This window comes from Streptomyces sp. NPDC032745 (assembly GCF_055579465.1).
This window is the reverse complement of record NZ_JBVING010000001.1, coordinates 440,896-495,411: the sequence shown is the minus strand read 5'-3', so window position 1 is coordinate 495,411 and position 54,516 is coordinate 440,896. Positions and strand designations below refer to the sequence as shown.

The 54,516-nt window shown below is 71.3% G+C and carries 54 protein-coding genes, 2 tRNA genes and 1 riboswitch (1 of these 57 only partly in view); of the genes, 28 read left to right on the top strand and 28 right to left on the bottom strand.

Annotation, left to right across the window (positions count from 1 at the left end; translation table 11 throughout):
• Positions 1 to 194 carry the 5' end (the start) of a family 2B encapsulin nanocompartment shell protein gene (locus ACZ5WG_RS02215; RefSeq protein ID WP_468719973.1) on the bottom strand. It extends 1,213 nt beyond the left edge of the window, so only the first 194 of its 1,407 coding nucleotides appear in the window; its start codon is at positions 192 to 194; the stop codon falls past the left edge of the window.
• 228 nt (positions 195 to 422) lie between these two features.
• On the opposite strand from ACZ5WG_RS02215, the gene ACZ5WG_RS02210 reads away from it, so the two are divergent.
• The 4 genes from ACZ5WG_RS02210 (at position 423) to ACZ5WG_RS02195 (ending at position 3,989) form a co-directional block, all read left to right on the top strand.
• Entirely contained in the window at positions 423 to 902 is a 480-nt protein-coding gene (locus tag ACZ5WG_RS02210; protein ID WP_468719972.1) for an RrF2 family transcriptional regulator, read from the top strand.
• Positions 903 to 1,022: 120 nt separating this feature from the next.
• On the top strand, positions 1,023 to 2,234 hold the full coding sequence (locus tag ACZ5WG_RS02205) for a globin domain-containing protein (protein WP_468719971.1): 1,212 nt from the start codon (positions 1,023 to 1,025) through the stop codon (positions 2,232 to 2,234).
• A gap of 152 nt (positions 2,235 to 2,386) precedes the next feature.
• Positions 2,387 to 2,977, top strand: a complete 591-nt coding sequence (locus ACZ5WG_RS02200; RefSeq protein ID WP_468719969.1) for an N-acetylmuramoyl-L-alanine amidase — start codon at positions 2,387 to 2,389, stop codon at positions 2,975 to 2,977.
• A gap of 97 nt (positions 2,978 to 3,074) precedes the next feature.
• Entirely contained in the window at positions 3,075 to 3,989 is a 915-nt protein-coding gene (locus tag ACZ5WG_RS02195; protein ID WP_468719968.1) for a 1-aminocyclopropane-1-carboxylate deaminase/D-cysteine desulfhydrase, read from the top strand.
• Positions 3,990 to 4,067: 78 nt separating this feature from the next.
• Here the strand turns inward: ACZ5WG_RS02195 and ACZ5WG_RS02190 are convergent, their stop codons facing one another.
• Positions 4,068 to 5,645, bottom strand: a complete 1,578-nt coding sequence (locus ACZ5WG_RS02190; RefSeq protein WP_468719967.1) for a Na+/H+ antiporter — start codon at positions 5,643 to 5,645, stop codon at positions 4,068 to 4,070.
• A gap of 75 nt (positions 5,646 to 5,720) precedes the next feature.
• On the opposite strand from ACZ5WG_RS02190, the gene ACZ5WG_RS02185 reads away from it, so the two are divergent.
• The 3 genes from ACZ5WG_RS02185 to ACZ5WG_RS02175 all read left to right on the top strand — a co-directional run bounded on the left by ACZ5WG_RS02185 (position 5,721) and on the right by ACZ5WG_RS02175 (position 7,627).
• A complete protein-coding gene (locus tag ACZ5WG_RS02185) occupies positions 5,721 to 5,981 on the top strand; it encodes a UBP-type zinc finger domain-containing protein (protein ID WP_468719965.1) in 261 nt (86 codons plus the stop codon).
• Between the two features lie 204 nt (positions 5,982 to 6,185).
• Positions 6,186 to 6,599: an ATP-binding protein gene (locus ACZ5WG_RS02180; protein WP_030291315.1), complete on the top strand. Its 414-nt coding sequence runs from the start codon at positions 6,186 to 6,188 to the stop codon at positions 6,597 to 6,599.
• A gap of 11 nt (positions 6,600 to 6,610) precedes the next feature.
• Positions 6,611 to 7,627 carry an RNA polymerase sigma factor SigF gene (locus tag ACZ5WG_RS02175; protein ID WP_468720500.1) on the top strand — a complete coding sequence of 339 codons (1,017 nt, stop codon included), beginning with the start codon at positions 6,611 to 6,613 and terminating at the stop codon, positions 7,625 to 7,627.
• Positions 7,628 to 7,669: 42 nt separating this feature from the next.
• Here the strand turns inward: ACZ5WG_RS02175 and ACZ5WG_RS02170 are convergent, their stop codons facing one another.
• Positions 7,670 to 8,107, bottom strand: coding sequence for a hypothetical protein (locus ACZ5WG_RS02170; protein ID WP_468719964.1), 438 nt, complete (start codon positions 8,105 to 8,107; stop codon positions 7,670 to 7,672).
• A gap of 84 nt (positions 8,108 to 8,191) precedes the next feature.
• On the opposite strand from ACZ5WG_RS02170, the gene ACZ5WG_RS02165 reads away from it, so the two are divergent.
• Positions 8,192 to 9,157: a diacylglycerol/lipid kinase family protein gene (locus tag ACZ5WG_RS02165; RefSeq protein ID WP_468719962.1), complete on the top strand. Its 966-nt coding sequence runs from the start codon at positions 8,192 to 8,194 to the stop codon at positions 9,155 to 9,157.
• 322 nt (positions 9,158 to 9,479) lie between these two features.
• A complete protein-coding gene (locus ACZ5WG_RS02160) occupies positions 9,480 to 9,737 on the top strand; it encodes a WhiB family transcriptional regulator (protein WP_004937597.1) in 258 nt (85 codons plus the stop codon).
• A gap of 159 nt (positions 9,738 to 9,896) precedes the next feature.
• On the opposite strand, the gene ACZ5WG_RS02155 is transcribed toward ACZ5WG_RS02160, so the two are convergent.
• The gene (locus ACZ5WG_RS02155; RefSeq protein ID WP_468720498.1) at positions 9,897 to 11,366 is read right to left on the bottom strand and encodes a sensor histidine kinase; all 1,470 of its coding nucleotides are present in this window, start codon (positions 11,364 to 11,366) and stop codon (positions 9,897 to 9,899) included.
• A 409-nt stretch (positions 11,367 to 11,775) separates the two neighbouring features.
• Positions 11,776 to 12,369, bottom strand: a complete 594-nt coding sequence (locus ACZ5WG_RS02150) for a TetR/AcrR family transcriptional regulator (RefSeq protein ID WP_468719960.1) — start codon at positions 12,367 to 12,369, stop codon at positions 11,776 to 11,778.
• 85 nt (positions 12,370 to 12,454) lie between these two features.
• On the opposite strand from ACZ5WG_RS02150, the gene ACZ5WG_RS02145 reads away from it, so the two are divergent.
• On the top strand, positions 12,455 to 13,216 hold the full coding sequence (locus ACZ5WG_RS02145; protein WP_468719958.1) for an SDR family NAD(P)-dependent oxidoreductase: 762 nt from the start codon (positions 12,455 to 12,457) through the stop codon (positions 13,214 to 13,216).
• Here ACZ5WG_RS02145 and ACZ5WG_RS02140 read toward each other — a convergent pair.
• A complete protein-coding gene (locus ACZ5WG_RS02140) occupies positions 13,205 to 13,792 on the bottom strand; it encodes a phosphoheptose isomerase family protein (protein WP_468719956.1) in 588 nt (195 codons plus the stop codon). The genes ACZ5WG_RS02145 and ACZ5WG_RS02140 overlap by 12 nt on opposite strands.
• Positions 13,793 to 13,982: 190 nt before the next feature.
• Between ACZ5WG_RS02140 and nagB the strand changes: the two genes are divergently transcribed.
• A complete protein-coding gene (gene nagB, locus ACZ5WG_RS02135; RefSeq protein WP_468719954.1) occupies positions 13,983 to 14,768 on the top strand; it encodes a glucosamine-6-phosphate deaminase in 786 nt (261 codons plus the stop codon).
• Between the two features lie 211 nt (positions 14,769 to 14,979).
• Here nagB and ACZ5WG_RS02130 read toward each other — a convergent pair whose 3' ends face one another.
• The 4 genes from ACZ5WG_RS02130 to ACZ5WG_RS02115 form a co-directional block, all read right to left on the bottom strand.
• Positions 14,980 to 16,488, bottom strand: coding sequence for a glycoside hydrolase family 3 protein (locus tag ACZ5WG_RS02130; protein ID WP_468719952.1), 1,509 nt, complete (start codon positions 16,486 to 16,488; stop codon positions 14,980 to 14,982).
• Positions 16,489 to 16,494: 6 nt separating this feature from the next.
• A complete protein-coding gene (locus ACZ5WG_RS02125) occupies positions 16,495 to 17,331 on the bottom strand; it encodes a carbohydrate ABC transporter permease (protein ID WP_468720496.1) in 837 nt (278 codons plus the stop codon).
• 62 nt (positions 17,332 to 17,393) lie between these two features.
• On the bottom strand, positions 17,394 to 18,410 hold the full coding sequence (locus ACZ5WG_RS02120; RefSeq protein WP_468719951.1) for a carbohydrate ABC transporter permease: 1,017 nt from the start codon (positions 18,408 to 18,410) through the stop codon (positions 17,394 to 17,396).
• Between the two features lie 104 nt (positions 18,411 to 18,514).
• Complete coding sequence (locus ACZ5WG_RS02115; protein WP_468719949.1) at positions 18,515 to 19,798, bottom strand: extracellular solute-binding protein; 1,284 nt, start codon at positions 19,796 to 19,798, stop codon at positions 18,515 to 18,517.
• Between the two features lie 291 nt (positions 19,799 to 20,089).
• On the opposite strand from ACZ5WG_RS02115, the gene ACZ5WG_RS02110 reads away from it, so the two are divergent.
• From ACZ5WG_RS02110 to ACZ5WG_RS02100, 3 genes are all read left to right on the top strand, one after another.
• Positions 20,090 to 20,854, top strand: a complete 765-nt coding sequence (locus tag ACZ5WG_RS02110) for a GntR family transcriptional regulator (RefSeq protein WP_030153577.1) — start codon at positions 20,090 to 20,092, stop codon at positions 20,852 to 20,854.
• Between the two features lie 206 nt (positions 20,855 to 21,060).
• Positions 21,061 to 23,214 (top strand): carbon starvation CstA family protein, encoded by a 2,154-nt coding sequence (locus tag ACZ5WG_RS02105; protein ID WP_468719947.1) that lies wholly within the window; start codon positions 21,061 to 21,063, stop codon positions 23,212 to 23,214.
• Complete coding sequence (locus ACZ5WG_RS02100; RefSeq protein WP_133896922.1) at positions 23,211 to 23,408, top strand: YbdD/YjiX family protein; 198 nt, start codon at positions 23,211 to 23,213, stop codon at positions 23,406 to 23,408. Before ACZ5WG_RS02105 ends, ACZ5WG_RS02100 begins: the two co-directional genes overlap by 4 nt.
• Positions 23,409 to 23,461: 53 nt before the next feature.
• Here ACZ5WG_RS02100 and ACZ5WG_RS02095 read toward each other — a convergent pair whose 3' ends face one another.
• Positions 23,462 to 24,046, bottom strand: coding sequence for a Uma2 family endonuclease (locus ACZ5WG_RS02095; protein ID WP_468720495.1), 585 nt, complete (start codon positions 24,044 to 24,046; stop codon positions 23,462 to 23,464).
• A 78-nt stretch (positions 24,047 to 24,124) separates the two neighbouring features.
• On the opposite strand from ACZ5WG_RS02095, the gene ACZ5WG_RS02090 reads away from it, so the two are divergent.
• From ACZ5WG_RS02090 to ACZ5WG_RS02065, 6 genes are all read left to right on the top strand, one after another.
• Positions 24,125 to 24,625 carry a GNAT family N-acetyltransferase gene (locus ACZ5WG_RS02090; RefSeq protein WP_468719945.1) on the top strand — a complete coding sequence of 167 codons (501 nt, stop codon included), beginning with the start codon at positions 24,125 to 24,127 and terminating at the stop codon, positions 24,623 to 24,625.
• A 51-nt stretch (positions 24,626 to 24,676) separates the two neighbouring features.
• A riboswitch (cobalamin riboswitch) is annotated at positions 24,677 to 24,800 on the top strand.
• 140 nt (positions 24,801 to 24,940) lie between these two features.
• Entirely contained in the window at positions 24,941 to 27,334 is a 2,394-nt protein-coding gene (locus ACZ5WG_RS02085) for a ribonucleoside-diphosphate reductase subunit alpha (protein ID WP_468719943.1), read from the top strand.
• A complete protein-coding gene (locus ACZ5WG_RS02080; protein ID WP_048475403.1) occupies positions 27,334 to 28,347 on the top strand; it encodes a ribonucleotide-diphosphate reductase subunit beta in 1,014 nt (337 codons plus the stop codon). The genes ACZ5WG_RS02085 and ACZ5WG_RS02080 overlap by 1 nt, the downstream gene beginning before the upstream one ends.
• Before the next feature lie 85 nt (positions 28,348 to 28,432).
• Positions 28,433 to 29,143 (top strand): AraC family transcriptional regulator, encoded by a 711-nt coding sequence (locus ACZ5WG_RS02075; protein WP_468719941.1) that lies wholly within the window; start codon positions 28,433 to 28,435, stop codon positions 29,141 to 29,143.
• Positions 29,144 to 29,190: 47 nt separating this feature from the next.
• Positions 29,191 to 29,577, top strand: a complete 387-nt coding sequence (locus ACZ5WG_RS02070) for a DUF3703 domain-containing protein (protein ID WP_468719940.1) — start codon at positions 29,191 to 29,193, stop codon at positions 29,575 to 29,577.
• Positions 29,578 to 29,760: 183 nt separating this feature from the next.
• A complete protein-coding gene (locus tag ACZ5WG_RS02065; RefSeq protein ID WP_468719939.1) occupies positions 29,761 to 30,729 on the top strand; it encodes a helix-turn-helix domain-containing protein in 969 nt (322 codons plus the stop codon).
• A 9-nt stretch (positions 30,730 to 30,738) separates the two neighbouring features.
• Here ACZ5WG_RS02065 and def read toward each other — a convergent pair whose 3' ends face one another.
• From def to ACZ5WG_RS02025, 8 genes are all read right to left on the bottom strand, one after another.
• Positions 30,739 to 31,374 carry a peptide deformylase gene (def, locus tag ACZ5WG_RS02060; protein WP_468719938.1) on the bottom strand — a complete coding sequence of 212 codons (636 nt, stop codon included), beginning with the start codon at positions 31,372 to 31,374 and terminating at the stop codon, positions 30,739 to 30,741.
• Between the two features lie 66 nt (positions 31,375 to 31,440).
• Positions 31,441 to 32,439: a tetratricopeptide repeat protein gene (locus ACZ5WG_RS02055; protein ID WP_468719937.1), complete on the bottom strand. Its 999-nt coding sequence runs from the start codon at positions 32,437 to 32,439 to the stop codon at positions 31,441 to 31,443.
• Between the two features lie 105 nt (positions 32,440 to 32,544).
• Complete coding sequence (locus tag ACZ5WG_RS02050; protein WP_468719936.1) at positions 32,545 to 33,843, bottom strand: HD-GYP domain-containing protein; 1,299 nt, start codon at positions 33,841 to 33,843, stop codon at positions 32,545 to 32,547.
• Entirely contained in the window at positions 33,840 to 35,429 is a 1,590-nt protein-coding gene (locus ACZ5WG_RS02045; protein ID WP_468719935.1) for an HD-GYP domain-containing protein, read from the bottom strand. Before ACZ5WG_RS02045 ends, ACZ5WG_RS02050 begins: the two co-directional genes overlap by 4 nt.
• 178 nt (positions 35,430 to 35,607) lie before the next feature.
• Positions 35,608 to 35,910 carry a mycothiol system anti-sigma-R factor gene (gene rsrA, locus ACZ5WG_RS02040; protein ID WP_053784609.1) on the bottom strand — a complete coding sequence of 101 codons (303 nt, stop codon included), beginning with the start codon at positions 35,908 to 35,910 and terminating at the stop codon, positions 35,608 to 35,610.
• Positions 35,907 to 36,551 (bottom strand): sigma-70 family RNA polymerase sigma factor, encoded by a 645-nt coding sequence (locus ACZ5WG_RS02035; protein WP_008741505.1) that lies wholly within the window; start codon positions 36,549 to 36,551, stop codon positions 35,907 to 35,909. The genes rsrA and ACZ5WG_RS02035 overlap by 4 nt, the downstream gene beginning before the upstream one ends.
• A gap of 291 nt (positions 36,552 to 36,842) precedes the next feature.
• Positions 36,843 to 37,505 (bottom strand): alpha/beta hydrolase family protein, encoded by a 663-nt coding sequence (locus ACZ5WG_RS02030; protein WP_468719933.1) that lies wholly within the window; start codon positions 37,503 to 37,505, stop codon positions 36,843 to 36,845.
• An 18-nt stretch (positions 37,506 to 37,523) separates the two neighbouring features.
• Positions 37,524 to 38,336: an SOS response-associated peptidase gene (locus tag ACZ5WG_RS02025; RefSeq protein ID WP_468719932.1), complete on the bottom strand. Its 813-nt coding sequence runs from the start codon at positions 38,334 to 38,336 to the stop codon at positions 37,524 to 37,526.
• A 53-nt stretch (positions 38,337 to 38,389) separates the two neighbouring features.
• Here ACZ5WG_RS02025 and ACZ5WG_RS02020 point away from each other — a divergent pair, with 53 nt between their 5' ends.
• The 4 genes from ACZ5WG_RS02020 (at position 38,390) to ACZ5WG_RS02005 (ending at position 41,949) form a co-directional block, all read left to right on the top strand.
• The gene (locus ACZ5WG_RS02020) at positions 38,390 to 39,103 is read left to right on the top strand and encodes a M50 family metallopeptidase (RefSeq protein WP_468719930.1); all 714 of its coding nucleotides are present in this window, start codon (positions 38,390 to 38,392) and stop codon (positions 39,101 to 39,103) included.
• 75 nt (positions 39,104 to 39,178) lie between these two features.
• Positions 39,179 to 40,516, top strand: a complete 1,338-nt coding sequence (gene aroA / locus ACZ5WG_RS02015; protein WP_468719929.1) for a 3-phosphoshikimate 1-carboxyvinyltransferase — start codon at positions 39,179 to 39,181, stop codon at positions 40,514 to 40,516.
• A gap of 7 nt (positions 40,517 to 40,523) precedes the next feature.
• Entirely contained in the window at positions 40,524 to 41,534 is a 1,011-nt protein-coding gene (gene rsgA, locus ACZ5WG_RS02010; protein ID WP_266663953.1) for a ribosome small subunit-dependent GTPase A, read from the top strand.
• A gap of 91 nt (positions 41,535 to 41,625) precedes the next feature.
• Positions 41,626 to 41,949, top strand: coding sequence for a DMT family transporter (locus tag ACZ5WG_RS02005; RefSeq protein WP_030153546.1), 324 nt, complete (start codon positions 41,626 to 41,628; stop codon positions 41,947 to 41,949).
• Here the strand turns inward: ACZ5WG_RS02005 and ACZ5WG_RS02000 are convergent.
• Positions 41,915 to 42,487 (bottom strand): TetR/AcrR family transcriptional regulator, encoded by a 573-nt coding sequence (locus tag ACZ5WG_RS02000; RefSeq protein WP_365952532.1) that lies wholly within the window; start codon positions 42,485 to 42,487, stop codon positions 41,915 to 41,917. The genes ACZ5WG_RS02005 and ACZ5WG_RS02000 overlap by 35 nt on opposite strands.
• Before the next feature lie 136 nt (positions 42,488 to 42,623).
• Here ACZ5WG_RS02000 and hisN point away from each other — a divergent pair, with 136 nt between their 5' ends.
• Together hisN and ACZ5WG_RS01990 are read left to right on the top strand one after the other, a co-directional pair.
• Entirely contained in the window at positions 42,624 to 43,430 is an 807-nt protein-coding gene (gene hisN / locus ACZ5WG_RS01995; RefSeq protein WP_468719927.1) for a histidinol-phosphatase, read from the top strand.
• A gap of 191 nt (positions 43,431 to 43,621) precedes the next feature.
• Entirely contained in the window at positions 43,622 to 44,017 is a 396-nt protein-coding gene (locus ACZ5WG_RS01990; protein ID WP_053784601.1) for a CBS domain-containing protein, read from the top strand.
• Between the two features lie 76 nt (positions 44,018 to 44,093).
• Here the strand turns inward: ACZ5WG_RS01990 and ACZ5WG_RS01985 are convergent, their stop codons facing one another.
• Positions 44,094 to 45,563: a catalase gene (locus ACZ5WG_RS01985; protein ID WP_468719926.1), complete on the bottom strand. Its 1,470-nt coding sequence runs from the start codon at positions 45,561 to 45,563 to the stop codon at positions 44,094 to 44,096.
• A gap of 131 nt (positions 45,564 to 45,694) precedes the next feature.
• Here ACZ5WG_RS01985 and ACZ5WG_RS01980 point away from each other — a divergent pair, with 131 nt between their 5' ends.
• Positions 45,695 to 46,111: a Fur family transcriptional regulator gene (locus ACZ5WG_RS01980; RefSeq protein ID WP_468719925.1), complete on the top strand. Its 417-nt coding sequence runs from the start codon at positions 45,695 to 45,697 to the stop codon at positions 46,109 to 46,111.
• 117 nt (positions 46,112 to 46,228) lie between these two features.
• On the opposite strand, the gene ACZ5WG_RS01975 is transcribed toward ACZ5WG_RS01980, so the two are convergent.
• From ACZ5WG_RS01975 to ACZ5WG_RS01960, 4 genes are all read right to left on the bottom strand, one after another.
• Positions 46,229 to 46,302, bottom strand: a tRNA-Met gene (locus ACZ5WG_RS01975).
• A gap of 102 nt (positions 46,303 to 46,404) precedes the next feature.
• On the bottom strand, positions 46,405 to 48,252 hold the full coding sequence (locus ACZ5WG_RS01970; protein ID WP_468719924.1) for a tetratricopeptide repeat protein: 1,848 nt from the start codon (positions 48,250 to 48,252) through the stop codon (positions 46,405 to 46,407).
• Between the two features lie 238 nt (positions 48,253 to 48,490).
• A tRNA-Met gene (locus ACZ5WG_RS01965) sits at positions 48,491 to 48,564 on the bottom strand.
• Between the two features lie 45 nt (positions 48,565 to 48,609).
• Positions 48,610 to 51,486: a UPF0182 family membrane protein gene (locus tag ACZ5WG_RS01960; protein WP_468720493.1), complete on the bottom strand. Its 2,877-nt coding sequence runs from the start codon at positions 51,484 to 51,486 to the stop codon at positions 48,610 to 48,612.
• 141 nt (positions 51,487 to 51,627) lie between these two features.
• Here ACZ5WG_RS01960 and ACZ5WG_RS01955 point away from each other — a divergent pair, with 141 nt between their 5' ends.
• Positions 51,628 to 52,203, top strand: a complete 576-nt coding sequence (locus ACZ5WG_RS01955; protein WP_468719923.1) for a PPA1309 family protein — start codon at positions 51,628 to 51,630, stop codon at positions 52,201 to 52,203.
• Positions 52,204 to 52,236: 33 nt separating this feature from the next.
• Here ACZ5WG_RS01955 and ACZ5WG_RS01950 read toward each other — a convergent pair whose 3' ends face one another.
• The 3 genes from ACZ5WG_RS01950 to ACZ5WG_RS01940 all read right to left on the bottom strand — a co-directional run bounded on the left by ACZ5WG_RS01950 (position 52,237) and on the right by ACZ5WG_RS01940 (position 54,251).
• Entirely contained in the window at positions 52,237 to 53,328 is a 1,092-nt protein-coding gene (locus ACZ5WG_RS01950; RefSeq protein ID WP_468719921.1) for a YlbL family protein, read from the bottom strand.
• 108 nt (positions 53,329 to 53,436) lie between these two features.
• Positions 53,437 to 53,634, bottom strand: coding sequence for a hypothetical protein (locus ACZ5WG_RS01945; protein ID WP_468719919.1), 198 nt, complete (start codon positions 53,632 to 53,634; stop codon positions 53,437 to 53,439).
• 155 nt (positions 53,635 to 53,789) lie between these two features.
• Positions 53,790 to 54,251 carry a molybdenum cofactor biosynthesis protein MoaE gene (locus ACZ5WG_RS01940; protein ID WP_266625697.1) on the bottom strand — a complete coding sequence of 154 codons (462 nt, stop codon included), beginning with the start codon at positions 54,249 to 54,251 and terminating at the stop codon, positions 53,790 to 53,792.
• Positions 54,252 to 54,516 lie beyond the last annotated feature (265 nt).

Sequence of the window (54,516 nt, the reverse complement as noted above, 5' to 3'; positions counted from 1 at the left end):
CTCAGCCGCCGGTTCACCCGGTACGTGCCGCCCTGGACGGACACCCACGGGAGCATCTTCAGGAGCCACCGCGAGGTGATCTCCTGCATCTGCGGGGCGGACTTGGTCGTGGTTGCCAAGTTCCGCGCGGCCGATGTCGCAAGACTCCGCTGTGGTGTCTGGACCTCGGGTTCGGAACCTGCCTGGACCGACATGTGTTTCCCTTTCGATCACTCCATGGATCTGCGGGATGCAGCCTTCCAGTACGGAACGTGGTGGGACCATTACACAAAAGGGTGGGACTACTCCGTCCGGGCGTGGGCACTCTTTGGAGTTCACCTCCTTCACTCGAGACCTCTCTCATCCCACCGGTTCCAGCCATCCGGCCCCTCGGAGCGCCTGTTTAATTTGCATCCAGGATGCGAGTTTTCTAGGGTGAGGCCATGCGGCTGACCCGATTCACCGACCTGGCGCTGCGCGTCCTGATGCGCCTGGCGGTTGCGGAGGCGGACCTCCCGACCACGCGCGACGTGGCGGCGACCATGGAGGTCCCCTACACGCACACGGCGAAGGTGGTCGCCAGGCTGCAGCACCTCGGCCTGGTCGAGGCGCGGCGCGGCCGCGGCGGCGGGCTCGTCCTGACCGCCGCCGGGCGGGCCGCCTCGGTGGGCGGGGTGGTCCGCGAACTGGAGGGTGCGGGCGACGTCGTGGACTGCGACGGCACCACCCCCTGCCCGTTGCGCGGGGCCTGCGTCCTGCGGGGCGCACTGCGCCGGGCCCAGGAGGCCTTCTTCGCCGCACTGGACCCGCTGACGGTGAACGACCTGGTCGCGGCGCCCACCGGCCCGCTGCTGCTGGGCATTGCGGGCGGCCCGCCGGGGCGGACCGGAACCCCGGCCGGAACCCCGGCCGGAAGCCGCTGAGCCGGGGCCGGATGGCCGGTTCCCACCGCGGGACACCAGCGGCCCGAACGGGTGTACCCGTACCCAAAAATACGCATCTCACATACCAATTTACCGAGAACGACCGACGAGGAGCTCCGGATGCTGTCCGAGAAGTCGACCGAGACCGTACGCGCCACCCTGCCCGCCGTCGGCGCGGCCATCGGCGACATCGCGGAGCTCTTCTACGCGAAGCTGTTCGCGGCCCACCCCGAGCTGCTGCGCGACCTGTTCAACCGCGGCAACCAGAACGCCGGCCTCCAGAAGCAGGCCCTCGCCGGCTCCGTCGCGGCCTTCGCGACCCACCTCGTCGCCCACCCGGACACCCGCCCCGACGTGATGCTTCACCGCATCGCGCACAAGCACGCCTCCCTCGGCGTCACCCGCGAGCAGTACCCGGTCGTCCACCGCCACCTCTTCACGGCGATCGCCGAGGTCCTCGGCGAGGCGGTCACCCCGGACGTGGCCGAGGCCTGGGGCGAGGTCTACTGGCTGATGGCCAACGCCCTGACCGCCATCGAGGAGCGGCTCCACGCCGAGCAGCAGGTCCTCGCCGGCGACGTCTGGCGCACCTGGACGGTCGCCGCCCGCGTCGAGGAGACCACCGACTGCGCCACCTTCCACCTGACCCCGGCGGACGGCTCCCCGGCCCCCTCCTTCAAGCCCGGCCAGTACGTCTCGGTCCAGGTCGAACTGGCCGACGGGGCCCGCCAGATACGCCAGTACAGCCTCTCCGGCGCCCCCGGCGCCCCGGTCCGCTCGATCACCGTCAAGCGGGTCCACGGCCCGGCCGCCGCGGGCCCCGGGGGCGCAGGCCCCGACGGCGAGGTCTCGAACCACCTCCACGCCCGGATCACGGCCGGCGACACCCTGCGGGTCTCGGCCCCGTACGGCGACCTGGTCCTGCGCGACTCCGCGGCCCCGGTCCTGCTCGCCTCGGCCGGGATCGGCTGCACCCCGATGCTGTCGATGCTGGCGCACCTCGCCGACACCGGGCACGCGGCCCCGGTGACCGTCCTGCACGCCGACCGCTCCCCCGCCGACCACGCGCTGCGCAGCGACCACCGGGCGCTGACGCACAAGCTGCCCGACGCCTCGGCCCGCTTCTGGTACGAGGCCGACGCCGAGCCGGGCGACGGCGAGGGCCGACTCGACCTCTCGGACGTCCCGGTGGCCCCGGGCACCACGGCGTACCTGTGCGGGCCGCTCCCCTTCATGCGGGCCGTACGCGCGCAGCTGCTCGCCAGGGGGGTCTCCGCCGCGGACATCCACTACGAGGTGTTCGGACCGGACCTGTGGCTGGCGTCCGCGTAACTCCCGTGACGGGTGGGCCGGTCGGGACGAGTGTCCGGATCGGCTCGCTCACTGTACGAAGGCACTAGCCCGGAGGGGCGGCCTCCACTACACCGGAGTGCAACGAGGTGGACACGCAAGGTGACCACCGCGCACCCGGAGAGGAGGCGGCCATGTCCGCACCCATGTCCGCGGACCGGTTCATCCACGCACTGCGGGCCGAGGGTCTGACCGTCGTCGAGGTCGGCGCCTGGCGCACCCACAACCGCAACCACAAGGGCCCGTGGGGCCCGGTGAACGGGGTGATGATCCACCACACCGTCACGCACGGCACGAAGTTCACGGTCGAGCTCTGCCGCGACGGCGACGACGCCCTCCCCGGCCCGCTCTGCCACGGCGTGATCACCAAGGACGGCCGGGTCCACCTCGTCGGCTACGGCCGCGCCAACCACGCCGGACTGGGCGACTCCGACGTCCTGGCGGCGGTGATCGCGGAGAAGCGGCTCCCGCCGGACCGCCACGCGGACACCGACGGCAACCGGCACTTCTACGGCTTCGAGTGCGAAAACCTCGGCGACGGCGAAGACCCCTGGCCGGAGGTCCAACTCGACGCCATGGCCCGCGCGGCGGCAGCCGTCTGCCGCATCCACGGCTGGACCGAACGCTCGGTGATCGGCCACCTCGAATGGCAGCCCGGCAAACCCGACCCGAGGGGCTTTCGGATGGACGACTTCCGCGCCCGCGTAGGCGAACGCCTCAAATAGCCGGCCCACGACCGGCATCCCGCCGACCCTGCCCGCCCCCTGCGGGCAGGAAGTCGCCGATCCACCTGTGAGCAGGGGCACGGCGGACAATGGACGGGTGAAACGCTCCCCCGGCCCCGACCCCGCCGTCGTCCTGCAGCCCCGGCCGCCCTCCCCGCTGCTGGAGGTTCGTGACGAGAGGTTCGGGCAGTACGGGGTACGGCTGCTGCTGAAGCGGGACGACCTCGTACATCCCGAGCTGCCCGGCAACAAGTGGCGCAAGCTCGCGCCGAATCTGCGGGCCGCCGTCGAGGGGGGCTTCGCCGGGGTGGTGACCTTCGGCGGGGCGTACTCGAACCATCTGCGGGCCACCGCGGCGGCCGGGCGGCTGCTGGGGATGCCGACCGTCGGGATCGTCCGCGGGGACGAGCTCGCCGGCCGGCCCCTCAACGACTCCCTGGCCCGGTGCGCGGCGGACGGGATGCGGCTGCACTTCGTCACGCGCTCGGAGTACCGCAGCAAGGGCGAACCCGAGGTGCTGGCCCGGCTGCTGGCGGGGGCCGGCGCGGCCGGCTCGTACGTGGTCCCCGAGGGCGGCAGCAACGCCCTCGCCCTGCAGGGGTGTGCCGAGCTCGGGCGGGAGCTGCGCGGCATGTCCGACGTGGTCGCGGTGGCCTGCGGTACGGGCGGCACCCTGGCCGGCCTGGCGGCGGGGCTGGCCCCGGGCCAGCGGGCGCTGGGCGTTCCCGTCCTGGCGGGTGAGTTCCTCGGGGCGGAGATACGCTCCCTCCAGGAGGCGGCCTTCGGGGGCCCGGCCGGGCTCTGGAACCTGGCGGAGGGCTTCCACCACGGCGGCTACGCGCGCGTCCCGGCAGTACTGGACGAGTTCGCCGCCGACTTCGAGGAGCGGCACGGGTTTCCGGTGGAGCGGATCTACGTGGCCAAGCTGCTGTGGGCCCTGGCGTCCCTGACGGAGTCGGGCGCCTTCCCGCCGGGGACGGCCCTGACCGCCGTCGTCACGGGCCGCCCGTGACGGGGGACGTGCGGCGCCGGTACCGGCGGGCGGCCGGCGACAGGGCCACCCCGTAGCCCGCTCCCCCGTGCGCGGGGATCAGGCCGCGTCCTCGCGGTACGCCGCCGCTTCCTCCAGGTCCAGTCTGCGGAGCAGGCCCCGGAGCATCTCGTCGTCGATCCGGCGGTGGTCCCGGAGGGTCACGAACACCTCGCGTTCGGCCGCGATCATCTCCCGCGCGAGGCGCCGGTAGACGTCGTCCGCCGATTCGCCGGTGACCGGGTTGACCTCCCCCAGCCGCTCCCACACCGCGTTGCGCCGCCGTTCCATGACCGTGCGGAGCCGCTCCGCCAGCGGTGGCGGCAGCGCGTTCTCCGGCTCGGCCAGCAGCTCCGCCAGCCGGTCCTCCGCCGACCGCGAGGCCTCGCTCTGGGCCTGCGCCTCCGCCAGCGTTTCCGCGTGCAGGTCCCGCGGCGGCAGCCGCAGCAGCCGGATCAGCGGCGGCAGCGTCAGGCCCTGCACCACCAGCGTGCCGATCACCGTCGTGAAGGTCAGGAAGAGGATCAGGTTCCGGTGCGGCACGCTGATCGGGACCGAGAAGGCGATCGCCAGCGAGACCACCCCCCGCATCCCGGCCCAGCCCACGATCACGGGCGCCTTCCAGTTGGTGTCCGGCTCCCGGGCCCGGATCCGCTCCGACAGCCGCGGCACGAACGTCGCCGGGAACACCCACACGAAGCGGGCCACCACCACCGCCAGGAACACCGCCAGCGCGTACCAGGCCGCGTCCCAGCCCGCGTACTCCTCGAGCCCCTTCAGGACCACCGGCAGCTGGAGGCCGATCAGCGCGAAGACCACCGACTCGAGGATGAAGGCGACCATCTTCCACACCGCCTCCTCCTGGAGCCGGGTCGCGAAGTCGACCTGCCAGTTGCGGTGCCCGAGGTACAGCGCCACCACGACCACCGCCAGCACGCCCGAGGCGTGCACCCGCTCGGCCGCCGCGTACGCCACGAACGGGATCAGCAGCGACAGCGTGTTCTGGAGCAGCGGCTCCCGCAGCCGCTTGCGCAGGTGGTGGATCGGCACCATCAGCACCAGGCCCACCCCGACGCCCCCCACCGAGGCCAGCAGGAACTCCGCGATCCCGCCCGCCCAGCCGGCGCTCACCCCGACAGCCGCGGCCAGCGCCACCTTGTACGCGGTGATCGCGGTGGCGTCGTTCACCAGGGACTCGCCCTGCAGGATGGTCGTGATCCGGTTCGGCAGCCCGAGCTTGCGGGCGATCGCCGTCGCGGCCACCGCGTCGGGCGGCGCGATCACCGCGCCCAGCACCAGCGCCACCGGCAGCGACAGCCCCGGCACCACCAGGTACGCCGCGTACCCGACCGCGAGCGTCGCGAAGAGCACGTACCCGACCGACAGCAGCGCGACGGGCCGTACGTTCGCCCGCAGGTCCAGGTACGAGCTGTCCACCGCGGCCGTGTACAGCAGCGGCGGGAGCAGCAGCGGCAGCACGATGTGCGGGTCGAGGCCGTACGAGGGCACGCCCGGGACGTACGAGGCCATCAGGCCGGCGGCGACCAGCAGCAGGGGCGCGGGCACCCGGGTCCAGCGGGCGGCCCCCGCAACGATCGCGCTGCCCGCCACCAGCGCCACCAGCGGCAATACCTCCATCGAAGATCCACCCTCGCTCGTCGTCGCTGATCGGCATTCGTCCTGCGGCGCCCGCACGTCAGTACGCTGGCCATCATGAGCGAGTGCACCCACGTTGCCGAACTGCCGCGCCCCGAGCCCGTCCCGACTGCCCTGACCTGCCCCGAATGTCAGGCGCTCGGCAGCCATCCGGTGCAGTTGCGGATGTGCCTGGGGTGCGGGTACGTGGCGTGCTGCGACTCCTCGCCGCACCGGCACGCCACGGCGCACTATCAGAGCACCGGCCATCCGGTCATGCGAAGCTTCGAGCCGGGCGAGACGTGGCGGTGGTGTTTTGTCGACGGTTCGATCGTCTGAACCGGGGTAGGTCAACCCTCCGCCGGTTCCCCTGATTTGGGCCCGCAGACCCCTAGCCACTGTGCGTACCCATGGGCTTACCATCAGTCACTGGCCATGGGCGGGGGTGTCTGGAACGGGCGTCATCAGGGGTGCCGCGACACGATCGCCCGGATCGCGGTAGCGTCACCGGCGAACAGAGCTCGTACCACCTTGGAGGTGAGGGTGTCCCAGATCGCAGGCGAGCCCGGGACCCAGGACTTCGTGGAAGTCCGGCTGCCCGCTGCGGGTGCCTACCTGTCGGTGCTGCGGACGGCCACGGCCGGCCTCGCGGCACGTTTGGACTTCACCCTCGACGAGATCGAGGACCTCCGCATCGCGGTGGACGAGGCCTGCGCGATCCTGCTTCAGCAGGCCGTGCCGGGCTCCGTCCTCAGCTGCGTGTTCCGGCTGGTCGACGACTCGCTCGAGGTGACCGTCTCGGCGCCGACCACGGACGGACGTGCGCCCGAGCGCGACACGTTCGCCTGGACCGTCCTGTCGGCGCTGGCCGGCAAGGTCGAGTCCACCGTCGAGGAGGACAAGACGGTGAGCATCAGCCTCTACAAACAGCGCGGCGCGGGTCCAGGCCCGGCGTGAGCGGCGGGGAGATCCCGGTGCGGGGCGGGGATCGGCCCCGGGTACGGCACGAGGTCGACGGCGGCATCCCGGAGCAGCAGCACGCCCGGCCGCACCCGGCTGACGCGGATGCGGAAGACGGCTTTTTGGACTCGGCGGAGCGACGGGCGGGCCCTATGAGCGAGAACCAGCACGAAGAACCACAATCCTCACAGCCACCCGGGGCCGCTGCCCCGGACACGGAACCGGCACCGGCGCTGCCGGTGCTGCCGGTGTCCACGGCGCTGCCCGATCCGCGCGACCGCAGCGGGGCGCGGGCCCTGTTCATCGAGCTGCGGGCGCTGCCCGACGGCTCGGTGGAGAAGGCGGAGCTGCGCAACCGGCTCGTGCGGATGCACCTGCCGCTGGTCGAGCACCTCGCCCGGCGGTTCCGCAACCGCGGTGAGCCGCTGGACGACCTGACGCAGGTCGCCACGATCGGCCTGATCAAGTCGGTGGACCGGTTCGACCCGGACCGCGGGGTCGAGTTCTCCACGTACGCGACGCCCACCGTGGTCGGCGAGATCAAGCGGCACTTCCGCGACAAGGGCTGGGCCGTGCGCGTGCCGCGGCGCCTGCAGGAGCTGCGGCTCTCGCTGACCACGGCCACGGCGGAGCTGTCCCAGCAGCACGGCCGCTCCCCCACGGTCCACGAGCTCGCGGAACGGCTCGGGATCTCCGAGGAGGAGGTGCTGGAGGGACTGGAATCGGCCAATGCCTACAGCACGCTCTCGCTGGACGTCCCGGACACCGACGACGAGTCGCCGGCCGTCGCGGACACGCTGGGCGCGGAGGACGAGGCGCTGGAAGGCGTCGAGTACCGCGAGTCGCTCAAGCCGCTGCTGGAGGGGCTGCCTCCACGGGAGAAGCGGATCCTGCTGCTGCGGTTCTTCGGCAACATGACCCAGTCGCAGATCGCGCAGGAGGTCGGCATCTCGCAGATGCACGTCTCCCGCCTGCTGGCCCGCACCCTGGCCCAGCTGCGCGAGAAGCTCCTGGTCGAGGAGTAGGAGTACGGGTACGGGCCGCAGCGCTCGTGGAGCTCGTACGGGCTATCGGGTCTGCTCGCCGGGCCCGATTCCCAGCGCCTCGGTCGCCGTCGGGTTCACCAGCAGGGCCACGACGGCCACCGCGGCCACGGCCAGCGCCACGGCGGCGGCGATCATCGCCCCGCCCGTGGAGTACAGGGTCCACGCCACCGGCAGCGCCATCAGCTGGGTGATCAGCGCGGGCCCGCGGCTCCAGCGGCGGCCCAGGCTCAGCCCGCGCGCCGCGATCAAAGGCAGTGCGGCGAGCGCGAGCAGGGTGATCCCGCCCGTCTCGGCCTGCTGCGGGGAGTCGGGGTCGCCGGCGATGCCCACGAACAGCAGGTAGACGCCGAGGCCGGCCAGCGCCAGGCCCTCCAGGGCGGTCAGCGCGGCGGCGGCGGTGAGCCGTCCGGGCAGCGGGGCGGTCGGCTGGGCCGTGGCGGGGGTGGGCTTCGTACTCACCACAGCAGGGTAGCCGCGCGCCCGCGCCCCCGGAGGGGACGGGCAGTATGGGCCGCATATGAACGGGTCGGTAGGCTGGCGGTCATGCGTGCACTTCTCGTGGCCAACCCAGCAGCGACGACCACCAGTGCGCGCACGCGCGATGTCCTGACCCATGCCCTGGCCAGCGAGATGAAGCTGGAGGCGGTGACCACCGAGTACCGCGGGCACGCCCGGGACCTGGGCCGCACGGCGGCCGAGAACGGCATCGATCTCGTCGTGGCGCTCGGCGGCGACGGCACGGTCAACGAAGTGGTCAACGGGCTGCTGCACAACGGGCCGGATCCGGAGCGGCTGCCCCGGCTGGCGGTGGTCCCCGGCGGCTCGACCAATGTGTTCGCCCGCGCGCTCGGGCTGCCCAACGACGCGGTCGAGGCGACCGGTGCCCTGCTGGACGCACTGCGGGAACAGCGCGAGCGGACGGTGGGCCTCGGGCTGGCGGCCGGCACCCCGGGCACGGAGGACGAGTCGGTTCCGGCACGCTGGTTCACGTTCTGCGCGGGCTTCGGTTTCGACGCGGGGGTGGTGGGCCGCGTCGAGCAGCAGCGGGAGCGCGGCAAGCGTTCGACACACGCCCTGTACGTACGACAGCTGATGCGTCAGTTCTGGGACGACCCGAACCGCCGCCACGGCACGGTGACGCTGGAGCGCCCCGGCGCGGATCCCGTCACCGGCCTGGTGCTGTCGATAGTCTGCAACACCTCGCCGTGGACGTATCTGGGCAATCGCCCGCTTTACGCCTCTCCGGAGGCGTCGTTCGATACTGCGCTTGACGTATTGGCACTCAACCGTTTGTCAACTCCGGCCGTCGCCCGCTACGCAACACAGCTCCTGACCTCGACTCCTGAGCGGGGTCCGCAGGGCAAGCACGCAGTGTCTCTGCACGATCTGACCGACTTCACCTTGCATTCGAAGGTTCCCCTTCCGTTCCAGATGGACGGAGACCACCTCGGTCTGCGCACCAGCGTTCGGTTCACAGGCGTACGCCGTGCACTGCGTGTGATTGTGTGAGTAGAAGGGCCCAAAGTCCTTTCACTCGAACGTTTACACGCCGGTCCACCCTCACGATGTAGGGCTGTGACCTAGTAGACACCGACGAATCAAAAAAAACTTTCCGGAAGGGGTTGTATCCCCGTCCGAGGTTTGCGAATCTCTTCATGGCGATCGGGACAGCCCGCAGAACCCGGCACCCACACAGACCGCCAGAACCCCTCCACGAGTCCCTGACTGACCTTCCAGGAAACTGGCTGGTCGCCCTTCCCTCACGGGGGGATTCGTGAAAGCGTTCACATTCACAAGCAACCTGCCCGCAATACAAGGAGATGGAGCAGCCATGGACTGGCGTCACAACGCCGTTTGCCGCGAGGAAGACCCGGAACTCTTCTTCCCCATCGGCAACACCGGTCCTGCGCTGCTGCAGATCGAGGAAGCCAAGGCCGTCTGCCGCCGCTGCCCCGTCATGGAGCAGTGCCTGCAGTGGGCGCTCGAGTCCGGTCAGGACTCCGGCGTCTGGGGCGGTCTCAGCGAGGACGAGCGCCGCGCGATGAAGCGCCGCGCCGCTCGCAATCGGGCGCGCAACGCCACCGCCTGACATCGACTTTCGAGCCTCGAGCCGCAGCGCGTAGCAACACCTGACAAGCGCTCAGCAACGTGCTCTTGAGCCCCGGACCGAGAACCTTCGGTCCGGGGCTCAGTGCTGTCCGGGACACGCTTCGTCACACTGGGTGACGATCACCTTGCCGCTTCGCCGCTACTTCTGCGGGCTGACCGGCACGTCGAGGACGACCTTGGTGCCGCGCGGCTCGGCCCGGAGCATGTCGAACGTGCCGCCGAGCTCGCCCTCCACGAGGGTCCGTACGATCTGCAGCCCGAGGTTTCCGGCGCGCTGCGGGTCGAAGCCCTCGGGCAGACCGCAGCCGTCGTCGAGCACCGTGATCAGCAGCCGGCCGTCGGTACGGCCGGTGCCGGTGCGGGTCGCGGACACCTCCACCCGGCCGCCCTCCCCCTGGGTGAAGGCGTGCTCCAGGGCGTTCTGGAGGATCTCGGTCAGCACCATCGACAGCGGCGTGGCGACCTCCGCGTCCAGGATCCCGAACCGGCCGGTACGCCGGCACTCCACCTTGCCCGGCGAGATCTCGGCGACCATCGCGATGACACGGTCGGCGATCTCGTCGAACTCGACGCGCTCGTCCAGGTTCTGAGAGAGCGTCTCGTGCACGATCGCGATCGAACCGACACGGCGCACGGCTTCGTTGAGCGCCTCGCGGCCGCCCTCGGAATCCATCCGCCGGGCCTGCAGCCGCAGCAGTGCCGCCACGGTCTGCAGGTTGTTCTTCACCCGGTGGTGGATCTCCCGGATGGTCGCGTCCTTGGTGATCAATTCGCGTTCGCGACGGCGCAGTTCCGTGACGTCCCGGCACAGGACGAGGGAGCCGATCCGGGTGCCCTTCGGCTTGAGCGGGATGGCCCGCAGCTGGATGACCCCGCTGTTGCCCTCGATCTCGGTCTCGCGCGGGGCCCAGCCGCTGGCGAGCTTGACGATCGCCTCGTCCACCGGGCCGCGGGAGGGGGCGAGTTCGGCGGTGGTGGTGCCCAGGTGCTGGCCGACGAGGTCGGCGGCGAGGCCGAGCCGGTGGTAGGCGGAGAGCGCGTTCGGGGACGCGTACGTGACCACCCCGTCGGCGTCGAGCCGGATCAGGCCGTCCCCCGCCCGCGGGGAGGCGTCCATGTCCACCTGCTGGCCGGGGTACGGAAAGGTTCCGGCGGCGATCATCTGGGCCAGGTCGGAGGCGGACTGGAGGTAGGTGAGCTCCAGCCGGCTGGGTGTACGCACAGTGAGCAGGTTGGTGTTCCGGGCGATCACTCCGAGTACCCGGCCCTCGCGGCGCACCGGGATGGACTCGACGCGGACGGGCACCTCCTCGCGCCACTCCGGGTCGCCCTCGCGCACGATCCGGCCCTCGTCGAGCGCGGCGTCCAGCAGCGGGCGCCGGCCGCGCGGCACCAGGTGGCCGACCATGTCGTCCTGGTACGAGGTGGGGCCCGTGTTGGGGCGCATCTGTGCGACCGAGACGTACCGGGTGCCGTCGAGGGTGGGAACCCACAGCACGAGGTCGGCGAAGGAGAGGTCGGAGAGCAGCTGCCACTCCGAGACCAGCAGGTGGAGCCACTCCAGGTCGGTTTCACTGAGAGCGGTGTGCTGGCGTACGAGGTCGTTCATGGAGGGCACGTGGCGAGCGTACCCCGGGTAGAGGCCATGACTTTCCCCACGGCGACTACTCAGGAGTATCCAGGAGGGGCTCCGTCCGCGTACTGTTGGAGGAAGTGACGGGGTGGCAGAGCCCGTCATTGGATGGACAGAACAGAATGGTCTAGTCCACAATTGGCGTAAGCTTCCGCCCTCCCCGCACAGGAGGACGGATCGAGGTAAGCCGCGCGCTCTGCCCTGACTGCGCAGGCACCTCCCACCGGCCGCCGGGAACCGCACACCCGCCGGCCGTAAGTACTCCGGGCTACGGTGCCGGACGGGCTGAGGGTCCCGTCCCGGCACCGTGGCCCAGAGGAATTTCCGGGCGGAATTCTTTCGGTGCGCGATCCGCGGGGCGCGTTCGCCCGCTTACCGCGACTGCCTACTGCGGCCAGGCCGCCATCGCCAGTTCCGCCACCGCTTCCAGTTCTTCCCGGCTCGCCCCGTCGCGCGACTGCTGGGACATCCCCACGAGCACCGCCAGCGCGTAGCGGGCCAGCGCCTGCGCGTCCGTACCGGCGGGCAGCGCGCCGGCGGCGACGTCCGCCCGGATCCTGCGCTCGAACACCTCCAGGTTGGCGTTGCGGCGCTCGCGCAGGGCCCGGGCCACCTCCTGGGAGGTGGTGTTGACGGCCGCGCTGATCACCAGGCAGCCCGGGGGGTGGGCCGGGTCGGTGTAGATCTCGGCCGCCTCGCGCAGAACGCGCCGCAGGCCGGCCCGGGCGGTGGGCTCCTCGGCCAGGGCCGCGCGCGCGAAGTCGGTGTAGCGGCCGCCGTAGACCGCCACGACCTCGTCGAACAGCTTGCGCTTGTCGCCGAAGGCCGCGTAGAGGCTGGGCGCGCCGATGCCGAGCGAGGCGGTCAGGTCGGAGATCGAGGTCGCCTCGTACCCGCGCTCCCAGAAGGCGAGCATCGCCTTGTCGAGGGCGGCGTCGCGATCGAAGGAACGGGGCCTGCCGCGCTGTCCGGTCACCATGGGCTCATTCTATAGCGAGCGCTACTTAATCTGGTACGGTCCCTTTCTATAGCGACCACTAGCAAATGCTGAAGGGGGGCGCGTCATGGGCGTGCTCAAGGGGAAGACGGCACTGGTCACGGGCGGCAGCCGGGGCATCGGACGGGCGGTGGCGGAGCGGCTGGCCCGGGACGGGGCACTCGTCGCCGTGCACTACGGGCGCAACGAGGAGGCGGCGAAGGAGACGGTCGCGGCGATCGGGGCGGCCGGCGGCCGGGCGTTCGCGATCGGGGCCGAGCTCGGGGTTCCGGGCGATGCGCAGGCCCTGTGGGCGGCGTACGAGGCGCACCCGCAGCACACCGACGCGGTCGACATCCTGGTGAACAACGCGGGCGCCGCCACGTTCGCCGGCATCGCGGACACCGACGAGGAGACGTACGACCGGGTGCACGCGCTCAACGCGAAGGCGCCGTTCTTCGTGATCAAGCACGGACTGGCGCGCCTGCGGGACGGGGGCCGGATCGTGAACGTGACCGGCACCCCGGAGATCGCCCTGCCCGCGATCCTGGCCACGATCACGGCCAAGGGCGCGGTGAACGCGCTGACCCGGTCCCTGGCCGCCGAACTCGCCCCGCGCGGGATCACCGTGAACTCGGTGGGCCCCGGCATCACGGAGACCGACCTCAACGCGGCCTGGCTGGCGGACCCCGCGGCGCGGGCGCACGCGTCCTCCCGCTCCGTCTTCGGGCGGGTGGGCACGGCGGATGAAGTCGCCGACGTGGTGGCGTTCCTGGCCTCGGCGGACTCCCGCTGGGTGACGGGCCAGCACCTGGACGCGACGGGCGGTCTCCAGCTGTCACTGCTCTGAGCCGGCGCGCGGCCCCGGACGCCGGTTCGACGACACTCCCCAGCGGGTCTCGGTGACCTTGGCCAGTGCTCTCGGGGCGTCCGGGTCCTGGCCGCGGGCGATGGCGACCTCGTACGCGAGGAGCTGCAGCGGGAGGATCTCCAGCAGCGGCTGCAGCTCCTCGGGCACGCCGTCGACGGGCAGCCCGAACCCGGTGGCCGTCTGCTCGACCTGCTCCTTCGACCCGACGGCGAACAGGTCGGCTCCCCTGGCCCGCAGCCTGTCGAGCACGGGCTGCAGCGCCTCGCCGCCGCGGCGGTCGGGCCGGGGCCTGGCGCCGTACGCGGTGATGGTGGACGTGGAGCTGAGCCCGCAGGGCAGTCCGCGCCCGACCTCGAGCAGGTACTTCCCGTAGAGCGCTGCGTGATCGGAACTCCCCCGGGCGGCGAGCAGGACGAACCGCGGCTGCCGCTCGGCGATCGCCCGGGCCGTCCGCGCGATGGGCCCGGCCCCGTCTGCGAGCGTCCGCCGCCACACCTCGGGCTGCTGCGCGATCTCGGCGGCCATGATGCTCCCGTGCCGCTCCACACCGGGCATGTGCGCCACCTCCGCGTACCAGAATCCCGCGGCCGGGGTCGCGCTGCACGTCCTGGCGCCGGGAGGCCGGGGGCGGGGAACCGGATCACCATGAGAGGGAGGGGAGTGGGCGAAGACCGGCCTGGAGCGGCCCCGCCTCTGCTAGATTGGTCTATACCACATCGTCCCACTCCAGATCGGCAGGCCCCGCGTGGAAGTTGTCATCGTCCCGGACGCCAAGGCAGGCGGCGAGCTCATCGCGGAGGCCATGGCCGCCCTGGTCCGCCGCAAGCCCGACGCCCTGCTCGGCGTGGCGACCGGCTCTACCCCGCTGCCCGTCTACGAAGCCCTGGCCGCCAAGGTGAAGGCCGGCGAGCTCGACGCCTCCCGGGCCCGCATCTGCCAGCTCGACGAGTACGTCGGCCTGCCGGCCGGGCACCCGGAGTCGTACCGCGCCGTCGTGCTCCGCGAGGTCGTCGAGCCGCTCGGCCTGTCCGAGGCCGCCTTCATGGGCCCCGACGGCTCCGCCGCGGACGTCGTCGCGGCGTGCGAGGCGTACGACCGCGCGCTGGCGGAGGCCGGCGGCGTGGACCTCCAGCTGCTCGGCATCGGCACCGACGGGCACATCGGCTTCAACGAGCCCTGCTCCTCGCTCGCCTCCCGCACCCGCATCAAGACACTGACCGAGCAGACGCGCGTCGACAACGCGCGCTTCTTCGACGACGACATGGACCAGGTCCCGCACCACGTCATCACCCAGGGCATCGGCACCATCCTCGACGCCCGCCACCTGGTCCTGCTCGCCACCGGCGAGGGCAAGGCAGAGGCCGTCGCGCAGACCGTCGAGGGGCCCTTGTCGGCGCTGGTCCCGGCGTCTGCGCTGCAGTTGCACCGGCATGCGACGGTGGTCGTGGACGAGGCCGCCGCGTCCAAGCTGAAGCTGGCGGACTACTTCCGGCACGCGTACGCCAACAAGCCCGCGTGGCAGGGGCTTTAGGCGGCACCTCCCCCACGCACACGAAGGGCCGGGCTCCCCTGAGGGGGTGCCCGGCCCTTCGTCTTCGTCCGCCGTACGGGTGGCCGCTGCGCGGGGCTCTCCCGCCGCCCCGCCCTTCCCCCTCCCCCGGACTCCGTCCGGGGGACCCCAACCGGGCTCTGCCCGCGCGGGGGTTCGGGGGCAGAGCCGTCGGCAGCCGGCCCGCGCGGGCCTACGCTCCCGCGATGATCTCCGCGGCCGCGCGGCCACAGACGCGCGAGGCTCCGTGCGTCGCGATGTACAACGCGCCGCGGGGCTCGGCCCGGGGGACTCCCATCTCCACCACCACCGTGTCCGGCCGCGCAGTGACCAGCGCGTCCAGGGCCTGCGCCATCCACGGGTGGCGGTGGGCGTCGCGGACCACCGCCACGACGGTGCGTCCGCCTGCCGCCGCCAGGACGTCACCGGCCGTGGCGCCCTCCGGGAACACCCCGGACCCCGTTCCCGGTACCAGCGCGGCCAGTTCGGCGGCCACGCCCCACGGGGTCTCGTCGCCCACCGCGATGTTCGCGACGGGCGCGAGCGTGGCGACGTACGGGGCGGTCACGGGCGCGGCGGTGCCGGAGACGACCACGGCGCGGCGGGCCGCCGCCAGGCCGATGCCGGGCGCGCTCCCCTCCAGCGGCGCGCCCGGCGCGGCGGCGGCCCGGGCCTCCCGGGTCCATGCGGCCAGCGCCCGTACCCGGGCGGCGGCGTCGGCGAGCCGCTCCTGCGCCAGCGCGCCCTCCCGTACGGCCGCGACCAGGGCGTCGCGCAGCCGGAGCACGGTGGCCTCGTCGGCGAGCCCGCCGCCGACGCAGATCGCGTCGGCGCCGGCCGCGATGGCGAGGACCGAGCCGCGCTCGATGCCGTACGTCCCGGCGATGGCGTTCATCTCCATGCCGTCGGTGACGATCAGGCCCTCGTAGCCGAGCTCCTTGCGCAGCAGGCCGGTCAGGATCTGCGGGCTGAGCGTGGCCGGGCGGGTCGGGTCGAGGGCGGGCACCAGGATGTGTGCGCTCATCACGGCCTTGGTGCCGGCCTCGATGGCCGCCCGGAAGGGCACCAGCTCGCGCGCCGCCAGCGTGTCCAGGTCCACGTCGATGCGCGGCAGGGCGTGGTGCGAGTCGACGTTGGTGTCGCCGTGGCCCGGGAAGTGTTTGGTGCACGCGGCGACGCCGGCGGCCTGGAGGCCCTCGACGTAGGCGGCGGTGTGCCGGGCGGCGAGGTGGGTGTCGGCGCCGAAGGACCGTACGCCGATCACCGGGTTGTCCGGGTTGGAGTTGACGTCGGCGGACGGGGCCCAGTTGAGGTTGACGCCGCACTCGGCGAGGCGGCGGCCGAGCTCGCGGGCGACGTCCCGGGTCAGCGCGGTGTCGTCGACGGCGCCGAGGGCCAGGTTGCCCGGGAAGGACGAGCCGCCGCGGACCTCGAGGCGGGTCACGTCGCCGCCCTCCTCGTCGATGGCGACGAGGACGTCGTCGCGCTCGGCGCGCAGTTGCGCGGTGAGCGCGGCGAGCTGCTCGGGCGAGGCGATGTTGCGGCCGAAGAGGCCGACGGCGGTGAGGCCTTCGCCGACCTGGCGGAGCAGCCACGCCGGGGCGGTGGTGCCCTCGAAGCCGGGCTGGAGGACCGCGAGGGCGTCGCGGGTCAGCTGATCGTTCGAATCGGACTCGGTGACGCGGTGCGCAAGGACGGTCATGTGGCGTTATCCCTTCACGGCGCCGGCGGTCATGCCGCCGACGGCCTTGCGCTGGAGGAAGACGAAGATCACCAGGACCGGGACCGCGAACAGCGAGGACGCGGCCATGGTGGCGCCCCAGTCGTTGCCGAAGGCGGTCTGGAACTGGGTCAGCCACAGGGGCAGGGTCTGGGCGGTCTTGTCCTTGTTGAGGATCAGGACCATCGCGAACTCGTTCCAGGCGGTGATGAAGCCGAAGAGCGAGGTGGACATCAGGCCGGGCGCCAGCAGCGGGAAGATCACCTTGCGGAAGGCCTGGCCGCGGGTGCAGCCGTCGATCTGGGCGGCCTCCTCCAGCGTCACCGGGACGGCGGCGATGAAGCCGCGCAGGGTCCAGATGGTGAAGGGCAGGACCATCACGAAGTAGATCGCGGTCAGCAGCGGGAGGCTGTTCAGCATCTCGGCGTCGCGGGCGATCATGTACATCGCGATGACCATGACCTCCCAGGGGGCCATCTGCGCCATCATCACGCCGAGCACGAGGCCCTTGCGGCCCTTGAACTTCATGCGGGCGATGGCGAAGCTCGCGGCGAGGGCGACGGCCAGGGCGAGGACGACGGCGCCGACGGTCACGAGCAGGCTGTTCTGCACGTACGTCCAGAACAACTCGACGCCGGTGGCCTTGGTGAAGTTGTCCAGCGTCGGGGTGAAGACGAAGACGGGGTCCTTGGAGAGGATCTCCCCGGACGGCTTGAGGGCCGAGGAGAACATCCAGTAGACGGGGAAGACGAAGACCACGGCCAGGACGAGGGCGCCCAGGTTCTTCGCCACCGTGCCCGGGCGGAGCGGGCGGCGCGTGCGCAGCCGCTGTGCGGGCTTCGGGTGCTTCGGTGCGGCGGGTGCGGGCTTCGGCGCGGTGGTGGTGCTCACTGCTCCTCCTCCTGCTTCAGGATCAGGCGGAAGTAGAAGGACATGACGATCACGAGCATCACGATCGTCAGGACGGAGATCGCAGCCGCGAGCGCGTAGTGGCCCTGGCTCTGGCCCTCGACGAAGGCGAAGACGGGCAGGGTCTCGGAGGCGCGGTCGGGGCCGCCGCGGTTCATCGCGTAGACCTGGGTGAAGGCCTTGAAGACCCAGATCACCTCGAGGAACGTGGTGACGAGGAAGAACGGCTTGAGGTTCGGGAAGACGACCTGCCAGAACGTCTGCCAGCCGTTCGCGCCGTCCATCCGCGCGGCCTCGTACAGCTCACCGCTGACGGTGGTCAGGCCTGCGTACATGTTGAGGGCGACGAAGGGGACGGAGCCCCAGACCACCAGGACGGTGACGATCACCAGGGTGGAGAAGCCGGACTCGAACCAGTTGTGCTGCTCGTAGCCGGAGAAGCCGAGGGTGCGCATGACCCAGTTCATGACGCCGAACTGCTCGTCGAACAGCCACTGGAAGACGGTGACGGACGCAACGATCGGCATGGCCCAGGCCATCACCAGGGCCATCGAAAGGACCAGGCGCATCCACTTGCCGAGCCGGTTCAGCAGGATGCCGAGGAGGCTGCCGATCACCATGATCAGCGCGACGTTGGCCGCGGTGAAGGCGAAGGTGCGCACGACGACGGTCCAGAAGTGCGCGTCGCCCAGCAGCTGGGTGTAGTTGTCGACCCCGTTGAAGGGCGCCTTCCGCTGGATGAACTCGATCTTGTCGACCTTCTGGAACGACAGGATCACGTTCTTGACCAGCGGGTACAGCAGCAGCGTGGCCAGGCTGAGGACCGCGGGCCCGATCAGGAGGTACGGCAGCCAGCCCGAGGGGAGCGACGTTCTGCCCCGGCGAGGAGACGAGGGAGTGGTCCCGGTGGTGGTGGGCGGCGTCTGCTGCCGTCCGGCGGACTTCGGTGGTGCGTCCTGTGGAGCGGTCGCCGCTCCCTGGGAGTGCACGGTCATGTCTTGGTTACCTCGGCTGCGGTCGGGCGTCGCACAGGTCTGTCGTTGCGCGACCGGGGGTGCGGCGGGCGCGTGGGCGCCGGCCGCACCCCCGGTGCTACGTGCTACTTGTTGATGCGGTTCGCGATTTCCTTGTCCGCGTCCGCGCCCGCCTTGGCGGCGTCCTCACCCTTCAGGACCTTGGTCATGAACTCCTTGAGCGGGTTGGGCTCGGTCTCGACGTTCGCCCAGCCCGGGGTGACCGGGGTGATGCGGCCGTTGACGCCGCCCTTGCCCATGGCCTCGGCGAAGGAGCCCGCGGCGGGGGTGAAGTTCGCGGCGGCCTGGTTCGGGAGCAGCGCGCCCTTGGTCTCGGCGGCGTACTTCGTCATCTGGTCCTTGCCTGCGGCGAGGGCCAGCCACTCCTTGGCGAGCTCCTTGTTCTTGGAGCGCTCGGCGACGGCGAGGTTCGAGCCGCCGAGGAAGACGGTGCCCGGCTTGTCGGCGGTCTTGCCCGGGATCGGGAAGTAGCCGAAGTCGGCCTCCTTGCCCGCCTCCTTCAGAGCCTTCTCCGCGCCGCCGGCCTCCCAGCCGAGACCGATCCAGGACGCCACGCCGCCCTTGGGAACGACGTCGGTGGACTGCTGCGGGGTGGCCTCGTCCTTGTCCTTCGGGGCGGTGGAGTAGGACTGGAGCTTCTTGTAGAACTCCATCGCGGAAGCGGCCTGGGGGGTACCGAGACCGCCCTTCCACTTGCCGCCGTCCTTGACGGCGAGCTCGCCGCCCTCGTCCCAGACGAAGCCGGCGAGGACGTACCAGCTCTGGCCGGGAAGGTAGATCGGCTGCGAGGCGGGGTCCGCGGCCTTGAGCTTGTCGAGGCCGGCGATCCACTCGTCACGGGTGGTCGGCGGGGTGACGCCGGCCTTCGCGTAGGCCTTCTTGTCGTACACGACGACGCGGTTGGCCGCGTACCAGGGAGCGGAGTAGAGCTTGCCCTCGTACTCGGCCGAGGCGAGCATGCTCTTCTGCCAGGCGTCCGCGCCGAGCTTGGACTTGTCCTTGGTCAGGTCGGCGAGGCCGCCGGTGACCGCGTAGCCGGCGGTCTGGGTGTTGCCGAGCTCGAGGACGTCCGGCGGGGTGTTCTCGGAGAGGGCCGTGGTGACCTTCTCCTGGATGCCCTTCCACTGCTGCTCTTCGACCTTGACGGTGACACCGGGGTGCTTGGCCGAGAACTCCGCGTTGACCGCGTCGATCCAGGCCTTCGGCGCGGAACCGTCCATCACCCAGACGGTGATCTCCTTGGCGCCGCCCGCGTCGGTCTTCCCCTTGTCGTCGCCGCCGTTGCCGCACGCCGCGACTCCGACCATCATGCCCGCGACACTGACCGCCGCGATGAGCTTGCGCTTCACGCCACCCTCCTCAGGGATGCTGCCTGCAACTTCCCTCGCCCGCCGCGGTGACATGCACCAAGTACTGCCCGTGGGGCCGGGATCTGATCCATATTGGTTTAGACCAGTAACCGGAGCTTGGCCTAGACCTTTAGGGGTGTCAAGGGTCTAATGAGCGGGTGATCGGTCCGTTACCGGACCGACACCTGGGGGAGGGAGGAGGCCTGCCCTCCCACCCGTGTCACGATGTGACCGCACATATCGGAGGAGCCGGTGACGGCAGCGAAACTGGAGTCGGGAAGGCGGGCGGCGATGTCCACCGAAGGGGCGACCACGGAGCCGGAAGGCGGGGCAGCCACTCGCACGGCGCGTGTGCCCAAGTACTACCGACTCAAGCGGCACTTGCTCGACATGACCGAGACGCTGCCCCCCGGCACGCCGGTACCGCCGGAGCGCACGCTCGCGGCCGAATTCGACACCTCGCGGACCACCGTGCGCCAGGCGCTCCAGGAGCTCGTCGTCGAGGGCCGGCTGGAGCGCATTCAGGGCAAAGGCACCTTTGTCGCGAAACCGAAGGTCTCCCAGCCGCTCCAACTGTCCTCGTACACGGAGGACATGCGGGCCCAGGGGCTGGAGCCCACGTCCCAACTCCTCGACATCGGCTACGTGACGGCCGACGACACCCTGGCCGGGCTGCTCAAGATCGCCACGGGCGGCCGGGTGCTGCGCATCGAGCGGCTGCGCCTCGCCAGCGGCGAGCCGATGGCCATCGAGACCACCCACCTCTCGGCCAAGCGCTTCCCCGCGCTGCGCCGCTCGCTGGCCAAGTACACCTCCCTCTACACCGCCCTCGCCGAGGTGTACGACGTACGGCTCGCGGAGGCCGAGGAGACCATCGAGACCTCCCTGGCCACCCCGCGCGAGGCGGGCCTGCTGGGCACCGACGTCGGCCTGCCGATGCTGATGCTCTCCCGCCACTCCCTGGACGCCGACGGCGAACCCGTGGAGTGGGTCCGGTCGGTGTACCGCGGCGATCGTTACAAGTTCGTCGCCCGACTCCAGCGCCCCGCCGTGTGATTCGTAGTTGACTCTCGTTCCGCTATACGGACGGGGGCTTACGTTCACCGGGCGGCCCCCGTAGATTCCCTGCGCTTAAGCAGATGATCAACGAGGGGACGAGGATCATGCCGGAACCGGAAGCAACAGGTACAGAACGGAACGCGGCGAGTCCGGGCACGGCGGCGGACTCGCCTTCCGCATCAGGGGACATGGCGCCGGGGGGCATGACCCCGAAGGCGATCGCCGTCTGGGTGCTCGTCGGCCTCATCGGGGCCCTCGGCTGGGGCATCCTGGCGCTCTCGCGCGGCGAGGAGATCTCGGCCGCCTGGCTGCTCGCCGCCGCGCTGGGCTCGTACGCCATCGGCTACCGCTTCTATGCGCGGTTCATCTCCCACCGGGTCCTGAAGGTCGACAAGACGCGGGCCACCCCGGCCGAACGCCTTGACAACGGTGTCGACTTCCACCCCACCGACCGCCGGGTGCTCTTCGGCCACCACTTCGCCGCCGTGGCCGGCGCCGGTCCGCTGGTCGGCCCCGTGCTCGCCGCACAGATGGGCTACCTGCCGGGCACCATCTGGATCGTCGCGGGCGTCATCTTCGCGGGTGCCGTCCAGGACATGGTCACCCTCTTCTTCTCCACCCGCCGCGACGGGCGCTCGCTCGGCCAGATGGCCCGGGACGAGATCGGCCCCGTCGGCGGAGCCGCCGCCCTGGTCGCCGTGTTCGCCATCATGATCATCCTGCTGGCCGTGCTCGCACTGGTCATCGTCAACGCGCTGGCGCACTCCCCCTGGGGTGTCTTCTCCATCGGCATGACCATCCCGATCGCCCTCTTCATGGGCTTCTACCTGCGCGTGCTGCGGCCGGGCCGGGTCACCGAGATCTCCGTCATCGGGGTCGCCCTGCTGCTGCTCGCCATCGTCGCGGGCGGCTGGGTCGCCGAGTCCTCGCTGGCGAGCACCTTCACCCTGGAGAAGGAGACCCTCGTCCTCTGGATGGTCGCGTACGGCTTCATCGCCTCGGTGCTGCCGGTGTGGATGCTGCTCGCGCCCCGCGACTACCTCTCCACCTTCATGAAGGTCGGCACCATCGCGCTGATGGCGGTGGGCGTGGTGCTGGCGATGCCGACCCTGAAGATGCCCGCGGTCACCGACTTCGCCGCCCGCGGGGACGGGCCGGTCTTCGCCGGGTCCATGTTCCCCTTCGTCTTCATCACCATCGCCTGCGGAGCCCTGTCCGGCTTCCACGCACTGGTCTCCTCGGGCACCACCCCGAAGATGATCCAGAAGGAGACCCAGGTCCGGGTCATCGGCTACGGCGCCATGCTGACGGAGTCCTTCGTCGCCGTCATGGCGATCATCGCGGCCACCATCATCGAGCCCGGCCTGTTCTTCGCGGTCAACTCCCCCGCCGGCGTCATCGGCACCACCGTCGAGAGCGCCTCGCAGGCCGTGACCAACTTCGGCTTCGCCGTCTCGCCCGAGTTCCTCGCGCAGGCCGCGAAGGACGTCGAGGAGGCCAGCCTGCTGTCCCGTACGGGCGGCGCGCCGACCTTCGCACTCGGAATGTCGGAAATCTTCTCGTCCGTGGTCGGCGGCGCCGGGATGAAGGCGTTCTGGTACCACTTCGCGATCATGTTCGAGGCGCTGTTCATCCTGACGACCCTCGACGCGGGCACCCGCGTCGGCCGGTTCATGCTCCAGGACACCCTCGGCAACGTGCACAAGTCCTTCAAGGACATCAGCTGGAAGCCGGGCGTGTGGCTGGCGAGCGCGCTCGTCGTCGGCGGCTGGGGCTACTTCCTGTGGGTCGGCATCAAGGACCCGCTGGGCGGCATCAACCAGCTGTTCCCGCTGTTCGGGATCGCGAACCAGCTGCTCGCGGCGGTGGCCCTGGCCGTCTGTACCACGCTGCTCGTCAAGTCCGGGCGGCTCAAGTGGGCGTGGGTGACCGGCGTCCCGCTGGCCTGGGACGTGGCCGTCACGCTCACCGCGAGCTACCAGAAGGTGTTCTCCGACGACGTGAAGGTCGGCTTCTTCGCGCAGCGCGACAAGTACCAGACCGGCATCGACGCCGGGAAGGTGCTGCCGCCCGCCAAGAACATGGACGAGATGCACACCGTGGTCACCAACGCCACGGTGGACGGCGCGCTGTCGGCGCTGTTCGCCATCCTGATCATCATCGTGCTGCTGGACGCGGCGCGGACCTGCTTCAAGGCGATCGCCGCCCCGGAGACGGTCCGGCTGTCCGAGGTCCCGTGGACCGAGTCGAAGATCATCGCCCCGGCCGGGCTCATCGCGACGCCCGGGGAGCGGGCGGAGCTCGCCGCCGCCGGCCTGGACTCGGGCGGCGGCCGCGTGAAGGAGCCGGTGGCGTGAGCGGGGTCCGCGCGGCGCTGGCGAAGGCGCGGTACTTCGTACGGGAGTTCTCGGGCGAGGCGGCGTACGACCGCTACGTGGCCCACGCCCGTACGCACGACCCGGACGCGGAGGTCATGACCCGCCGCGCCTTCGAACGCGCCCGCACGGACTCGCGCGAGGCGGATCCCCGCGAGGGCTTCCGCTGCTGCTGAGCCCCTGTAGCCGAACGGCCCCGCCCGGGACACCGGCGGGGCCTTCGGCGCGTTCAGTGCACCCACTCCTTGAGGGGCTCGGTGGGCAGGGTGATGCCGACGGGTTCGGGAAGTTCGACGTCCTTGCCGAAGGGGACAGTGCGGACGCTCTCGTAACGGCTGCCGTCCGGCTCACTGTGGACGGTGACCTCGCAGGTATCCCGGTCGATCAGCAGGTACACCGGAATGCCGGTCTCCGCGTAACCACGGGGCTTCTCGTGTCGGTCGCGGGCGTCCGTGTCAGTGTCGTACGACGTGACCTCCACGACCATCAGCACGGGGTCGGGCTCGGCCCATTCCCCGTGTCCTGCGAGAGAGGCGGTCAACACCAAGACGCCATCGGGCCGAGCACGGCCATTGCGATACCGCTGGACCTTGATCCCCTGCTCAGCGTAGAACCACAGGTCCGGCCGCGACTGCATGCACATACGGGACAACCACACGATGATCGTCCCGTGGTCCCCGTCCGGCACTGCCTTGACCCCCAGCTTCCCGTTGATGAACTCGAACCGCAGCCCCTCGACCTCTCTGGCGGCCATCCGCGCCACGGTCTCGAACTCTTCGGTCAGCATCTGGGGCCGGTCTGTCATCACGGTCATGCCTCGCTCGCCTTCCTCGACGGTGCTGTCTCCGACGATAGCGCCGGGCACCGACACCCGTCCGGCACACTCGACCGCATGGACATCGTGATCAGGGAAGCGCTGGCGGCGGAGTACGGGACGCTCGGGGAGATCACCGCGCAGGCCTACCTCGGGGACGGGCTGCTCACCTTCGGCGAGGAAGACCCGTACCTCGCGCGGCTGCGGGACGTGGCCGGGCGGGCGCGCGACGGGGTGGTACTCGTCGCCGCCGCGAGCGACGGGCAGCTCCTCGGCGGTGTGGCCTTCGCCGCGCCCGGGAGCCCGCTGTGCGACATCGCCCGAGCCGGCGAGGCCGAGTTCCGGATGCTGGCCGTCGCCCGGGCGGGCCGCGGGCGGGGCGCCGGGGAGGCGCTCGTACGGGCCTGCATGGAGCGGGCGAGGGCCATCGAGGGCGTACGGCGCCTCGTCCTGTCCACCACGGACGACATGGTCGGCGCCCATCGGATCTACGAACGGCTCGGCTTCGTCCGTACGCCCGAACGGGACTGGGAGCCCGTCCCCGGCCTCACTCTGCTCACGTACGGTCTCGAACTGTAGCCACGCCGACACAACATCTAGGGGGTCGCACAGGAAGCGGCCCCCACATGTATGCTCATGCTCGCTGTCGTCGCAGGGGAATCCGGTGCGAATCCGGAACTGTCCCGCAACGGTATGAAGTACACCCATTGGTGTCACCGCAAGTCCGAGGACCTGCCGACAGTGCGCCCGGCTCGACCGAACCGGGTGCCGACACGTCCGGGCCCCGCGGTTGGGCCGGTGGACGCCGCGCGGTGCTGCCCCGTCATGCCCGCGCGCGCCCGCTCGCGCCCGCCCCGCAGGTGTCCCGGAGCCGAGCGAGGGAGAGCTCCCCCCGTGACCATCGCGCCTTCCGCACCGCGCGCCGAGTCCGACCCGTCCGACACCGGAATCGAGACCGGGGGACCTGGGGCCGCACTGCTGCGTACCCTCACCGAGCTGACGGCCGACCTCCCCGACACCGACCCGGGCCGGATCGCCGCCGCCGCGCTCCGCGGGCGCAGCGCCGCCGCCGACGAGGCCGAGCTGCGCGGGCTGGCCACGGAGGCCGCCGCCGGTCTCATCTCCGAGGACCCGGCGTACTCCCGGCTCGCCGCCCGGCTGCTGACGCTGGCGGTCGCCGAGGAAGCCGCCGGCCAGGGGGCCACCTCCTTCTCCGCCTCCGTCGCGGTCGGCCACCGCGAGGGCCTGATCGCGGACCGCACCGCCGAGTTCGTGGCGCTGCACGCGAGCCGCCTGGACGCGCTGGTCGAGCACACCCTCGCCGAGGGCGCCGACGACCGCTTCGGCTTCTTCGGCCTGCGCACCCTGCACAGCCGCTACCTGCTGCGCCACCCGATCACCCGCCAGGTCGTCGAGACCCCGCAGCACTTCATGCTGCGCGTGGCCTGCGGCCTCGCCGAGAACGAGAGCGTCCAGGCCGTCGAGGAAGTGGCCTCCCTCTACCGGCTGATGAGCCGCCTCGACTACCTGCCGTCCTCCCCCACGCTCTTCAACTCCGGCACCCGGCACCCGCAGATGTCCTCCTGCTACCTGCTGGACTCCCCGCTGGACGAGCTCGACTCGATCTACGACCGCTACCACCAGGTCGCGCGCCTGTCGAAGCACGCCGGCGGCATCGGCCTCTCGTACTCCCGCATCCGCGCCCGCGGTTCGCTGATCCGCGGTACGAACGGCCACTCCAACGGCATCGTGCCGTTCCTGAAGACCCTCGACGCCTCCGTCGCCGCCGTGAACCAGGGCGGCCGCCGCAAGGGTGCCGCCGCCGTCTACCTGGAGACCTGGCACGCGGACATCGAGGAGTTCCTGGAGCTCCGCGACAACACCGGTGAGGACCAGCGCCGTACGCACAACCTGAACCTGGCGCACTGGGTCCCGGACGAGTTCATGCGCCGCGTGAACGCGGACGCCGACTGGTCGCTGTTCTCCCCGGCCGACGTGCCGGAGCTGGTCGACCTGTGGGGCGACGAGTTCGACGCCGCGTACCGCAAGGCCGAGGCGGACGGCCTGGCCCGCAAGTCCATGCCCGCCCGCGACCTGTACGGCCGGATGATGCGCACCCTCGCGCAGACCGGCCAGGGCTGGATGACCTTCAAGGACGCCTCCAACCGCACGGCGAACCAGACCGCCGAGCCGGGCCGGGTCGTGCACTCCTCCAACCTGTGCACCGAGATCCTCGAGGTCACCAACGACGGCGAGACCGCCGTCTGCAACCTGGGCTCGGTCAACCTGGGCGCGTTCGTCCTCACCGAGACGGGTGAGATGGACTGGGAGCGGCTGGACGAGACCGTCCGCACCGCCGTGACCTTCCTCGACCGCGTCGTGGACATCAACTTCTACCCGACCGAGCAGGCCGAGCGCTCCAACTCCCGCTGGCGCCCGGTCGGCCTGGGCGCGATGGGCCTGCAGGACGTCTTCTTCAAGCTGCGCCTGCCCTTCGACTCCGCCGAGGCGAAGGCCCTCTCCACCAAGATCGCCGAGCGCATCATGCTCGCGGCGTACGAGGCCTCCTGCGACCTGGCCGAGCGCCACGGCGCGCTCCCGGCCTGGTCGGAGACCCGTACGGCCCGCGGTGTCCTGCACCCGGACCACTACGACACCGAGCGCGCCTGGCCCGAGCGCTGGGACGCACTGCGCGCCCGCGTCGCCGAGACCGGCATGCGCAACTCGCTGCTCCTCGCCATCGCCCCGACGGCGACGATCGCCTCGATCGCCGGCGTGTACGAGTGCATCGAGCCGCAGGTCTCGAACCTCTTCAAGCGCGAGACGCTGAGCGGCGAGTTCCTCCAGGTCAACGGCTACCTGGTGGAGGAGCTGAAGAAGCTCGGCGTGTGGGACGCCCAGACCCGCGAGGCCCTGCGCGACTCCAGTGGCTCGGTCCAGGGCTTCGGCTGGATCCCGGCCGAGGTGCGCGAGCTGTACCGCACGGCGTGGGAGATCCCGCAGCGCGGCCTGATCGACATGGCGGCGGCCCGTACGCCGTACCTCGACCAGTCGCAGTCGCTGAACCTGTTCCTGGAGACGCCCACCATCGGGAAGCTGTCCTCGATGTACGCGTACGCCTGGAAGCAGGGTCTGAAGACCACGTACTACCTGCGCTCGCGCCCGGCGACGAAGATCGCCCGCGCCGCGCAGGCGGCCACCCCCGTCGCACTGCCCCAGGCGGTCGCCGATGCCGAGGCGCTGGCCTGCTCCCTTGAGAACCCCGAGTCCTGCGAGGCCTGCCAGTAATGAGCTCGACCGACAAGAACCTCCTGGACCCGGGCTTCGAGCTCACGCTCCGCCCCATGCGCTACCCGGACTTCTACGAGCGCTACCGGGACGCGATCAAGAACACCTGGACCGTCGAGGAGGTCGACCTCCACTCGGACGTCGCCGACCTCGCGAAGCTGACGCCCGCCGAGCAGCACATGATCGGCCGCCTCGTCGCGTTCTTCGCGACGGGCGACTCGATCGTCTCGAACAACCTGGTGCTGACGCTCTACAAGCACATCAACTCCCCGGAGGCGCGCCTGTACCTGTCGCGCCAGCTGTTCGAGGAGGCCGTGCACGTCCAGTTCTACCTGACGCTGCTCGACACCTACCTGCCCGACCCGGACGACCGCGCGGCCGCCTTCGACGCGGTCGAGGAGATCCCGTCGATCCGCGAGAAGGCGCAGTTCTGCTTCAAGTGGATGGACTCGGTCGAGAAGATCGACCGGCTGGAGACGCAGGCCGACCGCCGTCGCTTCCTGCTGAACCTGATCTGCTTCGCCGCGTGCATCGAGGGCCTGTTCTTCTACGGCGCCTTCGCGTACGTGTACTGGTTCCGGTCCCGCGGCCTGCTGCACGGCCTGGCCACCGGCACCAACTGGGTGTTCCGCGACGAGACCATGCACATGAACTTCGCGTTCGAGGTCGTGGACACGGTCCGCAAGGAGGAGCCGGAGCTCTTCGACGACGCGCTCCAGCAGCAGGTCACGGACATGCTGAAGGAGGCCGTGGAGGCGGAGCTGCAGTTCGGCCGCGACCTGTGCGGTGACGGCCTGCCGGGCATGAACACCGAGTCGATGCGCGAGTACCTGGAGTGCGTCGCGGACCAGCGCCTGGTCCGCCTCGGCTTCCCCGCGGTGTACGGCTCGCAGAACCCGTTCTCCTTCATGGAGCTGCAGGGCGTCCAGGAGCTGACGAACTTCTTCGAGCGCCGCCCGTCGGCCTACCAGGTCGCGGTCGAGGGCACGGTCGACCTGGACGAGGACTTCTGAGTCGCCTGCTCCGTCGCTTGATGGCGTCCCCGCCCGTGGGGAGGAACATCCCGGTTTCCGGGGTCTCGGGCGGGGGCGCTTCGCCGTGTCCGTGACCGGGTGGGCCGGGCGGGCGCGGTTGCGGCCGGGGGGCGTGGTGTACGGGGGCGCCGTCGGCTCCGCCACCGCGCACGCGCACCACTCCGTGCAGGTCATCGCCGCGCTCGGCGGGGACGAGCTGCTGATGGCCGGGCCGGCCGGGGAGCCGTTCCGGTGCCGGGCCTACGTGGTGCCGGCCGGGGTGCGGCATTCCGTGCTGGGCGGGGTTCCGCACGGGGTGGTGCTGCACTACGACCCGCTCTCCGGCGCCGGGCGCCGGCTCGCGGCGCTGGCGGGGGACGCGGGGGACCTTGTACCGGATGCGCTGCCCGCCGATCCCTTCGAGGCGGCCTGCGCGCTGGACTCCGCACTGTCGCGGGGGCCGCTGCCGACGGCGGATCCGCATCCGGGGCTGGTGCGGGTGCTGGACTGGCTGCCCGGGCGGGAGCACGTACGGCTGTCCGAGGCGGCCGAGGTGGCGTGCCTGTCGGAGAGCCGCCTCGCGCACCTCTTCCGGTCCGAGCTGGGGCTGCCGTTCCGCCCGTACGTGCTGTGGCTGCGGCTGATGCACGCGGTCGAACTCGCCTCCCGGGGGCACTCCCTGACGGATGCGGCGCACGGCGCGGGCTTCGCCGACGGGGCGCATTTCAGCCGGGTGTGGCGGCGGATGTTCGGGATCGCGCCGTCGGACTTCACCCGCACCATCCAGTGGATGTAGCAGGTTCGTTCAAGCGCCGAAGGCCCTGTCGGCCGCACCGTGGACGCATGCGAAACATGATGAGCAAATGCGTCGCCGCCTGCACGGGGAAGGCCATGCCGCCCGCCGTGCGCAAGGCCTTCGAGGCCGAGCTGCGCCGCGCCCGCGACGCCTCGCCCGACACCCGCGCCATGTGGACCGCCCTGGAGCGGGCCCACATCATCTCCCAGGCCTGGGCCTGGCCCCACACCCGTGCGCACTGGCACATGTTCCGGCTCGCGGTGCGCTGCCGGGACCGGGCGGAGACGGTGGGGCAGGTGGTGCGGATCCTGGTCGCGGGGGCCGGGTCAGCGACCGGGCGCGTGCCGTACGGAAACACCGGGCGTACGGCGGCGGGGCTGCTCACTCCCATGCCCGTACCGGATGATCTGCGCGCGCTGCTTGGCCGCGCGTAGCTGCCGGTCGATGCGGCGGTCGCGCAGAGCACCGTAGAGCGCGGGGCCGAGGAGGAAGGCGGCGATGGCGAGGACGACGAGGTGGTCGAGGAAGGTGTTCATGGCTCCACTCTCCTCAGTGCGGCAAAAACCGGACAGTGGCAGGACTGTCATGAAAGAGCGAATTACTGCCACACTGGAGTCATGCTGAACAACGTGGCCGTGGCCCTCGTCAATGGCGTCGCCCCGTTCGAACTGGGGATCTTCTGCGAGGTCTTCGGGATCGACCGCAGCGAGATGGGGCTGCCGGTGTACGACTTCGCCGTGTGCGCGGCGGAGGACCGGCGTTCCCGGACCGGCGACGGGCATTTCGACGTCGTCGTCCCGTACGGGCTGGAGCGGCTGGAGGGCGCGGATCTGATCTGCGTGCCCGCCGACCGCGCGGCGGCGACCCGGGAGTACCCCGAACCGCTGCTGGAGGCGCTGCGCCGGGCCGTCGACCGGGGTGCGCGGGTGCTGAGCGTGTGCAGCGGGGCCTTCGTGCTCGGCGCCGCCGGGCTGCTGGACGGCCGGCGCTGCACCACGCACTGGATGCACTCGCCGGCCCTGGCCCGGCGCTTCCCGGAGGCGAGGGTGGACCCCGACGTGCTGTACGTGGACGAGGGCCCGGTGATCACCGCTGCGGGCACGGCTTCGGGCATCGACGCGTGCCTGCACGTCGTCCGCCAGGAGCACGGCGCCGAGGTGGCCAACACGATCGCCCGGCGGATGGTCGTCCCGCCGCACCGGGACGGCGGCCAGGCGCAGTTCATCCGGCGGCCGCTGCCGCGCACGGCGTGCGACACGGTGGGCGAGGTGATCGGGTGGATGGCCCGCCACCTGGACGAGGAGATCACCGTCGAGCAGCTCGCGGAGCGCGCACACATGTCACCGCGCACCTTCGCCCGCCGCTTCCTCCAGGAGACCGGGACGACCCCGTACCAGTGGGTGCTGCGGCAGCGCGTCCTGCTGGCTCAGGAGCTCCTGGAGGCCACGGACGACACGGTCGACGCGATCGCGGGCCGCAGCGGCTTCGGCAACGCGGCGGCCCTGCGCCACCACTTCCTGCGCGCCCTGGGCACGACCCCGAACGCCTTCCGCCGCACGTTCCGGGGCCCGCAGGCCGTGGCCTAGGCGTACGGCTCAGGCGTTCGGGACCGTCTCGTAGCGCGGGGTGCCCTCTTCCATCTGGCGCAGGGCGTCCTTGCGGTCGCGCTTCGAGAGGCGGTCGATGTACAGGTACCCGTACAGGTGGTCCGTCTCGTGCTGCAGGCAGCGCGCGAAGTAGCCCGTGCCGCGCACCTTGATCGGATTGCCCTGCGCGTCCTGGCCGGTCACCTCGGCGTAGTCCGGGCGGGCCAGCGAGGCGTACGCGGTCGGGACCGACAGGCAGCCCTCGTTGGAGTCGTCGAGCACGCGGGAGCCGGCCGGCAGCTCCACGAGCTCGGGGTTGACCACGACGCCGGTGTGGCGCACGCCGTCGTCGTCGGGGCAGTCGTAGACGAAGACCTTGGCGTCCACGCCGATCTGGTTCGCGGCCAGGCCCACGCCCTCGGCGGCCTTCTGGCTGGCGAACATGTCGTCGATCAGCTGCGCCAGTTCGTCGCCGAACTCGGTGACGTCCTTGCACTCGTGGTGGAGGACCGGGTTGCCGACGACCGTGATCGGGCGGGCGGTGCCGCGCTCGCGGTGGGCGAGCTCGCGCTCCGCACAGTCCTCGGTGTCCACGACGTACCCGTCGTTCACAAGCTCGACGACCTCGTTCTCCTGCTGCGCCATGTCCGCCGTACGCCTTCCGTAAGTCCACCCGTTCACCAATGTGCCGGTACAGCCTACGGTGCCCGGTCAGCAGACTTCCTCGAGATCCCGCCACTCCCGGGTCTCCGGGCTGTCCGCGACCCAGCCGTCGAGCAGTCCGCGCACCAGACCGGCGGGCGCAGCGATGCCGCATTCCCGCTCCGGCACCCACAGCGGGCCGGAACCGTTCGTACGGTGGCCGAGCGGTCCGGGATGCCCCGGCTCGCTGTGGTCGTGCGGGTCCAGGTGCTCGCCGTCGCCCTCGCCGCTCGGCATCACGCTCTCCGAGCAGGTCCGGCACAGCAGCCGCACCGACGACGACCAGTCCTCGGCGGCGAAGCCCGCGTCCGAGGCCAGCTGCTCCAGCGCGTCACGGTCCGCCTCGGTGGCCGCCTCCAGCAGCACCACCCAGGTCGGCACCGGCGAGGGCGCCCACAGCTCGATCTCGTCGAAGACGGGGTACGAGGGCCCGGCCGCCGTGACCCGCTCGCCGTGCGGGACCCCGTCGTGCAGGACGACCTCGCCCCAGCGGCGTCCCGAGGACGGCAGCGGGATCGACAGGACCTCCATGCGGGCCGGGTCCAGCCGGCGGCCCCAGACCACCTCGGCCTCCCCCTCGGGGGAGAGCCGTACGGCGGCGCTGCCGAGCTCCATGCCGACCGGTTCGCCGCTGTTCTTCTTCCCGCCGGCGGCGTCCCCGGGCACCTTCAGCCCGTACGCCTGCCAGGCCCGGCGGGCCAGCGGCCAGTCCTGCAGCGCGGTCGCGGCGATCCCGACGTTCCACCAGTCCGGGGCGCCTGTCTCGCGGTCCAGCAGGGCCACGGCGCGCAGCCCGGCGGCCCGCGCCTGCTCCCAGTCGTGCCGGAACTTGTGCAGCAGGGCGAGGTTGAACCAGGACTCGGACAGCCAGGGCTCCAGGTCCGCTGCTCTGGTCAGCAGCGCACCCGCATCCTCGTACCGCCCGTCGCCGATCAGCGTGAACGCGCGGTCGGTGGCCTGCCGCCACGAAGCGGAGGGCCGATGCCGTACCTTCCCGAAGATCCTCACGATTCCCGCCTGCCGGTCCAACGGTGCAGCCTTGCGGACACCCTCACGGACACTCCTACTGGCATCCAACCATGCCCACTCGGACGGCCGCTCATTACCCATGGGTTACCCAAGTGGGACTTGACCGACTCTGTCACGTCCGCCCCTGGCCAGAACCCTTGCAAGACATTCCACGACCTCTGGCTGATAGTCGCGCCCGGTGCCCAGCCGGAGCTGCTCCAGGGCCACCAGTGAGCCGTCCGGGTGACGGGTCCCGCCCAGCAGGTCGTCGTACGCGTTGACCGCCCGTACGATGCGCGCCGCGACGGGCTGGTCCCGGTACGGGTCCGCCTGCCGCTCCACGACCACGGCCACCTCGGCGGGCACCCCGGTCTGCCGGGCGACCTCCCCGCCGAGCACGGCGATCCGGCGGGCCTCGGCGGCGGGCAGCCCGGCGGTGGCCCCGGCCCGGACCGGGTCGACGAGGGAGAGCTGGCCGATGTCGTGCATGAGGGCGGCGTATTCCAGCACGGTGAGCTCCCGCTCCGACAGCCCGAGCTCCCGGCCGACGGCGCAGCTCAGCGCGGCGACGCGGCGGGAGTGCCCCGGGCGGGTACAGCCGGCGATCTCGGTGGCCCGGGCCAGGGAGGTGATGGTCTGGCGGTAGGTGGTGCGGATCGTGGTGATCCGGTGGAAGGACAGCTGGGTCAGCAGCAGGGGGACGCAGAGGACGGGCAGGGCCCACAGCCCGGCGACGGCCACGCCGAGGGCCATGACGACCCCGGTGGCGCAGATCGCCGAGCCGATGCCGAGCCGGCCGCGCAGCTCGTCGCGCAGCAGCGGCCCGTACGGCCAGCCCGTGCGGGCACCGGCCGGCGCGGCGGCGAGCACGGCGTCGCAGAGGGCGGTGAGGCCGAGCAGGAAGAGCAGGAAGAGGACGAGGTACGGGCCCTGCCCGATGCCGTGCTCGAGCCGGCCGGAGTTGTAGAGCGGCTGGAAGCAGACGGCGGCGAAGGCGACGGTGAGGACCCGGCGCGCCAGGTGGTCGGCGGCGGGGCCACGGCCCCGGGCGATGTGCGGGACGATCCCGGCGAGCGCCGCGGCGACGACGACGGCGACGATCTGGAGCACCCCGTGGTGGGTGGACTGGGCGGCGTTCGGGCCGAGCAGGGCGTACGCGAGGGCGCCGGCGGAGCCCAGCGGCGCGGGCCGGCGCTCCTCGGCCGCGTCCCGGGCGGCGCCGGGCTCGCCGTCCGCCCGGCGGTCACCGGTGTCGCGGCGGGCGAGCTCGCCGCAGGCGATCAGGATGCCGAAGGCCAGGGCGGTGCCCGGCTCGACGACGCCGTACCACAGGGTGTGCCCGAGCCCGGCCAGGGTGAGCGCCCCGGCGGCCCCGCGCACCGTCCACACGACCGCGCCCCTCATGCCCCGCCCCCGCCGTCCGGTTCCTGCCCGGCCCGCGGGTCCACGGTCCGCACGCCCAGGCGGGCGCCCTGGGCCGGGAGCCCGGACAGCCCGGGGCCGCCGGGGTCCGGGACGGCCTCGGCGGGGACGTCCGCGACAGGTGCGGCGGCTGCGGCTGCGGCGACGGCCGTCGGCACACGGCCGGAAGCGGAAGCGGAACCGGCCGGGATCACCTGCACGTCGTCGTCCGCGGTGACCACCGGGTGCCAGCCGTCCCGGCCGATCGCGTCCACCAGCGCGTACACCATCGCCGGGTCGAAGTGCGCCCCCGCACACCGTTCCAGCTCTGCCAGGGCCACCGGCACCGGCCGGGCCCGGCTGTACGAGCGGGTCGAGGTCATCGCGTCGAAGGCGTCGGCAACCGCCACCACCCGGGCCAGCACCGGGATCTGCTCACCGGCCAGCCCGTACGGATAACCGGTGCCGTCGACCCGCTCGTGGTGGTGCAGGATCGCGGACCGGGCCTCCCCCAGGAAGCCGATGCCGCGCACCATCTCGTGCCCGTACTCGGGGTGCAGCTCGATGACCCGGCGCTCCTCGGGCGTCAGCGGCCCGTCCTTGCGCAGCAGCCGGGTCGGGACGCCGAGTTTGCCGACGTCGTGCAGGATCCCGGCGATCCGGACGACCTCGAGCCGGTCCTCGGCCATGCCCAGCTCGCGGGCGATCATCGCCGAGGCCTGGCCGACGCGCTCGCTGTGGCCGCGCGTGTAGCGGTCCTTGAGGTCGACGGCCTGGACGAGCGCCCGGATCGTGGCCTGGTGGGCGGCCTGTTCGCGGTGGTACTGGGCGAAGACCCAGCAGGAGATGTACATCGGCAGCAGGACGAGCAGCGCGGCCGGGAGCCCGTACGGGCTGCGCCACATGACGGCCATCATCAGCCCGGCGAGGCCGTGCACGCAGTGCGGGGCCAGGGAGCGCGTGAACAGTCCGCGCCACGCGGTCCGCGCGGGCCGTCCCCCGGCGGCGGCCAGGATGCCCGCGTCGAGGGCGGTCAGTACGAGGCAGAAGGCGGCGGCCGCGGCCGCCGCGGGGAGCAACGCGTACGGGAAGTCCGCGAGCCGGCCGGCCGCACCGGGCGGCCCGGCCCCCCCGAGGGCCGCGCCGAAGGACCCCTCGAAGGGGCCTGCGCCGAGCGCGGCCGGCCCGCCCAGCAGGGCGAACGTCCATCCCGCGGCCCAGGCTGCCGTGGCCTGCTGCGCCGCGTGCCACACCCGGCGCACCCGGGCGGGGCGCTGGACCACGGCCTGGGCGAACCCGCCGGGCAGCGCGACGAGCGCGGCTGCGGCCGGCGGCAGCAGGAAGACGGCGGCGAGCACCACGGGGAGGAAGGAGCCGATGCCCTCGGGGACCCGGCTGCGGCTGCCCGGCAGCGGGCACAGCTTGACGAGTTCACAGCCCAGGTAGAGGAGGGCGAGCAGCCCGACGACGGGCCAGGAGGTGCCGGAATCGGCGAAGGCCGGGGCGGTGCAGGCGAATGCCGCCAGGACGGCGCACAGGATGACGGCCCACATGAGGGAGGGGCGCGCCGCCGGCGGAAGTACCCGCATGGCGCTCTCCTCCCGTGTGCCGTGCGCACCCGGTGCCGCCGCATCGCACGGGCACCGTCTGGGGAGAATAGGTGGGGCCCCTTGTGGAGCGGGCCACATTTTCGTATTGCGCCGTACGGGCGCCCCCGGATTAGCACCTTCGGGTGAACGAAGTGGGCTTCCAGGGGCGGTTGTTCGATCAGCCGGTGGCGGGATCCGCGGTCACGTCGTGATCGGGGACGGCCTGGCCCGAACGGATCAGCTCGATCCGGCCCATGACCTTCGAGCGCAGATCGGTCGGCACGTCGTCCGAACCGCAGCAGCGCTTCACCAGCTTCTTCACGGCCTGCTCGAGGCCGTACTTCTCCAGACAGGGATTGCACTCGCCGAAGTGCGTCTCGAACTTCGTGCAATCGCTGTCCGGCATCTCGTGGTCCAGGAACTCGTACAGGTGGTCCAGGACCTCAGAGCACTCCGTCTCGTGCGGCTCTCCGCAGCTCATGAGCCCGAGCCTTTCAGGTCGTTCGACTCTCCCGCGCCGGCGGGGACCAGCCCGCGCTCACGGGCATAGTCCTCCAGCATTCCGCGGAGTTGACGGCGGCCACGGTGCAGTCGCGACATGACCGTACCGATGGGTGTACCCATGATGTCCGCGATCTCCTTGTACGCAAAGCCTTCTACGTCGGCAAGATAGACCGCGATGCGGAACTCCTCCGGAATGGCCTGAAGCGCTTCCTTCACATCCGAATCGGGCAGGTGGTCGAGCGCCTGCGATTCGGCGGAACGCAGTCCCGTCGACATGTGCGACTCGGCGCGCGCCAGCTGCCAGTCCTCGATCTCCTCCGCCGCACTGCGCTGCGGTTCACGCTGCTTCTTGCGGTAGGAGTTGATGAACGTGTTGGTCAGAATGCGGTAGAGCCACGCCTTGAGATTGGTGCCCTCGCGGAACTGGTGGAAGGACGCGTATGCCTTCGCGTACGTCTCCTGGACCAGGTCCTCGGCGTCGGCCGGATTGCGCGTCATGCGCAGTGCGGCCGAGTACATCTGGTCGAGGTAGCCGAGGGCGTCCCTCTCGAAGCGCGCATTGCGCTCCGGGGTTGTCTCCTCCGCGTGGCCTTCGTCGGTCCCAGCGACAGGACCCACCTCCTCCGACTGCGTGACGGCTCCGAAAGCGGACCCGCTCGAATCGGAGAATAGTCGACCATCCCGGCCTTCCGCCGCCTGAAGCAGGCCGCGCTTGGGCCCGGGCAGGACCGTCCAGTCCAGGCCTGCCGCCTGCGGACGGTGCTGGCTGATGACCTGGGTCATGCGCTCCCTCTCCTCCGACGATTTCCCGTGCGTTTCCGACATCCGGCACAACAGAAGGGCGGGGCCGTGCATTCCCGGGGTTTGCGGCCTCTGCCGGGCAGGCTCCGAAAGGTGATCGGGATCACGTCAGAGGGGAAGTCCGGCGAGCCATGCGGTGACGGCCCCGGTGATCGCCTCGAGGGTCTCCTCCTGGGTCGGGCCGGCCTTCTTCGGCACCGCGAAGCCGTGATCGGCGTGCGGGACCTCCACCAGTTCGTACGCCGCCTGCGCGGTCGGCGGCGGGAACTCCCCGGGCCGCCCGAAGGGGTCCCGGCCGCCCTGGACGACCAGGGTGGGCCGCCCGGCGCCGGTCAGCTCCTCGGCCCGGGACTTCTCGGGCCGGCCCGGCGGGTGCAGCGGGAACGCCAGCGCCAGCACCCCGGCCGCCCCCAGCTCGGCGGCGGTCCGGCAGGCCACCCGGGCCCCGGCGCTGCGCCCGCCCGCCACGACGGGCAGCCCGGGCCCGGCCAGCGCCGGCCACAGGCCCCGCCAGCCCTCGTCGAGCACCTTGGGCGCGGCGGCCACCTTCTTCCCGGCGACCCGCCACGGCTGCTCGACCAGCGCCACGGTGATCCCCTGCGCGGGCAGGGCGGCGGCCAGGGCCTGGAGGTCGCGGGCCTCGATGCCGCCGCCGGCGCCGTGGCTGACGGCCAGCACGAGGCGGGCCGTGCGGGCGGGGGCGGGATGCCAGGTGATGCGGGCCTCGCCCGCCGGGGTGTCGACGCTCTCGGTACGCGTACGCGTGGTCATGGCCCCATCCTGCACGGGTCAGAACAGCGTGCACTCCTCCGGCGCGGCCAGCTCGTCGAGCAGCTCCGGCCCGTTGTTGCGCACGTTGCTGACCGCCGTGGACACCGGGTACGCGCGCATCAGCCCGCCCGGCGGCGCGAGCAGGGCCCGGAGTTCGTCGGTGTCGGTGCGGGCCGGGTCCAGCCAGGCGTCCCAGCGGTCCGGGGTCAGCATCAGCGGCATCCGGGGGTGGATCTCGGCGAGCGAGGCAGGGCCCTCGGCGGGGGCCACGGCCAGCGGCCCGGTCTCGGCCTCGGCGGTGATCACCGAGCAGGTCGCCCACCAGGCCTGCGGGTGGTCGCCGGGGAGGGCCGGGTCGCGCCAGAACTCGTATATCCCGGCCATGGCGAAGACGGAGCCGTCGGCGGGGAGCACGAAGTAGGGCTGCTTGCGGGCCCGCTTCTTCTTGCCCTCGACCTCGAGCTGCCGCTCGTCGTGGGCGGTGACCCACTCGTAGTAGCCGTCGGCGGGGACGATGCAGCGGCGCTGTGCGAAGGGCCGGCGGAAGGACGGCTTCTCGGCCAGCGTCTCGGACCGGGCGTTGATCATCCGGGCGGCGCCGTCGGGGTTCTTGGCCCAGGAGGGGACGAGCCCCCACTTCAGGGTGCGCAGCTGACGAACCGGACGCGGATCCGGAGCGTCCTTCACAGGACGGTCGAGGACGACGTGGACGTCCTTCGTCGGCGCCACGTTCCAGTCGGGCGCCAGGGTCTCCTCCGGCTCCCACCGCTCGATGCCGAAGGCCTCCACCAGGTCCTCGGGCCTACGACTCGCTGCATACCTTCCGCACATGGCTGCCACACTGCCATCTCACCCGCCCACCACCGCAAGGAGTCCGCCACTCTATGGACAGCACCACGACCGCCGGCCTGTGGGACCGGCTGACCGGCATACAGACCCCGCCGCCCCTGTGGCTGGTGATCGTGACGGGCGTGGTCGCGCTGGCCGCCGTGGGGCCGCGCCCGCTGTGGCGGCTGTCCCGCAACGCCGTGACCATCGCCCACGAGGGGGGCCACGGGCTGGTGGCCCGGCTGACCGGACGGAAGCTCGACGGGATCCGGCTGCACTCCGACACCAGCGGCGTCACCGTCAGCGTCGGCAAGGCGACCGGGCCCGGGATGATCCTGACCGCCGCCGCCGGGTACCCGGCGCCCGCGCTGCTCGGGCTGGGCGGGGCCGCACTGCTGTCGGCCCACCGCATCACGCTGCTGCTGTGGGCGGCCACCGCGCTTCTCCTCGCGATGCTGGTGATGATCCGGAACGCGTACGGGGCCCTGATGGTGGTGCTGGCCGGCGCCGCGTTCGTCCTGGTCTCCTGGCTCGCCACGGCCGAGGTCCAGGCGGCCTTCGCGTACCTGGTGGTGTGGTTCCTGCTGATGGGCGCCGTACGGCCGGTCTTCGAGCTGGGGGCCCAGCGCCGGCACGGCGGGGCGCCGGATTCCGATGCGGACCAGCTGGGGCGGCTCACCCACGTCCACCCGGTGGCCTGGCTGCTCCTCTTCCACGCCGTCGCGCTGTGCTCTCTCATCGGCGGCGGGCGCTGGCTTCTCAACCTCTGAGACGGACCCCGCCCGGCCCCGCTGCGGCGGCGCGATCAAGATCTGCGCCCGGCAGGAGCCACTAAAGTGGGGGCCATGACCGAGACCCCCGCGCTCCACGCCCTCTGGCCCGCTCCGCTCGCCGACGGCACCGTCCACGCCACCGTCACCGTGCCCGGGTCCAAGTCGGTCACCAACCGCGCCCTCGTCCTCGCCGCGCTCGCCGCCGAGCCGGGCTGGGTGCGCCGCCCGCTGCGCTCGCGCGACTCCCGGCTGATGGCGGACGCGCTGCGCGCGCTGGGCGTCGGCATCGAGGAGACCGCGTCCTCCAGCTCCGGTGACGGCTCCGGCGGCGAGGCCTGGCGGATCATCCCGGCCGCCCTGCACGGCCCGGCCACGGTCGACGTCGGCAATGCGGGCACGGTCATGCGCTTCCTGCCGCCCGTCGCCACCCTGGCCGCCGGCGACATCCGCTTCGACGGCGACCCGCGTTCCTACGAACGCCCGCTCGGCCAGGTCATCAGCGCGCTGCGGACCCTCGGCGCCCGGATCGACGACGACGGCCGGGGCGCGCTGCCCCTGACGGTCCAGGGCGGCGGGGCCCTGGAGGGCGGCGTCGTGGAGATCGACGCCTCCAACTCCTCGCAGTTCGTCTCGGCGCTGCTGCTCTCCGGCCCGCGCTTCAACCAGGGCGTCGAGGTCCGGCACGTGGGCACCGCCCTGCCGTCGATGCCGCACATCCGGATGACGGTGGAGATGCTGCGCGCGGCGGGCGCCCAGGTCGACACCCCCGAGGCGGGCGGCGAGCCGAACGTGTGGCGGGTCGCGCCGAGCGCGCTGCTGGGCCGCGACATGGTCGTGGAGCCGGACCTGTCGAACGCGCAGCCGTTCCTGGCGGCTGCCCTGATCACCGGCGGCACGGTCACGATCCCGGACTGGCCGCGCCGCACCACCCAGCCCGGCGACGAGCTGCGCAGGATCTTCACCGAGATGGGCGGCTCCTGCGAGCTGACCGACGCGGGCCTGGTCTTCACCGGCAGCGGCAAGATCCACGGCATCGACGTGGACCTGAGCGAGGTCGGCGAACTGACCCCGGGCATCGCGGCCGTGGCGGCACTGGCCGACTCCCCGTCCACCCTGCGCGGGGTGGCGCACCTGCGGCTGCACGAGACGGACCGGCTGGCGGCACTGACCGCGGAGATCAACGGGCTCGGCGGCGAGGTCACCGAGACCGCCGACGGCCTGCACATCCGCCCGCGCCCGCTGCACGGCGGCGTCTTCCACACGTACGACGACCACCGGATGGCCACCGCGGGTGCGGTGATCGGCCTGGCGGTGGAGGGCGTGCAGATCGAGAACGTGGCGACGACCGCGAAGACCCTGCCGGACTTCCCCAGGATGTGGGCCGGCATGCTCTCGGGAGCGGGAGCGTAGGGCCGTCATGCGCAGGTACGGCAAGCACACCGACGAGGACGACATCCGCCAGCGGCCCAACCCCAAGGGCAACCGGCCCCGGACCACCATCCGGCCCAAGCACGAGGACGCGGCCGAGGGCTTCGTCCTGACCGTCGACCGCGGCCGGCTGACCTGCCTGGTCGACGGCCGCACCATCCACGCGATGAAGGCCCGCGAGCTGGGCCGCAAGGCGGCGGTGGTCGGCGACCGGGTCTGGATCGTGGGCGACCTGACCGGCAAAAAGGACACCCTGGCGCGGATCGTGCGGATCGAGGAGCGCAAGTCCGTCCTGCGGCGCACCGCGGACGACGACGACCCGTACGAGCGGGTGGTCGTCGCCAACGCGGACCAGCTGGCGATCGTCACGGCGCTGGCCGACCCGGAGCCGCGGCCCCGGATGATCGACCGCTGTCTGGTGGCCGCGTACGACGCCGGGCTGGAGCCGCTGCTGGTGCTCACGAAGTCGGACCTGACCTCCCCGGACAAGATCCTGGAGATCTACTCCACGTTCGGCCTGAACTACGTGGTCACCAACCGCGAGGAGCTGGCGAGCGGCGACGCCGCCGACCGGGTGCGCGAGCGCCTGAACGGCCGGATCACCGCCTTCGTCGGCCACTCGGGCGTCGGCAAGACCACCCTGGTGAACTCGCTGGTCGCCGAGGGCCGCCAGCGCGCCACCGGGCACGTCAACGCGGTGACCGGCCGCGGCCGGCACACCACCACCTCGGCGCTGGCACTTCCGCTGCCGGGCGGCGACGGCTGGGTCATCGACACCCCGGGCGTGCGCTCGTTCGGCCTGCACCACGTGGACCCGTCCCGGGTGATCCTGGCCTTCCCGGAACTGGTTCCCGGTACGGAGGGCTGCCCGCGGGCCTGCAGCCACGACGAGCAGGACTGTGCGCTCGACAAGTGGGTGGAGGACGGCCACGCGGACCCGGCGCGCCTGTACTCGCTGCGTCGGCTGCTCCAGACCCGCGAGCGCCGCGAAGGAGACTGATCGTCCGGCGGGGTTTGCCGGGCACCACGGCTGGTAAATGCATAATCGCACCACGTGACATGACGTCACCTGACGCGGGGAGGCATGCGCCATGGCGTGGCTGCTGGTGGTCGTCGCCGGAATCCTGGAGACCGGTTTCGCGGTCTGCCTCAAGCTGTCCCACGGGTTCACCCGGCTGTGGCCGACCATCGCCTTCGCCGCGTTCGCGCTCGGCAGCTTCGGGCTGCTGACCCTGGCCCTGAAGAAACTGGACGTGGGCCCGGCCTACGCGGTGTGGACGGGCATCGGGGCCGCCGGGACGGCCATCTACGGCATGGTCTTCCTCGGCGACCTGGTCTCGACCCTCAAACTCGTCTCGATCTCGCTGGTCATCCTGGGCGTCATCGGCCTCCAGCTGTCCGGTTCGGCTCACTGAGCAGGCGCAGCAGCCGCATCAGCTCACCGAGGCCCGGCTCCTCGCCCGGGGCTATCACGTAGGACAGCGCGAGGCGCACGGCGAGCTCGCACCGCTGCGCCCCCTCCCCCGGGGTGAGCGCCACCGAGGCCCGGTCACGGACGGCCCGGGCCAGCTCCCCGGGCCCCGGGGCCGGTACGCCCGGCCGCACTCCCTGCCCGGGCGGCATCGGTAAGTTCCCGTCCCAGCACCCCGTCAGCAGCGCCCGTACGAGGGGACGCGCACGGGCCGCCCGTACGGTCCACTCCGCGACCGAGGCGAGGCGCTCGGCGGCCCCGGCCGGGGAGCGCAGGACCCGGTCCACCCCTTCGAGGTACCAGTCGGCCTCGCGGCGCACCAGGGCCCGGCCCAGGCCCGCCTTGCCGCCGAACTCGTTGTAGAGGGTCTGCCGGGACACCCCGGCGGTGGCCGCCACGTCGACCATCCGCACGGACGGCCATGGGCGCGCCAAGAGCGCCGCTCCCGCCGCTTCCAGCAAGGACTCCCGGGCTGCCGGCATCCGCGCCTCCCCGCTCGACTCCCCCGCTCGGCTTTCCCGCCAGAGTTGACGGACCGACAGATCCTGTCAAGGGCGCCTGCCGGTCGCACCGTGGACGCCGTTCGCCGGGTCCGGGGAGTCCCGATACTGTTCGGCCATGCCCGAGTATGACGATGACCTCCGCCTTGCCCTTGAGCTCGCCGATGCGGCGGACGCCGCCACGATGCAGCGTTTCCGCGCCCTCGACCTGAAGGTCGAGACGAAGCCGGACATGACCCCGGTGAGCGAGGCGGACAAGGCCGCCGAGGAGATCATCCGGGCCGGGATCGCGGCCGCGCGGCCCGCCGACGCCATCCTGGGCGAGGAGTACGGCCTCAAGGGCAGCGGTCCGCGGCGCTGGGTCGTGGACCCGATCGACGGCACGAAGAACTACGTGCGGGGCGTCCCCGTCTGGGCCACGCTGATCTCGCTGATGGCGGAGGGTGCCGACGGGGTCTTCCGGCCGGTGGTCGGCGTGGTCTCGGCGCCGGCGCTGGGCCGCCGCTGGTGGGCGGCGCAGGGCGGGGGCGCGTACGCCGGCGGTGCGCTGGGCGCTGCGCCCGTTCCGCTCGGGGTCTCGAAGGTGGGCACGCTGGGCGACGCCTCCTTCGCGTACTCCTCGCTGAGCGGCTGGGAGGAGCAGGGCCGGCTCGCCGGGTTCCTGGACCTGACCCGGCAGTGCTGGCGGACCCGCGGCTACGGCGACTTCTGGCCGTACATGATGGTCGCGGAAGGCTCGCTGGACCTGTGCGCCGAGCCGGAGCTGAACCTGTGGGACATGGCGGCCATCGCGGTCGTGGTCCAGGAGGCGGGCGGCCGGTTCACCGGCCTGGACGGCGCGGAGGGCGTGCACGGCGGGAACGCGGCGGCCTCGAACGGGCTGTTGCACGAGGAGATGCTGGGATATCTGCGCCCGCGCGCCTGAGCCGTTCGGGCCCTGCGCCCGGACAACCTGGTGCGCCCTCTTGATGACCCTCCGTGTCCATGGGAATCTGAGGATCCATCCGCTTGTGCGCTTGTGAAGGCCTTCTCTAAGTTCCGTGCCCTTTCGGTGCGGACCTTCACCGGGTGCACCCACCCAAGCGGAGGGACTCTCCCCAGGAGGTGGCTCTCTTCATGCTCGTCCGTGACGCCATGAGCACCGTGATCCTCACCCTCGGACCCGCCCACACCCTCCGGCAGGCGGCCTGCCTGATGTCCGGCCGACGGGTCGGCGCAGCCGTCGTCCTCGATCCCGACCACAGCGGAATCGGCATCCTGACCGAACGCGACATCCTCAACTCCATCGGCGCCGGACACGATCCCGACCGGGAGTCCGTGGGCGCGCACACCACCAACAACGTGGTGTTCTGCACCCCTCAGGCCACCGTCCAGGAGGCCGCCGAGGCGATGGTCCACGGCGGCTTCCGCCATCTGATCGTGCTGGAGCACGGCGGGCCGGTCGGCATCGTGTCCGTACGCGATGTCATCCGCTGCTGGGTGCCGGCGCGGAGGAGCACCGTACCGGCGTAGCACCGTACGCAGCGGCGCAAGCCGGAGGGCCGGACCCCGTCGGGGTCCGGCCCTTCAGCTCTCGGCGAGCGGGGAATCAGCCGCGGAGGGCCTGGACCGCAGCCTCCAGTCGCTTGCCGAAGTCACCGTCCGCCTGACGGAAGTTGTTGATCGCGCGCTCGGCGAGGTCGTCACGGGAGACCTTGGCGATGAAGCCGGACAGGTTCTCGATCAGACGGGACTTCTCGTCCTCGGACATGAGGCGGTAGAGGTTGCCCGCCTGGACGAAGTCGCTGTCCTCGGAGTGCACCGGGGCGGCGTGGTTGCCCGTGCCGCCGGTGACCGCGGTGGACTGCCACAGCGGACGGTCCGTCTGGAAGGGGCCGCCGAAGCTGTTCGGCTCGTAGTTCTTCGCGCCCTTGTGGCGGCCGTCGTACAGGAAGCCGTCACGGGAGTTGGTGCGCGCCTCGGTGGCGTGCGGGCGGTTCACCGGCAGGTGGTCGGCGTTGATGCCGACGCGGTAGCGGTGGGCGTCGCCGTACGCGAAGAGGCGGCCCTGGAGCATCTTGTCCGGGGACGGGCCTATGCCGGGGACGAAGTGCGCCGGACTGAATATGCTCTGCTCGACCTCGGCGAAGACGTTCTCCGGGTTCCGGTTGAGCTCCAGCTTGCCGATCTCGATCGGCGGGTAGTCCTCGTGCGGCCACACCTTGGTGAGGTCGAACGGGTTGAAGCGGTACTCGGCCGCGTCCGCCGCCGGCATGATCTGCACCTGCACGGTCCAGGTCGGGAACTCGCCGCGCTCGATGGACTCGCGCAGGTCGCGCTGGTGCGAGTCGGGGTCCTCGCCGGCGAGCCGGTTGGCCTCGGCCTGGGTGAGGTTCTTGATGCCCTGGTCGGTCTTGAAGTGGTACTTGACCCAGAAGACCTCGCCGGCCTCGTTGTTCCACTGGAACGTGTGCGAGCCGTAGCCGTTCATGTGGCGGTAGGACGCCGGTATGCCGCGGTCACCGAACAGCCAGGTCACCTGGTGGGTGGACTCGGGCGACAGACCCCAGAAGTCCCAGACGTTGTCCGCCTCCTGCGAGCCGGTGTACGGGTCGCGCTTCTGGGTGTGGATGAAGTCGGGGAACTTGATGGCGTCCTTGATGAAGAACACCGGGGTGTTGTTGCCGACGAGGTCGTAGTTGCCCTCTTCGGTGTAGAACTTCAGCGCCCAGCCGCGGGGGTCGCGCACCGCGTCGGCCGCACCGAGGTTGCCCGCGACGGTGGAGAAGCGCAGGAAGGTCTCGGTCTGCTTGCCGACCTCGGACAGGAACCTCGCCCGGGTCCACTGCGAGACGTCACGGGTGAGGGTGAAGGTGCCGTACGCGCCGGCGCCGCGGGCGTGCACCACGCGCTCCGGGATGCGCTCGCGGTTGAAGTGCGCCAGCTTCTCGAGGAGCAGCTGGTCCTGGACCAGAACGGGACCTCCGACGCCGGCCGTCTCGCTGTTCTGGTTGTCGGCGACCGGAGCCCCGGCCTCCGTGGTGAGCGGTCCCTGCGTCACGTGCGCCTCCTGCGTCATTCCTTGCGTGTCCCGTCCTTGGCCTTTGCCGTACTCGATCCTACGATGGACTTTGTCTAAGTCAAGTAAGGATCCAACTCCACACAGGTTCGGGAGTTACACCGAATCCCCTCGCTGTTAGGCTGGTGCCCATGAGTGACCTGCTGGAACGACTTCGCGGACGCGGATGGCGCATGACCGCACAGCGGCGTGTCGTGGCCGAGGTGCTCGACGGTGACCACGTTCACCTGACGGCCGACGAGGTGCACGCCCGGGCGGTGGACAGGCTGCCGGAGATCTCGCGCGCCACCGTCTACAACACGCTGGGCGAGCTCGTGTCCCTCGGCGAGGTCCTGGAGGTCTCCACGGACCGCCGGGCCAAGCGGTACGACCCGAACGCCCACCAGCCCCACCAGCACCTGGTCTGCGCCCAGTGCGGCGCGATCCGCGACGTGCACCCGTCGGGCAACCCGCTGGCCGACCTCCCGGACGCGGAGCGCTTCGGCTTCGTGGTGTCGGCGGTCGAGGTGACGTACCGGGGCCTGTGCCCGTCCTGCGCGGGGGCGTGACGAACGAGGGACGGCGAGGAACGAACACGGGCCCGGGAGCGCTGCTCCCGGGCCCGTGTTTTTGTCGTGAAACGACTGAAGGCCCGGATCCATGGGATCCGGGCCTTCAGCCTTCAGTAGCGGGGACAGGATTTGAACCTGCGACCTCTGGGTTATGAGCCCAGCGAGCTACCGAGCTGCTCCACCCCGCGTCGGTAAACACGACTTTACGCGACGCCCCCCGACAGATGCAAATCGCTTAACTTTCCAGCCCCGCCGGCAGGTGGGGCGCGGGGTCCGGGGTCGGTCCGGGGTCAGGCGGAGAGCTCCTCCGCGAGCGCCTCGCGGAGCCTGGCCGCCCGCTCGGAGACCTCCGCCGGCCCCAGCTCCATGGCCCGGACGCACCACTTCTGGCCCTCCGCCAGGTCCCCGTGCCGCGCAGCGAGGAGCCCCAGCCGCAGCGCCGCCCGGCCGTGGCCGGCGACCGCGGCCCGGGTCCACCACAGCGCCGCCTCCGGCTCGTTCCCCTCGCGGGCGAGCAGCAGTCCGAGGTTGAACGCCCCGTTCCGGGAGCCGGCCTCGGCCGCCTCCCGGTACCACCGCGCCGCGACCGCCAGATCGCCCCGCGCGGCGGCCAGCATCCCGACCCGGACCTGCGCGCGCCGGTGCCCCAGCTCCGCGGCGCGCTCGTACCACTCCTCGCTCTCGGTGCGCTCGGCCCCGCCGACCGGCTCGCCCAGCGCCACCGGCTCCGGCGGCGGAGCCAGCGATTCCAGCAGCGCGGCCAGCCGGAACGCCGCCTCGGCGCTGCCGCCGCCCGCGGCGCAGCGCAGGTGCCGCTCGGCTGCCCGGTCCTCGCCGTCGCGGACGAGCGCGATGCCGACCTGGAGCGCCGCGTCCGTGTGTCCTGCCGACGCGGCCCGCTCGTACCACTTCAGCGCCGTCCGGTCCTCGTCCCGGCTCGCGAACAGGATCCCGAGGTTGAACGCGGCGTCGACGCTGCCCGCCTCGGCCGCCTTCGAGAACCACGGCTCGGCCCCCGCCGCGTCGCCGACCTGCAGCAGCATGATCGCCAGGGCGTTGGCGGCCTCCCGGTGGCCGGCGTAGGCGGCCCGCCGGTACCACTGCTCGGCCTGCGCGGTCCGCTCCTGTGCGGCGCACAGCAAAGCAAGGTTGTACGCCCCGTTCTGGTCTCCCGCGTCCATGGCGGTCCGGTACCACTTCTCCGCGGTCTGGGTCTCCCCCCGCGCGGCGTGCAGCGCGCCCAGCGCATTGGCGGCGTTCCCGTCGCCGTCCTGCGCGGCCCGGTTCCACCACGCGACGGCGCTCTCCTCGTCGCCGGCGTCGCGCAGCAGGAATCCGAGCGCGCACGCGGCCCGTGCCTCGCCCTGCTTGGCGGAGGTCAGGTACCAGCGCCCGGCCTCCTTGAGCTCCCCGCGCGCCTCCAGCAGGGCGCCCAGGTGCAGTGCGGCCCGCCGGTGCCCGCGCGCGGCGGCCTGCCGGTACCACTGCTCGGCTTCGGCGGGGTCGCCCTTGCGCAGGTGCCGGGCCAGCCGGTACGCGGCCTCGCGGTGCCCCTGCTCGGCGGCCTGGCGCAGCCAGCGCTCGACGCCCTTGTCGCCACGGTGCTCCAGCAGGTCGGCGAGCCCGTACGCACCCAGGGCATGGCCGGATTCGGCCGCCTGGCGCAGCCAGTACTCGGCGGCGGGCTCGTCCCCGCGCTCGCGGAAGTGGCGGCCCAGTGCGTGTGCGGCCGGCGCGGATCCGGCGACGGCGGCGACCCGCCACCAGCCGGCGGCCTCCTCGGGGTACCCGCGCTGGAGCAGCAGCACGCCGAGGTTGTTCGCGGCGGCGCGGTCCCCCTCCGCGGTGGCGCCGCGCAGGTACGGCTCGGCGCCGGCCAGGTCGCCGCGGCGCAGCAGCAGCGCCCCGAGCACGCTCATCGCGCCCGGGTCCCCCCGGTCGGCCGCGACCCGGTGCCGTGCTTCCAGCTCGGTGTCGCTCGCCGGGTCGGTCTCGGCGAACATTTCCTCCGCGAAATCCGCATCGGTCAGTGCGGTCTGCGCGTTAACGACCGGAGTCTCCTCGTTGGCCTCTGCGCCCGATTCGACTTCCGCCCTCACAAACCGCCCTGTCTCCAGCAGAGTTGACCTGTCCCCCATAAATCCCATCGTCGCATCACCTGCTACCCGCGTACACCTGGTATGTCGCAGCCTGTGAGGTCACTACAGCGTTTTGTCGACATGCCCACAGAGAGATAAGTCAAACACGCTCCCACCCCAACTCACCCGTCCCAGCTACCTCATGACCCCCGCGTGTCCTCCTGGACATGACGAAGGACGTGCCGAACCTGGACATGACGAAGGCCCGGATCCCATGGATCCGGGCCTTCATCTTCAGTAGCGGGGACAGGATTTGAACCTGCGACCTCTGGGTTATGAGCCCAGCGAGCTACCGAGCTGCTCCACCCCGCGTCGGTGAAACCACAGTATCACGACGCGGGACTGAGCCATTACCGGTTACCCCCCGGGCGGTGGGGTCGCCGGCTTCGCCTCCGCGTCGATCGCCCGCTGCAGAGCCGCCTTGATGTCGTCCTGCGCCTTGCCGAAGGCCGCCCAGTCGCCGGCCTGACGGGCCTTCTCGGCTGCCTCGATCGCCTTCCTCGCATCCTCGAGGGCCGTCTTGACCGTCGGGTTCTGGGAGGCCGGGGGCGTGGTGGTGCCCTCGCCCGGCGGGGTCACCGGAGTCGTCGGCACCGTCGGCGCCTCCGCCCCGAAGACCACGTTCAGCGCCTTCTCCAGGCTGTCCTCGAACGCCGTCTGGTTCCCGTACGTCACCAGCACCTTGCGCAGCAGCGGGTACTTCAGATTCGAACTGCGCACGTACACCGGCTCCACGTACAGCATCCCGCCGTCCAGCGGCACCGCGAGCAGGTTGCCGTACTCGACCTCGGAGTCGCCGCCGCGCAGCAGCCGGATCGACTCGGCGATCTTCGGTTCTGACTGGAACTTGCTCTGCACCTGCTTGGGGCCGTCGACCGGCTTGCTGGTCGGCAGCTTCAGGATTCTGATCTTGCCGTAGTCCGGGGTGCCCGGATCGGCGTTGACCGCCATGAAGGCGCTCAGGTTGTCCCGCTCGTTCGGCGTGAACGTCGTCGTGAGCGAGAAGACCTGGTCCTTCTCCTTCTGGTCCGGCATCTTCATCGACAGGTAGTACGGCGGGACCGCCGTGCCGGCCTTGGTCGTCGGGTCGTCCGGGACGGCCCATGCCTCACTGCCGCTGAGGAAGGTCTGCGGGTCCGTGACGTGGTACCGGGTGAGCAGCTCGCGCTGGACCTTGAAGAGGTCCTGCGGGTAGCGCAGGTGGTCCATGAGCGGCTTGGAGATGTCGCTCTTGGGCTTGACCGTCCCCGGGAACGCCTTCATCCAGGTCTTCAGGACCGGGTCCTCGGTGTCCCACTGGTACAGGCTGACCGTGCCGTCGTACGCGTCGACGGTGGCCTTGACCGAGTTGCGGATGTAGTTGACCTGGTTCTCCTGTGCCACCACCGCGCGCTGGCTGTTGGTGAGCGAGTCCGCGGTGCTCTGGCCCAGCGTGGTGCGCGAGGCGTACGGGTAGCCGTTCGTCGTCGTGTACGCGTCGACGATCCACTTGATCCGGCCGTCGACGACCGCCGGGTACGGGGCGCCGTCGATGGTCAGCCACGGGGCGACGGCCTCGACGCGCTCCTTGGGCGTGCGGTGGTAGAGGATCCGCGAGCCGTCGCCGATGGCGCCGGAGTACAGGATCTGGGGCTCGCTGAACGCGAGCGCGTACGCCGCCCGGTTGACCGGGTTGTCGAGGTTGACGCCGGAGTCGCCCTTGTAGCTCGTCTCCTTCTCGCCCTTGTCGTCCGAGTAGTCGAGCTCCTTCTGCGGTCCGCCGACGATCGAGTACTGCTTCGTCTGCTCGCCGTAGTAGATGCGCTGCTCGAAGTCCGTGCCGAACATCCCCTTGGAGGGCAGGTCGGACTGCGTGAAGTCGGGAGCGCCGTCCTTCACGGTGGTGCCCTTGGCCGCGACCACACCGTAGCCGTGCGTGTACTTGAAGTGGTCGTTGATCCAGTTGTTCTTCGGGATGCCGCCGATGTTCAGCTCGCGCAGCCCGATGACCGTGTCCTGGCCGCTGTACCGGTCCACGGCGAGCGTGGACGGGAAGGCGTAGTAGCCCTTGACCTGCTGGAGCTGCTGGAAGGCCGGGGAGACGATGTTCGGGTCGAGGAGCCGGACGCTGGCGGTGGTGTTGGCCGCCTGCCGCAGCTTGGTCTTGTCCTCGGTCTGCGGGACGCCCGGGTAGTCCTTCACGTCGGACTGGTCGATCCCGTACGCATCACGCGTCGCCTTGATGTTCTTCTCGACGTACGGCGATTCCTTGGCCTGCTCGTTCGGCTGGACCTGGAACTTCTGCACGATCGCCGGGTAGAGCCCGCCGATCAGGATCGCCGAGAGCACCATCAGGCCGAAGCCGATGACGGGCAGCTGCCAGGTGCGGCGCCACAGCGTCGCGAAGAAGAGCACGGCGCAGATGGCGGCGATGGCGACGAGGATCGTCTTCGCCGGCAGGTACGCGTTCGCGTCGACGTAGCGCAGGCCGGTCCAGTTGTCCGCGGCCTTGAAGTCGCTGGACTTCACGGCGAGGCCGTACCGGTCGAGCCAGTACGCGACCGCCTTCAGCGTCACGAAGAGGCCGAGCAGCACCGACAGGTGCCCGGTCGCCGCGGCGGTGGCCCGGGCGCCCGGGCTGGTCACGCGCAGTCCGCCGTACAGGTAGTGGACGACGACCGCGGCGATCACCGACAGTACGACCGCGGCGAAGCCGAAGCCGAGCAGGAAGCGGTACCAGGGCAGGTCGAAGGTGTAGAACGACACGTCCAGGTGGAACTGGGGGTCCTTCTGCCCGAAGGGCACCCCGTTCACGTACATCAGCCAGGTCTTCCACTGGCCCGCCGCCGAGGCTCCCGCGATCATGCCGACGAGCGCCGCGATCCCGAGGAGCAGCCACGTCTTGTACGGGGCGACGCTCATCCTGTAGCGGTCGAGGCTCTGCTGCTCCATCGACATCGCGGACAGCGGCGGCCGCAGCCGGTACGCCAGCCAGATGTTCAGCCCGACGGCACCCGCCATCAGCAGGCCGAAGACGGCGAAGAGGCCGATCTTGGTCCACAGGGTGGTGGTGAAGACGGTGGAGTACTTCACGGAGCGGAACCAGAGCCAGTCCGTCCAGAAGCCCGCGAACATGATGAACGCCATGCCGAGGACGGCCAGTACGCCCAAGGTCATCAGAAGAGTTCGGGCACGCCGGGAGGGGCGGCCGACTCTCATCCGTGGCCCGGAGGGGCCTCCGCCGCGGTCCGGCATCTGGAAAGCCAAGGTGCGCACCTCGAAAGTCGCTGAGTCTCGTTACTGACATTTCTCAAGCTGGGCCCCGATGGTAGGCCCCACTCATGCAACTTACTGAGGCTTTAGTCAGTTCCCGGTATCGGGCGGAAAGGAGGCAGGATGTTGTCCATGTCCAACCTTTCGCCTTCCCCGGGCGGCACGCCGATGGCCGCCACCCCCCTGACGCGTGCCGTCCTCGAGATCGACGAGTACGCCTCCACCCTCGGCTGGGACAAGCCCGCCCGGCTCTTCGCGCTCGTCGACACCTCCAGGCTCCGCAAGTCGGAGCCCCGGCTCGCGGGCCAGCTCGGCCTCGACCAGGACGACGCCGGCAAGAGCCAGCTCACCCCGATCGAGCAGGACGAGGTGCCGAAGGGCACGCCGCTGGACAAGTTCCTGGGAACCATCGCCTGGCCCCCGTCGATCGTCGGCTGCGCGCTGACGGTGGAGCGGCTGATGCTGCCGCCGTCCGCGGAGGCCTCCGTACCGGAGGGGCTGGGCGACAAGCAGCTGGCCAAGTGGGTCGCCGCGCACCCGGACCGGCAGGAGGTGCGCCTCACCGTGGGCGTGCTGCGCGACGGGTCGCGGGAGTCGGCCGTACGCCTGCGCGAAAAGGACTCGTCGACCGAGGTGCTGACCGGCGCGAGCCTGGTCCCGGGCCTGGCCGACGCGCTGGCCGCGACGTTCCTGGACTGAGCGGGGCCGGCCGGCCCGATTCCGGCGGACCGGTCAGGGCTTGCCGCACTGCGGCAGCCCGGCCGTGTCCCCCTTGCTGATCTTCTCCAGTGCCTTCGTGGCGTCGTCGATGGTGGAGACCTTCACGAGGGTCAGGCCGTCGGGGATGTGCTGGGCGGCGGAGGAGCAGTTCTCGGCGGGCGTCAGGAAGTACTCGGCGCCGGCCTGGCGGGCGCCGATCGTCTTCATCTGGATGCCGCCGATGGGGCCGACCTTGCCCGCGTCGTCGATGGTGCCGGTGCCCGCGACGAACTTGCCGCCGGTGAGATCGCCCGGGGTGAGCTTGTCGACGATGCCGAGGGCGAACATCAGGCCCGCGCTCGGGCCGCCGACGTCGGCGAGCTTGATGTCGATCGTGAACGGGAAGGTGTGGTCGGTGCCCGCCCGGATGCCGACGATGGCGTGCCCGTCGCCCTCCGCCTTGGCGGTGGTGATCACGACCTTGGTCGACCCGGTGGGCTCGCGGTGCGCCTTCTCGGCCTCGGCCGCCTCGGCCACGGGAACGATGGTGAATTCGACCGGCTCGCCGGCCTTGCGCTTGGTGACGAGCTTGGCCACGTCCTCGGGGGCGCCCACCGGGCTGCCGTCGACGGCCCGGATCACGTCACCGGCGTGCAGCTTTCCCTCGGCGGGGCTGCCCTTGACGACGGTGGAGACCACGACGCGGGTGGTGACCCCCGGCGTGCCCAGCTGCTTGAGGGCCGCCACCTTGGCGCTCTCCTGCGACTGGCTGAACTCCTCCGCGTTCTCCTGGGTGGACTGCTCCTCCGTCTTCCCGTCCGGGTAGAGGTTCTCGTGCGGGACGACGATGTTGTCGTCGGACAGCCAGCCGTAGACCGCTTCGAGCAGATTCATGTCGTAGTCGGCGCCCGTGACGCGGACCGTCGTCATGTTGAGGTGCCCGCTGGTCGGGTACGTCTTGTGGTCCGCGATGCTGATGACGGGCTCGCCGCGCGAGTCCCCGAGCGTGTTCACCGTCGGGCCCGGGCTCATTTCCGAGTACGGGACCTTGATGAACACCCCTGCGCAGAGCAGCGCGAACAGCATGAGGGTGGAGGCGAGCATCGTCGCAGTGCGGCGTGGCATGGATCGACAGTACGGGACGGCCCTGACGGGCGGCCGCCGGGGCCGGTCCCTACGGGGGCCGTACACGGAACTCTCAGCGGATTCTCAGGGGGCCTCGCCCGGGACGCGTCATACCGCGTCGGAACCGGAATGGGCCGCTGCCTTCGCCCTGGCCTGATCGGTCCTGTCCATCGCTTCGCGGAACCTCGCGTAGCCGGCGAGTTCGGATATGTCGCCTTGAGTGCGGTCGCGCGCCGCCCAGCTGCCCCATATCGCCGCTCCGATCGCGGCGAACAGCGGAATCAGCAACCACGCCAATGACGCCATGGACGTGCCTCCCTGCCCCGAAAGTACGTGTCGTTGGTGGCTTCAACGCTCGTGCCCGGGAGGGGGTTACGCAAATCGAGGGCGTGTTGCGCGGCCGAACGGGTGGGACAGTACCGGTTCGCGAAAACCTCCCAGCGGCCGGGTCCCCCATCTGATCAGCAGGCGCCGACCCACTCCTCCGTACCGTCGGAGAACGTCTGGTGCTTCCAGATCGGCACCTCGTGCTTCAGGTCGTCGATCAGCATCCGGCAGGCCTCGAAGGCCTCGCCGCGGTGCGGGCAGGACACGGCCACGATCACCGCGAGATCGCCGACGGACAGGTCGCCGACGCGGTGGACGGCGGCCAGGGCGCGGACCGGGTACTTGGCCACGACGCGCTCGGCGACGCGGCGCATCTCGGCCTCGGCCGTCGGGTGGCAGGAGTAGCCGAGCGCGTCGACGTCCGCCCCGCTGTCGTGGTTGCGCACCGTGCCGACGAAGAGCGTCGTGCCGCCCGTCGCGTCGTCGCCGACGGCCGTGAAGACCTCGTCGATCGAGAGCGGGGTCTCACGGATCTCGAGCAGCCGGATCGGGTCCGAAGCGGCCTGCTCGCCGGGGTGGTCGAAGTGCGGTGCCATGCAGCCATCGTGCACCACCGCTCTCACATCCCGGAATAGCCAATTCGACCGGCTGTACGGCCTGCAGGTATGGAGCCTCCTACAGGACCCGCGCTCGTCCCGCGAACCGCAACGGCCCCGAGGCACCCAGCGCCCACCGCCGGGGAACCCGGGCCCCGGCGAGGGGCCGCCGGGGCCGGAGCGCAGCCCGGGGCGGAGGCCAGGCCGGAGCCGGAGGCCAGGCCGGGGCCGGAGGCCAGGCCGGGGCCGGAGGCCAGGCCGGGGC

Bases quoted from the DNA above. Each gene is read 5' to 3' on its own strand.
- ACZ5WG_RS02210 (WP_468719972.1), top strand. From the start codon at position 423: ATGCGGCTGACCCGATTCACCGACCTGGCGCTGCGCGTCCTGATGCGC.
- ACZ5WG_RS02205 (WP_468719971.1), top strand. From the start codon at position 1,023: ATGCTGTCCGAGAAGTCGACCGAGACCGTACGCGCCACCCTGCCCGCC.
- ACZ5WG_RS02200 (WP_468719969.1), top strand. From the start codon at position 2,387: ATGTCCGCACCCATGTCCGCGGACCGGTTCATCCACGCACTGCGGGCC.
- ACZ5WG_RS02190 (WP_468719967.1), bottom strand. From the start codon at position 5,645: ATGGAGGTATTGCCGCTGGTGGCGCTGGTGGCGGGCAGCGCGATCGTT.
- ACZ5WG_RS02185 (WP_468719965.1), top strand. From the start codon at position 5,721: ATGAGCGAGTGCACCCACGTTGCCGAACTGCCGCGCCCCGAGCCCGTC.
- ACZ5WG_RS02165 (WP_468719962.1), top strand. From the start codon at position 8,192: ATGCGTGCACTTCTCGTGGCCAACCCAGCAGCGACGACCACCAGTGCG.
- ACZ5WG_RS02160 (WP_004937597.1), top strand. From the start codon at position 9,480: ATGGACTGGCGTCACAACGCCGTTTGCCGCGAGGAAGACCCGGAACTC.
- ACZ5WG_RS02155 (WP_468720498.1), bottom strand. From the start codon at position 11,366: ATGAACGACCTCGTACGCCAGCACACCGCTCTCAGTGAAACCGACCTG.
- ACZ5WG_RS02150 (WP_468719960.1), bottom strand. From the start codon at position 12,369: ATGGTGACCGGACAGCGCGGCAGGCCCCGTTCCTTCGATCGCGACGCC.
- ACZ5WG_RS02145 (WP_468719958.1), top strand. From the start codon at position 12,455: ATGGGCGTGCTCAAGGGGAAGACGGCACTGGTCACGGGCGGCAGCCGG.
- ACZ5WG_RS02140 (WP_468719956.1), bottom strand. From the start codon at position 13,792: ATGCCCGGTGTGGAGCGGCACGGGAGCATCATGGCCGCCGAGATCGCG.
- ACZ5WG_RS02130 (WP_468719952.1), bottom strand. From the start codon at position 16,488: ATGACCGTCCTTGCGCACCGCGTCACCGAGTCCGATTCGAACGATCAG.
- ACZ5WG_RS02120 (WP_468719951.1), bottom strand. From the start codon at position 18,410: ATGACCGTGCACTCCCAGGGAGCGGCGACCGCTCCACAGGACGCACCA.
- ACZ5WG_RS02110 (WP_030153577.1), top strand. From the start codon at position 20,090: ATGTCCACCGAAGGGGCGACCACGGAGCCGGAAGGCGGGGCAGCCACT.
- ACZ5WG_RS02105 (WP_468719947.1), top strand. From the start codon at position 21,061: ATGACCCCGAAGGCGATCGCCGTCTGGGTGCTCGTCGGCCTCATCGGG.
- ACZ5WG_RS02095 (WP_468720495.1), bottom strand. From the start codon at position 24,046: ATGACCGTGATGACAGACCGGCCCCAGATGCTGACCGAAGAGTTCGAG.
- ACZ5WG_RS02090 (WP_468719945.1), top strand. From the start codon at position 24,125: ATGGACATCGTGATCAGGGAAGCGCTGGCGGCGGAGTACGGGACGCTC.
- ACZ5WG_RS02080 (WP_048475403.1), top strand. From the start codon at position 27,334: ATGAGCTCGACCGACAAGAACCTCCTGGACCCGGGCTTCGAGCTCACG.
- ACZ5WG_RS02070 (WP_468719940.1), top strand. From the start codon at position 29,191: ATGCGAAACATGATGAGCAAATGCGTCGCCGCCTGCACGGGGAAGGCC.
- ACZ5WG_RS02065 (WP_468719939.1), top strand. From the start codon at position 29,761: ATGCTGAACAACGTGGCCGTGGCCCTCGTCAATGGCGTCGCCCCGTTC.
- def (WP_468719938.1), bottom strand. From the start codon at position 31,374: ATGGCGCAGCAGGAGAACGAGGTCGTCGAGCTTGTGAACGACGGGTAC.
- ACZ5WG_RS02050 (WP_468719936.1), bottom strand. From the start codon at position 33,843: ATGAGGGGCGCGGTCGTGTGGACGGTGCGCGGGGCCGCCGGGGCGCTC.
- ACZ5WG_RS02045 (WP_468719935.1), bottom strand. From the start codon at position 35,429: ATGCGGGTACTTCCGCCGGCGGCGCGCCCCTCCCTCATGTGGGCCGTC.
- rsrA (WP_053784609.1), bottom strand. From the start codon at position 35,910: ATGAGCTGCGGAGAGCCGCACGAGACGGAGTGCTCTGAGGTCCTGGAC.
- ACZ5WG_RS02030 (WP_468719933.1), bottom strand. From the start codon at position 37,505: ATGACCACGCGTACGCGTACCGAGAGCGTCGACACCCCGGCGGGCGAG.
- ACZ5WG_RS02025 (WP_468719932.1), bottom strand. From the start codon at position 38,336: ATGTGCGGAAGGTATGCAGCGAGTCGTAGGCCCGAGGACCTGGTGGAG.
- ACZ5WG_RS02020 (WP_468719930.1), top strand. From the start codon at position 38,390: ATGGACAGCACCACGACCGCCGGCCTGTGGGACCGGCTGACCGGCATA.
- aroA (WP_468719929.1), top strand. From the start codon at position 39,179: ATGACCGAGACCCCCGCGCTCCACGCCCTCTGGCCCGCTCCGCTCGCC.
- rsgA (WP_266663953.1), top strand. From the start codon at position 40,524: ATGCGCAGGTACGGCAAGCACACCGACGAGGACGACATCCGCCAGCGG.
- ACZ5WG_RS02005 (WP_030153546.1), top strand. From the start codon at position 41,626: ATGGCGTGGCTGCTGGTGGTCGTCGCCGGAATCCTGGAGACCGGTTTC.
- ACZ5WG_RS02000 (WP_365952532.1), bottom strand. From the start codon at position 42,487: ATGCCGGCAGCCCGGGAGTCCTTGCTGGAAGCGGCGGGAGCGGCGCTC.
- hisN (WP_468719927.1), top strand. From the start codon at position 42,624: ATGCCCGAGTATGACGATGACCTCCGCCTTGCCCTTGAGCTCGCCGAT.
- ACZ5WG_RS01990 (WP_053784601.1), top strand. From the start codon at position 43,622: ATGCTCGTCCGTGACGCCATGAGCACCGTGATCCTCACCCTCGGACCC.
- ACZ5WG_RS01985 (WP_468719926.1), bottom strand. From the start codon at position 45,563: ATGACGCAGGAGGCGCACGTGACGCAGGGACCGCTCACCACGGAGGCC.
- ACZ5WG_RS01980 (WP_468719925.1), top strand. From the start codon at position 45,695: ATGAGTGACCTGCTGGAACGACTTCGCGGACGCGGATGGCGCATGACC.
- ACZ5WG_RS01970 (WP_468719924.1), bottom strand. From the start codon at position 48,252: ATGGGGGACAGGTCAACTCTGCTGGAGACAGGGCGGTTTGTGAGGGCG.
- ACZ5WG_RS01960 (WP_468720493.1), bottom strand. From the start codon at position 51,486: ATGCCGGACCGCGGCGGAGGCCCCTCCGGGCCACGGATGAGAGTCGGC.
- ACZ5WG_RS01955 (WP_468719923.1), top strand. From the start codon at position 51,628: ATGTTGTCCATGTCCAACCTTTCGCCTTCCCCGGGCGGCACGCCGATG.
- ACZ5WG_RS01950 (WP_468719921.1), bottom strand. From the start codon at position 53,328: ATGCCACGCCGCACTGCGACGATGCTCGCCTCCACCCTCATGCTGTTC.
- ACZ5WG_RS01945 (WP_468719919.1), bottom strand. From the start codon at position 53,634: ATGGCGTCATTGGCGTGGTTGCTGATTCCGCTGTTCGCCGCGATCGGA.
- ACZ5WG_RS01940 (WP_266625697.1), bottom strand. From the start codon at position 54,251: ATGGCACCGCACTTCGACCACCCCGGCGAGCAGGCCGCTTCGGACCCG.